The organism is Microbacterium maritypicum MF109 (assembly GCF_000455825.1).
GTDB lineage: Bacteria > Actinomycetota > Actinomycetes > Actinomycetales > Microbacteriaceae > Microbacterium > Microbacterium maritypicum_A.
Genome location: NZ_ATAO01000250.1, coordinates 55,652 through 111,749 on the forward strand (window position 1 = coordinate 55,652; position 56,098 = coordinate 111,749).

At 68.9% G+C, this 56,098-nt stretch carries 54 protein-coding genes and 1 tRNA gene (2 of these 55 cut by a window edge); 31 read left to right on the forward strand and 24 right to left on the reverse strand.

Annotated features, from left to right (window positions below; all coding sequences use genetic code 11):
* Window positions 1–1,332 carry the 5' portion of an APC family permease gene (locus L687_RS40840; protein WP_021201625.1) on the reverse strand. It extends 54 nt beyond the left edge of the window, so only the first 1,332 of its 1,386 coding nucleotides appear in the window; the start codon lies at window positions 1,330–1,332; its stop codon lies beyond the left edge, outside the window.
* 101 nt (window positions 1,333–1,433) lie between these two features.
* Between L687_RS40840 and L687_RS40845 the strand changes: the two genes are divergently transcribed.
* Together L687_RS40845 and L687_RS40850 are read left to right on the forward strand one after the other, a co-directional pair.
* The gene (locus L687_RS40845) at window positions 1,434–3,047 is read left to right on the forward strand and encodes an acyl-CoA dehydrogenase family protein (protein ID WP_021201626.1); all 1,614 of its coding nucleotides are present in this window, start codon (window positions 1,434–1,436) and stop codon (window positions 3,045–3,047) included.
* A gap of 148 nt (window positions 3,048–3,195) precedes the next feature.
* Window positions 3,196–3,846, forward strand: a complete 651-nt coding sequence (locus L687_RS40850) for an MIP/aquaporin family protein (protein WP_021201627.1) — start codon at window positions 3,196–3,198, stop codon at window positions 3,844–3,846.
* Between the two features lie 166 nt (window positions 3,847–4,012).
* Here L687_RS40850 and L687_RS40855 read toward each other — a convergent pair whose 3' ends face one another.
* Window positions 4,013–5,284 carry an MFS transporter gene (locus tag L687_RS40855; RefSeq protein WP_021201628.1) on the reverse strand — a complete coding sequence of 424 codons (1,272 nt, stop codon included), beginning with the start codon at window positions 5,282–5,284 and terminating at the stop codon, window positions 4,013–4,015.
* A 115-nt stretch (window positions 5,285–5,399) separates the two neighbouring features.
* Between L687_RS40855 and L687_RS40860 the strand changes: the two genes are divergently transcribed.
* The 9 genes from L687_RS40860 (at window position 5,400) to L687_RS40900 (ending at window position 9,988) form a co-directional block, all read left to right on the forward strand.
* The gene (locus L687_RS40860) at window positions 5,400–5,861 is read left to right on the forward strand and encodes a MarR family winged helix-turn-helix transcriptional regulator (protein WP_021201629.1); all 462 of its coding nucleotides are present in this window, start codon (window positions 5,400–5,402) and stop codon (window positions 5,859–5,861) included.
* A gap of 9 nt (window positions 5,862–5,870) precedes the next feature.
* Entirely contained in the window at window positions 5,871–6,689 is an 819-nt protein-coding gene (locus L687_RS40865; protein WP_021201630.1) for a sugar nucleotide-binding protein, read from the forward strand.
* 9 nt (window positions 6,690–6,698) lie between these two features.
* Complete coding sequence (locus L687_RS40870; protein WP_021201631.1) at window positions 6,699–7,334, forward strand: DUF1684 domain-containing protein; 636 nt, start codon at window positions 6,699–6,701, stop codon at window positions 7,332–7,334.
* 152 nt (window positions 7,335–7,486) lie between these two features.
* Window positions 7,487–8,002, forward strand: a complete 516-nt coding sequence (locus tag L687_RS40875; protein ID WP_029264815.1) for an Asp23/Gls24 family envelope stress response protein — start codon at window positions 7,487–7,489, stop codon at window positions 8,000–8,002.
* Window positions 7,999–8,187, forward strand: a complete 189-nt coding sequence (locus L687_RS40880) for a DUF2273 domain-containing protein (RefSeq protein ID WP_017829702.1) — start codon at window positions 7,999–8,001, stop codon at window positions 8,185–8,187. Before L687_RS40875 ends, L687_RS40880 begins: the two co-directional genes overlap by 4 nt.
* Entirely contained in the window at window positions 8,187–8,579 is a 393-nt protein-coding gene (locus L687_RS40885) for a hypothetical protein (RefSeq protein WP_021201633.1), read from the forward strand. Before L687_RS40880 ends, L687_RS40885 begins: the two co-directional genes overlap by 1 nt.
* A complete protein-coding gene (locus L687_RS40890) occupies window positions 8,576–9,160 on the forward strand; it encodes a DUF6286 domain-containing protein (RefSeq protein WP_021201634.1) in 585 nt (194 codons plus the stop codon). Before L687_RS40885 ends, L687_RS40890 begins: the two co-directional genes overlap by 4 nt.
* Window positions 9,157–9,771 (forward strand): hypothetical protein, encoded by a 615-nt coding sequence (locus tag L687_RS40895; protein WP_021201635.1) that lies wholly within the window; start codon window positions 9,157–9,159, stop codon window positions 9,769–9,771. The genes L687_RS40890 and L687_RS40895 overlap by 4 nt, the downstream gene beginning before the upstream one ends.
* Window positions 9,772–9,784: 13 nt before the next feature.
* Window positions 9,785–9,988, forward strand: coding sequence for a hypothetical protein (locus tag L687_RS40900; RefSeq protein ID WP_021201636.1), 204 nt, complete (start codon window positions 9,785–9,787; stop codon window positions 9,986–9,988).
* A gap of 21 nt (window positions 9,989–10,009) precedes the next feature.
* On the opposite strand, the gene L687_RS40905 is transcribed toward L687_RS40900, so the two are convergent.
* Window positions 10,010–11,014, reverse strand: a complete 1,005-nt coding sequence (locus L687_RS40905) for a LacI family DNA-binding transcriptional regulator (protein WP_021201637.1) — start codon at window positions 11,012–11,014, stop codon at window positions 10,010–10,012.
* 161 nt (window positions 11,015–11,175) lie between these two features.
* On the opposite strand from L687_RS40905, the gene L687_RS40910 reads away from it, so the two are divergent.
* Genes L687_RS40910 through rhaI form a run of 6 tightly spaced genes read left to right on the forward strand, consistent with a single transcriptional unit; the run spans window position 11,176 to window position 17,428 of the window.
* Complete coding sequence (locus L687_RS40910) at window positions 11,176–12,702, forward strand: sugar ABC transporter ATP-binding protein (RefSeq protein WP_021201638.1); 1,527 nt, start codon at window positions 11,176–11,178, stop codon at window positions 12,700–12,702.
* Window positions 12,703–12,725: 23 nt separating this feature from the next.
* Window positions 12,726–13,718: an ABC transporter permease gene (locus L687_RS40915; protein ID WP_046399060.1), complete on the forward strand. Its 993-nt coding sequence runs from the start codon at window positions 12,726–12,728 to the stop codon at window positions 13,716–13,718.
* Window positions 13,715–14,767 carry an ABC transporter permease gene (locus L687_RS40920; protein WP_021201640.1) on the forward strand — a complete coding sequence of 351 codons (1,053 nt, stop codon included), beginning with the start codon at window positions 13,715–13,717 and terminating at the stop codon, window positions 14,765–14,767. Before L687_RS40915 ends, L687_RS40920 begins: the two co-directional genes overlap by 4 nt.
* Before the next feature lie 45 nt (window positions 14,768–14,812).
* Entirely contained in the window at window positions 14,813–15,844 is a 1,032-nt protein-coding gene (gene rhaS / locus L687_RS40925) for a rhamnose ABC transporter substrate-binding protein (protein ID WP_021201641.1), read from the forward strand.
* A 58-nt stretch (window positions 15,845–15,902) separates the two neighbouring features.
* A complete protein-coding gene (locus L687_RS40930; RefSeq protein ID WP_021201642.1) occupies window positions 15,903–16,265 on the forward strand; it encodes an L-rhamnose mutarotase in 363 nt (120 codons plus the stop codon).
* Window positions 16,262–17,428: an L-rhamnose isomerase gene (rhaI, locus tag L687_RS40935; RefSeq protein ID WP_021201643.1), complete on the forward strand. Its 1,167-nt coding sequence runs from the start codon at window positions 16,262–16,264 to the stop codon at window positions 17,426–17,428. The genes L687_RS40930 and rhaI overlap by 4 nt, the downstream gene beginning before the upstream one ends.
* 35 nt (window positions 17,429–17,463) lie before the next feature.
* Here the strand turns inward: rhaI and xylB are convergent, their stop codons facing one another.
* From xylB to L687_RS40960, 5 genes are all read right to left on the reverse strand, one after another.
* Window positions 17,464–18,864, reverse strand: coding sequence for a xylulokinase (xylB, locus tag L687_RS40940; protein WP_021201644.1), 1,401 nt, complete (start codon window positions 18,862–18,864; stop codon window positions 17,464–17,466).
* A 73-nt stretch (window positions 18,865–18,937) separates the two neighbouring features.
* On the reverse strand, window positions 18,938–19,954 hold the full coding sequence (locus L687_RS40945) for a substrate-binding domain-containing protein (RefSeq protein WP_373695054.1): 1,017 nt from the start codon (window positions 19,952–19,954) through the stop codon (window positions 18,938–18,940).
* Between the two features lie 113 nt (window positions 19,955–20,067).
* Window positions 20,068–21,075, reverse strand: coding sequence for an ABC transporter permease (locus L687_RS40950; RefSeq protein ID WP_021201646.1), 1,008 nt, complete (start codon window positions 21,073–21,075; stop codon window positions 20,068–20,070).
* Entirely contained in the window at window positions 21,072–22,646 is a 1,575-nt protein-coding gene (locus L687_RS40955; RefSeq protein WP_021201647.1) for a sugar ABC transporter ATP-binding protein, read from the reverse strand. Before L687_RS40955 ends, L687_RS40950 begins: the two co-directional genes overlap by 4 nt.
* Complete coding sequence (locus tag L687_RS40960; RefSeq protein WP_021201648.1) at window positions 22,643–23,689, reverse strand: NAD(P)-dependent alcohol dehydrogenase; 1,047 nt, start codon at window positions 23,687–23,689, stop codon at window positions 22,643–22,645. The genes L687_RS40955 and L687_RS40960 overlap by 4 nt, the downstream gene beginning before the upstream one ends.
* A 158-nt stretch (window positions 23,690–23,847) precedes the next feature.
* Here L687_RS40960 and L687_RS40965 point away from each other — a divergent pair, with 158 nt between their 5' ends.
* On the forward strand, window positions 23,848–24,780 hold the full coding sequence (locus L687_RS40965) for a sugar-binding transcriptional regulator (RefSeq protein ID WP_021201649.1): 933 nt from the start codon (window positions 23,848–23,850) through the stop codon (window positions 24,778–24,780).
* Between the two features lie 19 nt (window positions 24,781–24,799).
* Here L687_RS40965 and L687_RS40970 read toward each other — a convergent pair whose 3' ends face one another.
* Together L687_RS40970 and L687_RS40975 are read right to left on the reverse strand one after the other, a co-directional pair.
* On the reverse strand, window positions 24,800–26,248 hold the full coding sequence (locus L687_RS40970) for a rhamnulokinase (RefSeq protein WP_021201650.1): 1,449 nt from the start codon (window positions 26,246–26,248) through the stop codon (window positions 24,800–24,802).
* A 41-nt stretch (window positions 26,249–26,289) separates the two neighbouring features.
* A complete protein-coding gene (locus tag L687_RS40975) occupies window positions 26,290–27,075 on the reverse strand; it encodes an SDR family NAD(P)-dependent oxidoreductase (protein WP_021201651.1) in 786 nt (261 codons plus the stop codon).
* A 117-nt stretch (window positions 27,076–27,192) separates the two neighbouring features.
* Between L687_RS40975 and L687_RS40980 the strand changes: the two genes are divergently transcribed.
* From L687_RS40980 to L687_RS40990, 3 genes are all read left to right on the forward strand, one after another.
* On the forward strand, window positions 27,193–27,954 hold the full coding sequence (locus L687_RS40980; protein ID WP_021201652.1) for a DeoR/GlpR family DNA-binding transcription regulator: 762 nt from the start codon (window positions 27,193–27,195) through the stop codon (window positions 27,952–27,954).
* A gap of 119 nt (window positions 27,955–28,073) precedes the next feature.
* Window positions 28,074–30,110, forward strand: a complete 2,037-nt coding sequence (locus L687_RS40985) for a bifunctional rhamnulose-1-phosphate aldolase/short-chain dehydrogenase (protein WP_021201653.1) — start codon at window positions 28,074–28,076, stop codon at window positions 30,108–30,110.
* On the forward strand, window positions 30,107–31,516 hold the full coding sequence (locus L687_RS40990; RefSeq protein ID WP_021201654.1) for a rhamnulokinase: 1,410 nt from the start codon (window positions 30,107–30,109) through the stop codon (window positions 31,514–31,516). Before L687_RS40985 ends, L687_RS40990 begins: the two co-directional genes overlap by 4 nt.
* A 26-nt stretch (window positions 31,517–31,542) precedes the next feature.
* Here the strand turns inward: L687_RS40990 and L687_RS40995 are convergent, their stop codons facing one another.
* The gene (locus L687_RS40995; protein WP_021201655.1) at window positions 31,543–33,099 is read right to left on the reverse strand and encodes a serine hydrolase domain-containing protein; all 1,557 of its coding nucleotides are present in this window, start codon (window positions 33,097–33,099) and stop codon (window positions 31,543–31,545) included.
* Between the two features lie 159 nt (window positions 33,100–33,258).
* Here L687_RS40995 and L687_RS41000 point away from each other — a divergent pair, with 159 nt between their 5' ends.
* Window positions 33,259–33,738 (forward strand): hypothetical protein, encoded by a 480-nt coding sequence (locus L687_RS41000; protein ID WP_021201656.1) that lies wholly within the window; start codon window positions 33,259–33,261, stop codon window positions 33,736–33,738.
* On the opposite strand, the gene L687_RS41005 is transcribed toward L687_RS41000, so the two are convergent.
* Both L687_RS41005 and L687_RS41010 read right to left on the reverse strand, forming a co-directional pair.
* Window positions 33,704–34,627, reverse strand: coding sequence for a DUF1295 domain-containing protein (locus L687_RS41005; protein WP_021201657.1), 924 nt, complete (start codon window positions 34,625–34,627; stop codon window positions 33,704–33,706). The genes L687_RS41000 and L687_RS41005 overlap by 35 nt on opposite strands.
* Window positions 34,628–34,644: 17 nt before the next feature.
* A complete protein-coding gene (locus L687_RS41010; protein WP_021201658.1) occupies window positions 34,645–36,480 on the reverse strand; it encodes an AMP-dependent synthetase/ligase in 1,836 nt (611 codons plus the stop codon).
* Between the two features lie 432 nt (window positions 36,481–36,912).
* Between L687_RS41010 and L687_RS43335 the strand changes: the two genes are divergently transcribed.
* Entirely contained in the window at window positions 36,913–37,782 is an 870-nt protein-coding gene (locus tag L687_RS43335; protein WP_373695055.1) for a tyrosine-type recombinase/integrase, read from the forward strand.
* Complete coding sequence (locus L687_RS41015) at window positions 37,779–39,056, forward strand: MFS transporter (RefSeq protein WP_021201660.1); 1,278 nt, start codon at window positions 37,779–37,781, stop codon at window positions 39,054–39,056. Before L687_RS43335 ends, L687_RS41015 begins: the two co-directional genes overlap by 4 nt.
* 91 nt (window positions 39,057–39,147) lie before the next feature.
* Here L687_RS41015 and L687_RS41020 read toward each other — a convergent pair.
* The 5 genes from L687_RS41020 to L687_RS41715 all read right to left on the reverse strand — a co-directional run bounded on the left by L687_RS41020 (window position 39,148) and on the right by L687_RS41715 (window position 43,743).
* Window positions 39,148–39,221: transfer RNA gene (locus tag L687_RS41020), tRNA-Gly, on the reverse strand.
* 64 nt (window positions 39,222–39,285) lie between these two features.
* Entirely contained in the window at window positions 39,286–40,140 is an 855-nt protein-coding gene (locus L687_RS41025; protein ID WP_021201661.1) for a fumarylacetoacetate hydrolase family protein, read from the reverse strand.
* A 17-nt stretch (window positions 40,141–40,157) separates the two neighbouring features.
* Window positions 40,158–41,336, reverse strand: coding sequence for an L-rhamnonate dehydratase (gene rhmD, locus L687_RS41030; protein WP_021201662.1), 1,179 nt, complete (start codon window positions 41,334–41,336; stop codon window positions 40,158–40,160).
* The gene (locus L687_RS41035; RefSeq protein ID WP_021201663.1) at window positions 41,333–42,370 is read right to left on the reverse strand and encodes a zinc-dependent alcohol dehydrogenase; all 1,038 of its coding nucleotides are present in this window, start codon (window positions 42,368–42,370) and stop codon (window positions 41,333–41,335) included. The genes rhmD and L687_RS41035 overlap by 4 nt, the downstream gene beginning before the upstream one ends.
* A 29-nt stretch (window positions 42,371–42,399) precedes the next feature.
* A complete protein-coding gene (locus L687_RS41715; RefSeq protein WP_152525991.1) occupies window positions 42,400–43,743 on the reverse strand; it encodes an MFS transporter in 1,344 nt (447 codons plus the stop codon).
* A 124-nt stretch (window positions 43,744–43,867) separates the two neighbouring features.
* On the opposite strand from L687_RS41715, the gene L687_RS41045 reads away from it, so the two are divergent.
* The 3 genes from L687_RS41045 to L687_RS41055 are packed head-to-tail and all read left to right on the forward strand — an operon-like array spanning window position 43,868 to window position 45,782.
* Complete coding sequence (locus tag L687_RS41045) at window positions 43,868–44,662, forward strand: IclR family transcriptional regulator (protein WP_021201665.1); 795 nt, start codon at window positions 43,868–43,870, stop codon at window positions 44,660–44,662.
* Window positions 44,663–44,671: 9 nt separating this feature from the next.
* Window positions 44,672–45,277, forward strand: coding sequence for a dCTP deaminase (dcd, locus tag L687_RS41050; RefSeq protein WP_021201666.1), 606 nt, complete (start codon window positions 44,672–44,674; stop codon window positions 45,275–45,277).
* Between the two features lies 1 nt (window position 45,278).
* Window positions 45,279–45,782 carry a hypothetical protein gene (locus tag L687_RS41055; protein ID WP_040569863.1) on the forward strand — a complete coding sequence of 168 codons (504 nt, stop codon included), beginning with the start codon at window positions 45,279–45,281 and terminating at the stop codon, window positions 45,780–45,782.
* A 14-nt stretch (window positions 45,783–45,796) separates the two neighbouring features.
* Here the strand turns inward: L687_RS41055 and L687_RS41060 are convergent, their stop codons facing one another.
* On the reverse strand, window positions 45,797–46,828 hold the full coding sequence (locus L687_RS41060) for an FUSC family protein (RefSeq protein ID WP_040569864.1): 1,032 nt from the start codon (window positions 46,826–46,828) through the stop codon (window positions 45,797–45,799).
* Window positions 46,767–47,723, reverse strand: a complete 957-nt coding sequence (locus L687_RS41065) for an alpha/beta fold hydrolase (RefSeq protein WP_021201668.1) — start codon at window positions 47,721–47,723, stop codon at window positions 46,767–46,769. Before L687_RS41065 ends, L687_RS41060 begins: the two co-directional genes overlap by 62 nt.
* Window positions 47,724–47,796: 73 nt before the next feature.
* Between L687_RS41065 and L687_RS41070 the strand changes: the two genes are divergently transcribed.
* Window positions 47,797–48,441, forward strand: a complete 645-nt coding sequence (locus L687_RS41070) for a TetR/AcrR family transcriptional regulator (protein WP_021201669.1) — start codon at window positions 47,797–47,799, stop codon at window positions 48,439–48,441.
* Window positions 48,442–48,502: 61 nt separating this feature from the next.
* Here L687_RS41070 and L687_RS41075 read toward each other — a convergent pair whose 3' ends face one another.
* Entirely contained in the window at window positions 48,503–49,246 is a 744-nt protein-coding gene (locus L687_RS41075) for a helix-turn-helix domain-containing protein (RefSeq protein ID WP_021201670.1), read from the reverse strand.
* A 117-nt stretch (window positions 49,247–49,363) separates the two neighbouring features.
* On the opposite strand from L687_RS41075, the gene L687_RS43200 reads away from it, so the two are divergent.
* Window positions 49,364–49,987 carry a MarR family winged helix-turn-helix transcriptional regulator gene (locus L687_RS43200; RefSeq protein ID WP_021201671.1) on the forward strand — a complete coding sequence of 208 codons (624 nt, stop codon included), beginning with the start codon at window positions 49,364–49,366 and terminating at the stop codon, window positions 49,985–49,987.
* 32 nt (window positions 49,988–50,019) lie between these two features.
* Here the strand turns inward: L687_RS43200 and L687_RS41080 are convergent, their stop codons facing one another.
* From L687_RS41080 to L687_RS41090, 3 genes are all read right to left on the reverse strand, one after another.
* Window positions 50,020–50,937, reverse strand: a complete 918-nt coding sequence (locus L687_RS41080) for a cation diffusion facilitator family transporter (RefSeq protein ID WP_021201672.1) — start codon at window positions 50,935–50,937, stop codon at window positions 50,020–50,022.
* Window positions 50,938–50,972: 35 nt separating this feature from the next.
* A complete protein-coding gene (locus L687_RS41085) occupies window positions 50,973–52,379 on the reverse strand; it encodes an MFS transporter (RefSeq protein WP_031208369.1) in 1,407 nt (468 codons plus the stop codon).
* A gap of 155 nt (window positions 52,380–52,534) precedes the next feature.
* Window positions 52,535–53,443: an Lrp/AsnC family transcriptional regulator gene (locus tag L687_RS41090; protein WP_235045260.1), complete on the reverse strand. Its 909-nt coding sequence runs from the start codon at window positions 53,441–53,443 to the stop codon at window positions 52,535–52,537.
* A gap of 211 nt (window positions 53,444–53,654) precedes the next feature.
* Here L687_RS41090 and L687_RS41095 point away from each other — a divergent pair, with 211 nt between their 5' ends.
* Together L687_RS41095 and L687_RS41100 are read left to right on the forward strand one after the other, a co-directional pair.
* A complete protein-coding gene (locus tag L687_RS41095) occupies window positions 53,655–54,992 on the forward strand; it encodes an MFS transporter (RefSeq protein ID WP_021201675.1) in 1,338 nt (445 codons plus the stop codon).
* A gap of 59 nt (window positions 54,993–55,051) precedes the next feature.
* A protein-coding gene (locus L687_RS41100) for an amidohydrolase (protein WP_021201676.1) crosses the window boundary here: on the forward strand, window positions 55,052–56,098 show its 5' portion. The gene runs 621 nt beyond the window's last position; 1,047 of the gene's 1,668 nt are visible here — the first part of the coding sequence; it begins with the start codon at window positions 55,052–55,054; the stop codon falls past the right edge of the window.

Sequence of the window (56,098 nt, forward strand, 5' to 3'; positions counted from 1 at the left end):
GGCGTTCTTCTTCTCCGAATGCTTCCTGCCCCAGCGCGCCAGCACGTACAGCGCGCCTCCGACGGCGAGCAGTATCGCGCCGAACAGCCAGACGGCCGGTCGCTGCTGGGTGAGGAGCAGGATGCAGGAGCCGACGCCGAGCACGGGGACGAAGGTCCACACGCGGAAGTGATCGTTGTCGACGCGGTCGCGACGCAGTACCAGCACGGACACGTTGACGCTGAGGAAGACGACGAGGAGGAGCAGGACCACCGTCTCGGCGAGCGTCGCCAGATCGCCGACGAGCGTCAGCCCCATCGCCACGAGGGTGGTGGTGAGGATCGCGACCCAGGGGGTCTTCCGCTTCGGGAGCACGCGGCCGAGGGCGGCGGGCAGCAGGCCCTGCTCGGCCATGCCGTAGGTGAGACGGCTGACCATGATCATCGTCAGCAGTGCGCCGTTGGCGACCGCGACGAGCGCGATGAGGCTGAACAGCCAGGAGGGGATGCTGACGCCGGTGGCCTCGACCACGGCGAGCAGGGGACCGCTCGACTCCTGCAGTTCTGCGGCTGGGAGGGCGATCGAGCTCGCCAGACCGACGAGCACGTAGACCGCTCCGGCCGTGAACAGGGCGCCGAAGAGGGCACGAGGGTACGTCCGGCGCGGATCCTTCACCTCTTCGATCATGTTCGCAGACGTCTCGAACCCGACGAACGAGTAGTAGGCGATGACGGCACCGGACAGCACTGCGACGGCGACGCTCGTCCCTTCCGGCGCCTCCGCGACACGGGAGACGTCGCCGCCTCCGCCGCCCACGAAGACCGCGACCACGGCGATCACGATGACCAGGCCGCTCAGCTCGATCGCGGTCATCACGAGGTTCGCGCCCATGGATTCGCGGATGCCGCGGGCGTTCAGGAGGCCGACCAGGGCGAGGAAGGCGATCGCGACCGGGATCGTCGGCAGATCCAGGAACGTGCCCAGGTAGTCGCCCGCGAACGCGATGGCGAGGCCGGCCGCACTCGTGACTCCTGCGGCGAGCATGCTGAATCCCACCAGGAACGACACCAGCGGACTGTGGAATGCGCGCTCCGCGAAGACGGCGGCTCCTCCGGCGCGCGGATACTTCGTGACGAGTTCCGCATAGGAACCTGCCGTGAGCATGGCGAGCAGCAGCGCCAGGAGCAGAGGCGCCCACAGCATCCCGCCCACCTTCTCGGAGAGCACCCCCATCAGGGCGTAGATGCCTGCGCCCAGCACGTCCCCGAGGATGAACGCGAACAGGAGGGGACCGGTGATCGCCCTCCGCAGCCGGGTCGAGGTCTCGGCGGCGGGCGCGGTCTCCGTGGTCATCCTCGAACGGTACGGGGAAGGGCGAAGAGCGGCCATGGGGTTGACATCGCTCGCCCCCGCCATTGCCCCGAGATCGGTATCCGTGATTCCATCGGGGCATCGTGAGCACACACAGCGTCTTCAATCAGGCCCCGCCGCGCGTCGATATCGACGAGTACGGGGCGAACATCGCGCTGACCGAGGCGGTGCGGCTGCACGGCGCGGAGTGGGCGGACGAGGCGTTGCGGGGCATCGGTCGTCGCGTCGGGTCGGCGGGCTTCCAAGACGACGCCCGGCGGGCGAACCGGAACGAGCCCGTGCTGCGCACGCACGACCGCTGGGGCGAGCGCATCGACGAGGTCGAGTACGACCCCGCCTATCACCGGGTCATCGGCGCAGCCGTCGCCGACGGGGCGCACACCGCCGCATTCGCGGACCCCCGTCCGGGGGCCGGCGCCGCTCGCGCCGCCACGTTCATGCTCTACGCGCAGGTCGAGCCCGGTCATGCCTGTCCGGTGTCGATGACGCATTCGGCCGTTCCCGTGATCGCCGCGCATCCGCGCCTCGCGGAGGAGTGGATGCCCCGGCTGCTGTCGCGTTCGTACGAGCCCGGCCTGCGCCTCGGAAAGCCCGGCGCCCTGTTCGGCATGGCCATGACCGAGAAGCAGGGCGGGTCCGATGTGCGGGCGAACACCACGTCCGCCGTGCCGCAGGGCGACGGGCGCTATGCGCTGACCGGCCACAAGTGGTTCTGCTCCGCACCGATGTCGGATGCCTTCCTGGTGCTCGCGCAGGCGCCGGGTGGGCTGTCGTGCTTCCTGCTGCCGCGGCTGCTCGACGACGGCACGCGCAATCGGCTCCGTTTCCAGAGGCTCAAGGACAAGCTGGGCAACCGGTCGAACGCCTCGAGCGAGGTGGAGTACGAGCAGGCCGAGGCGACCCTCGTGGGGGAGGAGGGGCGCGGCGTGCGCACCATCATCGACATGGTCACCCGCACGCGGCTCGACTCGATGCTCGGCTCGCTGGCCGGGATGCGTCAGGGGGTCGCCGAGGCCGCCTGGCACGTGCGGCATCGATCGGCGTTCGGGCGCACCCTCATCGATCAGCCCGCGATGACGGCCGTGATCGCCGACCTGCAGCTCGAGGTCGAGGCGGGGACGGCGGTCGCGATGCGGCTCGCCCGTGCGTACGACGATGACGCTTCGGCGCAGGATCGGGCATTCCGCCGGCTGGCGACGGCGGTCATGAAGTACTGGGTGTGCAAGCGCGCGCCCGGCCACGCCGCCGAGGCGCTCGAGTGCCTCGGGGGCAACGGCATCACGACGGACTGGCCCCTCGAGATGCGGTACCGCGAGCAGCCGGTGATGGCGATCTGGGAGGGCTCGGGTAACGTGATCGTGCTCGACGTGCTGCGGGCGCTCGCCCGAGAACCCGAATCGCTCGAGGCCTTCGACGCCGAGGTGTCGGCGGTGCGGGGTGTGGACTCCCGGTTCGACGCCCATCTGGACCGCACGAGGCGTCTGGTGGCAGAGGCGGCGGCGGATCCGATGCCGGACGCCTCGGCGCGCAGGCTCGTCGAGGCCCTCGCGCTGACCCTGTCGGCGGCACAGCTGCTGCGCGCGGCGCCCGCCGTGGTCGCCGACGGGTTCATCGCCGCCCGCATCGACGGCGGTTCCGGCCTGTTCGGTGCGCTGCCCCGAGGCGTGGACAGCGCCGCGATCGCCGCTCGCGCGTAGTTCAGCGAATTCACAGAAAGCCCGCGCGGCTCCCGATATTCCGGTCGGCGCAGCGATAGCGTCGGTGCCGCAAGAGGGGTGCGTCGACCGGAGTGAGCGGCCAAACGAGCCTCCTCTCCCACGAATCCCCAAGACAAAGGGCTCTCTCATGACTGGTACGGCACGCAAGGCGCTCGCAGAAGCGATCGCCACCTTCCTCTTCGTCCTCGCGATCATCGCGGCGGTCAACAGCGGCAGCCCGCTGACCCCGCTCGCGATCGGCTTCACCCTGATGGTGCTCGTGTACTCGACGGGTCACATCTCGGGTGCACACCTGAACCCGGCCGTCTCGGTCGGTGTGTTCCTGCGCGGCGGCCTCAGCGTCGTCGACTTCATCGCCTACCTCATCGCCCAGTTCGTCGGTGGTGCCGTGGCCGCGCTCGTCGCGCTCGCCGTGTGGCCCGCCGGGGACAAGGCCATGGTCATCGAAGTCGGGCCGGCGTTCCTCGTCGAGGCCCTCTTCACGCTGATCCTGGTGTGGGTCGTGCTCAACACCGCCACCTCGAAGGACACCGCGGGCAACTCCTTCTACGGTCTCGCGATCGGTGCGACCGTCTTCGTCGGTGCGGCCACGGTCGGATCGATCTCGGGCGGCGGCTTCAACCCGGCCGTCGCGCTCGGCCTCTCGGTCAGCGGTCACTTCGCGTGGAGCTCGCTGTGGCTGTACATCGTCGCCCCGGTCGTCGGCGCCGTGATCGCCGCGATCCTGTTCCGCGTGCTCAACACGGACGACGCCAAGAAGATCGCCGCCGCGGAGTAACCCGCTGCGGGAACGAAGCGCCGCATCCTCGTCGGAGGGTGCGGCGCTTCTGCGTGCGGCGATCGTCGCCGGGTGCACATGTCGGGAGAACGCACGGAGGTCGACAAGAAGAGTGTCGAATCGTCCTGCATCCGTGAATCCGTCCGACGGATGACCGAGTGTCGGGTCAGCCGGCCGGGACCGAGGCGACGGCGGTCGGACCCGTGCCCGACGACACCGCATCGCGCGACAGTGCATCACGAGACAGTACATCACGCGACACTGCATCGCGAGACAGTGCATCGCGAGACAGAGCGCTGCGGGCACGGGCCGCCGCCACGACCATCACGACGAGCGCGATGCCGGTGAGGATCGCCCCCATCCAGATCGGCGAGGTGTAGCCGAGCCCTGCCGAGATGCCCATTCCGCCCGCCCACGCACCGAGCGCGTTGCCGATGTTGAAGGCGCCGATGTTGGCGCCGGAGGCGAGGGTGGGCGCTCCGCCGGCGTACTGCATGACGCGGCTCTGCAGCCCGGGGACCGTGCCGAACCCGAACCCGCCCATCAGGAACAGGGCGATGATCGTGGCGATGCCCGACGGCGCGGCGACCGAGAACAGGGCGAGCACCATCACGAGGGCGGCGATGAAGATGACCAGGGTGCGGTCGATCGCACGGTCGGCGAGTCGTCCGCCCAGCCAGTTGCCGAGCACGAGGCCGGCGCCGAAGAGCACGAGCAGCCACGGCACGGTCGAGGTCGCGAAGCCGCTCACCTCGGTGAGCGTGTAGGCGATGTAGGTGAAGGCTCCGAACATCCCGCCGAACGCGAGGATCGTGACGATGAGCGAGAACCACACCTGACCGGAGCGGAAGGCGGACAGTTCGCTGCGCAGGCTGACGTGTGCGGTCGGCCGCGGGAGACGGGGGACCAGCAGCGCGATGCCGACGAAGGCCAGCACGCCGATGCCGGAGATCGCCCAGAACGTCGAGCGCCAGCCCAGCTCCTGGCCGAGGAAGGTGCCGAACGGCACGCCGAAGACGTTCGCGGCGGTGAGGCCGGTGAACATGATGGCGATGGCGCCCGCCTTCTTCTCGGGGGCGACGAGGCCGGCCGCGACGACGGAGCCGATGCCGAAGAACGCCCCGTGGCAGAGGGCGGCGATGATGCGGCCGAGCATGGCGATGCCGTAGTCGTCGGCGAGTGCGGTGAGAACGTTCCCGATGATGAACAGCACGATGAGGCCGAGCAGCACGGGCTTCTTGGGCAGACGGGTCGCCGCGGCGGTGAGTACGAGCGCACCGACCACGACGGCCAGCGCGTAGCCGGAGATGAGCCAGCCGGCGGCGGACTCGGTGACGCCGAAGTCCTGGGCGACCTCGGGCAGCAGGCCCATGATGACGAACTCGGTGAGTCCGATGCCGAACGCCCCGATGGCGAGGGCGATCAGTCCTAGAGGCATGACGATTCTCCTGGTACATTGGTGGGGATACTTGCAGACGCGGCATATTGCGCACCGAAGGACAATGATTGCACACGCAAGTATCCAGCGCAAGCAACTATCTCGGAGGGTGGCCATGGGTATCGGTGACGACGCGGTCGAGGTGCGCGCGCAGGGGTGGCGGACGCTCGCCGCCCTGCACGGCCTGATCGAGACGGCCCTCGAGCGCAGCCTGGCCGACGCCGCCTCGCTCTCGGTGGTCGAGTACACGGTGCTGGATGCGCTCGACCGTCAAGACGGATGGCATATGCGCATGCAGCAGCTCGCCCGAGCCGCGGCCCTGAGTCCCAGCGCCACGACACGCCTGGTCAACCGCCTGGAAGACCGCGGACTCCTCACGCGGATCCTCTGCGCCGACGATCGTCGGGGCATCTACACCGAGCTCACCCCCGCAGGGCGTGAGCTCTACGAGCGGGCTCGACCCATCCACGACGCCGCCCTCGAGCAGGTGCTCGAAGACGCCGCGGCGCAGCCGGAACTCGCCCCCGTCGTCGACGCGCTGCACGGCGTCGCGCTGCCGGCGCTCGCCGCGGGCTGATCGAGACGCATGCACGGCTCCGCTGCGCCCTCCTCCCGCACCCTCCTCGTCGGCTCCGGCAAGATCGCCGCGCGCCTGGCGCCACAGTTCCTCGAAAACGGCGAGGTGTACGCGCTGCGTCGAAGCGACAGTCCTCCTCCTGCGGGTGCGATCGGGATCCGCGCCGACCTGGCGGCGCCGCTCGCCGCGCGGCTTCCCGTGGTCGACCGCATGCTCGTCACGCTCCCACCCGGTGACACCCCCGCCGCCTATCGCACCGCGCTGACGCATCTCGCCGCCGCCCTGCCGGCGATCCCCGCGCGCACGGTGTTCGTGTCGTCGACCGGGGTCTTCGACGGTTCGGGGTCGGCGCGGCCGATCACCGAGCGGGATCAGCCCGGGCCTACGAGCATGCGCTCGCGAGGGCTTCTCGACGGGGAGCGGGCAGCGGTCGAGATCTTCGACGCGACGATCGTGCGGCCGGCGGGAATCTACGGACCCGGACGCGAGTACCTTCTGCGCACGGTGCGCGCGGGGGTGGCGGTGGAACATGCGCGACGTACAAACCGCATCCACGAGACCGACCTCGTCCGCACGCTCGAGATGCTGCTGCGGATGCCGGAGCCGCCACGACTCCTGCACGCCGTGGACGAGAGCCCTGCTCCGCTCGGCGACGTCGTCACGTTCATCGCACGCGAGCTGGGGGTCGAGGTGCCGCCGGATATCGCCTCGGCGGAACCGGGCGGGTTCGTCTATGACGGCACCCTCCTGCGGTCCATGCTCGGCCGCCTCGACTACCCCACCTATCGAGAGGGTTACGTCGCGATGATCGCCGGCTCGGCCGCGTAGCCTGGGGCCATGACGATCACAGCCGCACGCACCGCCATCGACGTCGTCGACTGGCGGCGTCGGGTCTTCGCCCTGTACGACGCCGTTCGGATCGCCGACTCCCCGGAAGAAGCGCACGAGCTCTGGCGGATCGAGCGGGACGATCTGATGCTCCGCCATCCCGCCACCCCGCTGCTGTCGGAGGATCGGGCGCTGTTCGAAGGACTCCCGATCGCCTCGTACGATCCGCAGTGGCGATTCGAACTGCCTGTCCTCGCCGCCGATGAGGGAGGCTTCGAGTTCGCGACCGGCACCGACGGCATCGTTCCGTTCGAGCGCGTCGGTCGGGTCGAGATCCCCGACGCCGGGTCGCTCGACGTCTGGCGGCTGAAGTCCTACGGCGGCGGTCTCTTCATCCCGCTGCGCGACGCGCTCGCCGGTCGTCCCGGCGGAACCTACGGCGGCGGGCGCTACCTGATCGACACGATCAAGGGTGCCGACCTGGGGTCGGATGCGGACGGCGGCACGATCGTGCTCGACTTCAACTTCGCCTACAACCCTTCGTGCGCGTACGACCCGGCGTGGGCCTGCCCGCTCGCGCAGCCGGGCAACGTGCTCCCGGTGCCGGTCCCTGTGGGCGAGATGTACGGAACTCCGTCCTCCTGAACGTCCCTTTCCGCAGGCCGCTGCGCGGGATCCGCACTTCTTTGTGACGTTTCGGCCCTTCCGCACGTCCTATCTCCGAGCGAGCGTTTCGCTCCCGGCGGGAGTCTCATACGGGACCCGCGACCGGTCTTCAGATCGAGATGGGACACCTCATGGCAAACCAGGACCAGACCACCCCCGCTCCGGCAGAGAAGGAGCTCGCCCAGGCCGCACCGAAGGCCGCCACCGGCGCATCGCGCGTCGACCGGTCGAGCGGATTCTCCGCATCGCGCGTCCCCACGGACGCCAATGCCGCGGGCAAGACCACCATCGCCGACGGCGTGGTCGCCAAGGTCGCCGGCATCGCCGCACGTGAGGTCGCCGGCGTCTACGCGCTCGGCGGCGGCGGCGCACGTGCCTTCGGTGCGATCCGCGACGTGATCAACGCCACCGACCTCGCCCAGGGCGTCAAGGTCGAGGTGGGCGACACGCAGGCCGCCGCCGACCTGACCATCGTGGTCGAGTACCCGGCGCCGATCCAGGACGTCGCGAACAACGTCCGTGCCGCTGTCGCGGGCGCGATCAGCCGCCTGGTCGGCCTCGAGGTCGTCGAGGTCAACGTCGAGGTCAACGACGTGCACGTGCCCGGCGACGACAGCGACGAGAGCGAAGAGTCGCGAGTCTCATGAGTGCCACAACGGTCGGTGCCCTGATCGGCGCTCTCCTCGCTCTCGCCGCTCTGCTGTTCGGCTTCTGGGGATTCCTCCTCATGGCCGTCTTCGCGGGCATCGGCGCGCTCGTGGGTCGGATCGCGTCCGGCAAGCTCGACGTCCGCGGTCTCGCGGACGTCTTCACCGGGCGGCGCACCTCCTGATGCGCGCCGACCAGCACATCGCCGGCGGCGCTCCCTCGGGAGCCGCCGCCGGCGGGGCCGCCGTCCGCGGACGCGTCGAGGTGAAGGATCGCGTCTACCGCACCGTCACCGAGAAGGCGTCTGCGACGTTGATCGGGGTGCCTCGCAGCGACGTGAAGGTCGATGTCGCCGAGCACCCGCGGGGGATCAGCGTGCGGATCGCCACGCCTCTTCCCGTTCCCCGCCTGGACGACACGGCCGCGATCGCGCAGACCGTGCCCGTCCTCGAACGTGCGCGGGATCTGCAGGAGCAGCTGCAGCAGAGCCTGAGCACGATCCTCGGACGCAACGTCATCCGCATCAATCTCACCGTCACCGGTGCCACCATCCCGGAAAGGAGACGAGTGCAATGAGCACCCCGGTTCTGCGCCGTGTCATTCGACGCGAGACGCACTCGCCGCGCACCGTCGCGATGTTCGTCGCGGTCATCCTGCTCATCCTCGCCCTCGCGTACATCGGGCTCGAGATCGTGCTGAGCCTCGCCGCGCAGCCCGCACTCCTGGTCGGTCCCGCGGCGGCGGGAGGCTGGCTCATCGGGTTGCCCACCGCACAGCCCGCCGGGCTCGTGATCGCCGGCAGTGTGGTGCTCGCCCTCATCGGGCTGACCTTCGTGGTACTGGCCATCACGCCGGGGCGACTGTCCAAGCACGTGCTGGATGCCGGCGGACGCGCGGTGGTCGTCGACAACGGCGTGATCGCCAGCGCGTTGGCTCAGCACCTCGCGGAGGAGACGGGTCTCACGCGCGACAGCATCACCGTCGGTGTCGGACACCGCACCGTCGACGTGACCGTGCGCCCGGGAATCGGCGTGCCACTTGACGCATCCGACGTGCGGGCAGCCGCCGAGGCGGAGCTGCAGTCGTATCGGCTGACCGACAGGGTTCGCACGCGGGTGCGCATCGAGCGCCCCACCGAGAAGGAAGACGAGCTGTGAACAACACCAACCGTGCGTTGAATCGCACCCTGCTCCTGATCATCGGGCTGCTGTTCCTCGCGCTCGGCGCCCTCGGCATCGCCATCATGAGCTGGCCGACGCTGTCCGACATCTGGACAGCAGGCGGCAAGGATGCGCGGTCCTGGCTGGACCAGGCGATCGCCGCGACGGCCATCGCGGGAGGAGCACTGTCGTGGATCGGCATCGGCGCGGTCGTCGCGATCGTGGTCGTGATCGTGCTGCTGATCCTCGCGCTCACGAGCATCGCCGGACGACGTTCGAAGACCGTGCTCCGGTCGACGGGAGCGCAGAACCCGCTGGGGCGTGTGACGGTCAACGAGTCGTTCGTCTCGGACGCGGTGAAGAACTCCCTCACGACGCGCGACGAGGTCCTCTCGGCGCAGGTGACGGCCAACGATGTGCGTCGCAGCCCGGTGCTGCACGTCTCCGTGACGCCGCGTCAGAACACCGACCCGCGGGAGCTCGTCGACTATGTCGACCGTCTGCTCGCCAACCTCGCTGTCCTCACCGGACGCGACACCGCGACGTTCGTCTCGATCCACACGAGCCTCCGGGCCCGGCTCGCGCACGACCAGCGCCGTCTCTCCTGAGAAAGCAGGCATCATGCGCAACAAGATCCTCCTCATCGTCGGCGTCGCCTTCGTCGCCTACATCTTCGGCAGTCGCGCGGCGACGGTGCAGATCAACAAGGGCGAGTCGGTCCGGCACCAGCTGGTGCGGCTGTGGAACGACCCCCGGGCGCGGAAGCGGCGCAAGAAGGCCGCCGAGAAGGCGTCGAAGAAGGCACGCAAGGCCCTCCGTCGCTGACGTGCGGCTGGTCGGCGTCGGTCAGACCGGGCGGGCCGTCGAATCCCGCACGACGAGCTCCGGCTGGAACACCACCCGCTCGCGATCGGACCGCCCGCCGGCCTCTCGCAGCATCAGATCGACGGCCGTGTATCCGATGAGTTCCGCGGGCTGACGGATCGACGAGAGTGGGACGACGGCCGCGGCTGCGAAGTCGATGTCGTCGTAGCCGATGAGCGCGATCTCGTCCGGCACCCGGATGCTGCCCCGCATCATGAGCGCCTGCAGGACCCCCATGGCGAGCAGGTCGTTCGCAGCGAAGATGGCGTCGGGCCGGTCCTCCGGAGCCCGCGCGCTGAGGGTCTCTCCGGCGGCGCGGCCGGCGAGCACGCTCAGCGAGTCGGTCAGGATGACCTCGAGGGAGACCTCCGCCTCGTTCGCCGCCTTGCTGGCACCCTCGAGACGGTCGACCACCTGGCGGATGCCCATCGGCCCGCCGACGAAAGCGATGCGGCGCCGCCCCTGGGCAGCGAGGTGCTGCACGGCGAGGTAGCCGCCGCCCACGTCGTCGACCGAGACCGACGAGAAGCTCTCATCGGCGACCTCACGGTCGACGAGCACCACGGTCGTCCCGCGATCGCGGAGACGGCGGAGACGCGGGAGGTCGTCGGCGAGAGGGGAGATGAGCAGCCCGGCGATGCGCTGCTCCTCGAACAGGTCGATGTAGGCGCGTTCGCGTTCGACCTTCTCGTCGCTGTTGCCGAGGGTCACCGTCATCCGGGCCTCGGCGGCGCGTTCCTCCGCGCCGCGGGCGATATCGGTGAAGAACGGGTTGCGCACATCGAGCACCACGAGGCCGATCGAGCGGCTCTGGCCGGCCCGGAGCTGCCGGGCCGCATCGTTGCGCACGAACCCGAGCTTCTCGATGGCGGCCGTGACACGTTCCACCGTGGCGGGAGAGACCTTGTCCGGATGGTTCAGGACGTTCGAGACGGTCCCGACAGACACGGATGCGGCGAGAGCGACATCTCGAACACTGACGACCACGACGTATTCCTTTCCGCGGGATCCGCGAAACCTCTCCCTGAAACGTACCACTGCTCATTCCGTGACTTGACAGCAGCCCACCCAGGGTCGTAATTTACAGATGCTCCACCTTTTAAAACGATTCAATCCGCAGGGATGATCCTGCAGTTTAGGTCCGATCAATGACGATTCCCTCTGGGGCTCCCGGTGCTCCACCGGCGCTCGAGCTCCGCGACATCCGAAAGTCGTTCGGTGCGGTGGTCGCTCTCCGTTCCGGGACGCTGTCGGTCGACGGCGGTTCCATCCACGCTCTGGTCGGCGAGAACGGGGCGGGCAAGTCGACCCTCGTGAAGATCGTCGCCGGCCTGTACCAGCGCGACGAAGGGATCTTCCGGTTCCACGGCGAAGACGTGGACTTCACCTCGACCGCACAGTCCAAGAGCGCGGGCGTCGCCGTGATCTACCAGGAGCCGACGCTCTTCCCCGACCTCTCGGTCACCGAGAACATCTTCATGGGCCGCCAGCCCACGGGGCGCTTCGGACGGATCGATCGCAAGGCCATGCGGCACGAGGTCGAGCGCCTGTTCACCCGGCTCGGCGTGACCATCGACCCCGACCGTCCGGCGGAGGGCCTCTCGATCGCCGATCAGCAGGTCATCGAGATCGCGAAGGCCGTCTCGCTCGACGCGAGCCTTCTCGTCATGGACGAGCCCACCGCCGCGCTGTCCGGCGTCGAGGTCGAGCGCCTGTTCACGATCGCCCGCAGCCTCCGCGACGAGGGCCGCGCGCTCATCTTCATCTCGCACCGCTTCGACGAGGTCTTCGCCCTCTGCGACACCGTCACCGTCATGCGCGACGGCGCCTACATCGCCACCAGTGCGATCGCCGACACCTCGGTCGAGGAGATCGTGCACCAGATGGTCGGTCGAGAGGTGACCGAACTGTTCCCCAAGCAGGAGACCACGGTCGGCGCTCCGCTGCTCGAGGTGGAGAACCTCACCAGCCCCGGTGTCTTCCACGACATCTCGTTCACCGTGCGCGCGGGCGAGATCGTGGGCCTCGCCGGTCTCGTCGGAGCCGGCCGCAGCGAAGTCGCGCGTGCCGTGTTCGGGGTCGACCCCTATCGCGAGGGCGCCGTCACGATGCAGGGCGCGCGCATCCCGCGCAACCGCCCCACCGATGCCATGCGGGCCGGTCTCGCGCTCGTTCCCGAAGACCGCCGCAAGCAGGGACTCGTGATCGAATCGGGCGTCGGCGGCAACATCACCCTCTCGATCCGCCGCCAGCTCGCGAAGCTGGGCTTCCTCACCACCGGGATCGAGAACCGCGCCGCCCGGGAATGGGCCACCCGGCTCGAGGTCAAGACGCACGCCCTCGACACGGTCGCCGCGACGCTCTCCGGCGGCAACCAGCAGAAGGTCGTCCTCGCCAAGTGGCTCGCCACGCAGCCGAAGGTCCTCATCATCGACGAGCCGACCCGAGGTATCGACGTCGGCACCAAGTCCGAGGTGCACCGCCTGCTCTCCGAGCTCGCCGGGCAGGGCATGGGAATCCTCATGATCTCGTCCGAACTGCCGGAGGTGCTCGGCATGGCCGACCGCGTCCTCGTCATGCGCGAGGGGCGGATCACCGCAGAGATCGCCCGCTCGGAGGCCACTTCCGAGAACGTCATGTACGCCGCGACGCACGCATCGGAGCTCTCCTCGTGACCACCGCCATCCCCGTCTCCTCGATGACGAAGAGGTTCGCAGCCCTCGGCAGGGCGCGAGAGTTCGGCATCCTCCTCGCCCTGGCGCTCGTGATCATCGCCGCCACGACGAACAACTCCAACTTCCTGTTCAGCCCCGACGGCTGGCGCGACCTGCTCCTCACGCCGTCGATCCTCGTGCTCGTCGCCGTCGGACAGGCCATCGTCCTCATCACCCGCAACGTCGACCTCTCGGTCGGCTCGGTCATGGGGCTCACCGCCTACCTCACCGGTCGCCTGTTCATCGACGTCCCCGGCATCCCGATCATGATCGTGGTGGTGGCCGCCGTCGTGTTCGGAGCCCTCCTCGGACTCATCAACGGGGCGCTGGTCGCCTTCGCCAAAGTGCCCGCCATGGTGATCACCCTCGGCACGCTCTACGCCTACCGCGGCATCAACGTGCTGTGGACCGGCAGCGACCGGGTGAACGCCTCCGACATGCCGAAGGACTTCCTCGCCCTCGGCACCGGGCAGCTCATCGGCATCCCGATCCTCACGATCGTCGCACTCATCGTGCTCGCCGCAGCCGCCTGGTACATGAAGAACACCCGTGGCGGCCGCGAGTACTACGCGATCGGATCCGATCCCACGGCCGCGGAGCTCTACGGCCTCCGCGTCACGCGCCGCGTGCTGACCGCCTTCGTCGTCTCCGGTGCGCTCGCCGGTCTCGCCGGGGTGTTCTACGCCGCCCGCTACGGCACCATCAACTCGCAGGCCGGAGCCGGGTGGGAGCTCGACGCGGTGGGCGCGGCCGTGATCGGCGGCGTCGCGATCACCGGCGGCATCGGCTCGGTCTGGGGGGCGGCGATCGGTGCGGTGCTGCTGCTCACGATCAACCGGGCCCTTCCCATCCTCGGCATCCCCGACTTCTGGCAGCGCGCCGTCGTCGGCCTCCTGATCATCGGCGCGATCGTGCTCGACCGTGTCCTCGCCGTCCGCCAGAAACGACGGCTCATCGAAGCGAGGGACAAGTCATGACCGCCGCGACCGCGACCGCGACCACCCGGGTGATCCGCGACTTCGACAAGCCGCTCTGGCGGCGTGTGCTCCTCACGAGGGAGATGGCGATCGTCGCCCTGCTCGTCCTCGTCGTCATCGCCTCCGCGAGCACGGTGCGCGGCTTCGGTCAGCCGATCACGCTCACCTACCTGCTCCTCGACATCGCCCCGATCCTCCTGATCGCCCTGCCGATGACGCTCGTCATGATCACCGGCGAGATCGACCTGTCGGTCGGCAGCATGGTGGGGCTCTCCAGCGTCGTCACCGGAGCGCTCGTGCAGGGCGGGATCCCCTTCGAGGTCGCCGCGCTCGCCGCGCTGCTCGTCGGTCTGGTCGGCGGTGCCTTCAACGGGTTCCTCGTGACCGTCGTCGGCCTGCCCTCGCTCGCGGTGACCATCGGAACCCTCGCGCTGTTCCGCGGCCTCGCGGTCGGCCTGCTCGGCACCGCGGCGGTCACGGAGTTCCCCGAGTTCTGGACCGACCTCGCCAAGGCGAAGCTCGCCGGCACGACGATCCCCGTGGTCATGATCCCCTTCCTGCTCCTGCTGGTGGGCTTCATCCTCCTGCTGCACTACACCCCGTTCGGGCGTGGTGTGTACGCGATCGGACTGTCGAAGGACGCCGCCAGGTTCTCGGGCGTGCACGTGGAGCGGACGAAGTTCATCCTCTTCGTGCTCTCCGGAGTGGTCGCCGCGTTCGCCGGGGTGTTCTACACGCTCCGCTACGGCAGCGCGCGAGGTGACAACGCCACCGGCCTCGAGCTGCAGGTGATCGCCGCTGTCGTCCTCGGCGGGGTCTCGGTGTTCGGCGGGCGGGGAAAGCTCTACGGCGTCGTCGCCGCGGCCCTGCTCATCGGCTCACTCGCCAGCGCGCTGCGACTGATGAACGTGACCTCCGACGTGATCAACATCATCACCGGCGCCCTGCTGATCGTCTCGGTGGTCGCCGCCAGCTTCCTCGCCTGGCTGCAGAAGGCTCGGCGCAGACCAGGACGTTCGACCACCGGCGCCGCACCCACAGCTTCATGACGCCGACGCCGCAATAGCGGCACCCCTCACGAAAGGAACAGAACAATGATGTTTGCACGCAAGCGTGTGACCGCGTTCGCCGCCATCGCGGTGGCCGCAGCGGTCGCCCTGTCCGGATGCGCGAGCACCGGCAGCGGAGACGGCGGCGACGGCGGCGGAGACGGCAACCTCGCCATCACCTTCCTGCCCAAGAACCTCGGAAACCCCTACTTCGACACGTCGAGCAAGGGCGGCAAGGCGGCCGTCGAGGAGTTCGGCGGCACGTTCGCCGAGGTCGGGCCGGCCGAAGCCACCCCCGATGCGCAGGTCAGCTACATCAACACGGCCACGCAGCAGGGCGTCGGAGCACTCGTCGTCTCGGCGAACGATCCGAAGGCGATCTGCGACGCGCTGAACGAAGCGCGCGACGCCGGCGTGAAGGTCGTCACCTTCGACTCCGACACCAACCCGGAATGCCGCGACGTCTTCATCAACCAGGCGGACTCCGAGGGCATCGCGAAGGTGCAGGTCGACCAGATCGCCGAGCAGATCGGCGGCGCCGGAGAGATCGCCATCCTCTCGGCCTCGGCCAACGCGACCAACCAGAACGCCTGGATCGACCTGATGAAGGAATACCTCGCCAGCGATTACCCCGACATCACGCTCGTCGAGACCGTCTACGGCGACGACGACGACCAGACGTCGTTCGACAAGACCGCGGCCCTGCTGCAGACCCACCCTGACCTCAAGGGCATCATCTCGCCCACGACGGTCGGCATCGCGGCAGCCGCCCGCTACCTGTCGACCTCGGACTACAAGGGCAAGGTCGCGCTCACCGGGCTCGGCACCCCGAACCAGATGCGGGAATACGTCGAGGACGGCACCGTCACGTCGTTCGCGCTGTGGAACCCGGAAGACCTCGGCTACCTCGCGGCCTTCGCGGCGCAGGCGCTCATCGAGGGCGACATCACGGGCAAGAAGGGCGACACCTTCACCGCCGGTGACCTCGGCGAGTACACGGTCGGAGACGACGGCGTCGTGCTGCTCGGCGACCCGTTCGTGTTCAACGCCGACAACATCGGCGAGTTCGACTTCTGATGGACACCGGGCGCCCGGCCGGCACAGTGGTCGGCCGGGCGCTCGCAGAAAGGCCCTCATGACCCGCGTATGCGTCAAGCTCCAGGTGCGACCGGAGCTCCTGGACGAGTACCGCGAGCGTCACGCGCCCGTGTGGCCGGAGATGCTCGCCGAGATCGCGGCGGCCGGACGCCGCAACTACTCGCTGTTCCTCGCTCCCGACGGTGAGCTCATCGGCTACTACGAGACCGATGACGACGCCGCGGCCCAGGCGTATCTCGCCGCGTCGCCCGTCGCCGCGCGCTGGGAGGCCGAGATGAGTCGCTTCTTCGTCGGCCTCGACGGCCGACCGGACCAGGCCGCCCCCACACTTCCCGAGGTGTTCCACCTCGAAGACCAGCTCTCCTCCTCCGGTCTCCAGAACGAAAGCAGTGCATCGTGAGCATCCTCACCCCCTCGAACCTCGCCATCCTCGAGAAGCAGGGCATCGAGCTCCCCAGCTGGGCCTTCGGCAACTCCGGCACGCGTTTCAAGGTGTTCGGCACCCCCGGCACCCCGCGGGATCCGTGGGAGAAGATCGCCGACGCCGCCCAGGTCAACCGCTACACGGCACTCGCTCCCGCGGTGGCGCTGCACATCCCGTGGGACGTGGTGGACTCGTACTCCGATCTGCGCACGCACGCCGAGGATCACGGAGTCACCCTCGGCACGGTCAACTCCAACACGTTCCAGGACGACGACTACAAGTTCGGCGCCCTCACGCACGAGGACGCCGCGATCCGGCGGAAGGCGATCGACCACCACCTGGCCTGCATCGACGTGATGGATGCGACCGGCAGCCGCGACCTCAAGATCTGGCTGGCCGAGGGGTCGAACTATCCCGGCCAGGCCGACATGCGCGGGCGCCAGGACCGCCTGCAGGATTCGCTGCAGAAGATCTACGACCGCCTCGGCGACGACCAGCGCCTCGTGCTCGAGTACAAGTTCTTCGAGCCGGCGTTCTATCACACCGACGTCCCGGACTGGGGCACCTCGTACGCGCAGGTCAGCGCGCTCGGCGACAAGGCGATGGTGTGCCTCGACACGGGCCACCACGCCCCGGGCACGAACATCGAGTTCATCGTGATGCAGCTGCTGCGCCTCGGCAAGCTCGGCTCGTTCGACTTCAACTCGCGCTTCTACGCCGACGACGACCTGATCGTGGGCGCGGCCGACCCGTTCCAGCTGTTCCGCATCCTGTTCGAGGTGATCCGCGGTGGCGGCCTGAACAACCCCGACGTGGCGTTCATGCTCGACCAGTGCCACAACGTCGAGGACAAGATCCCCGGCCAGATCCGCTCGGTGCTCAACGTGCAGGAGATGACGGCGCGTGCGCTGCTCGTCGACCGTGACGCGCTCGCCGTTGCCCAGAGGTCGGGCGACGTGCTCGCCGCGAACGCCCTCTTCATGGATGCCTTCTACACCGACGTGCGGCCCGCCCTGGCCGAATGGCGGGAGTCGCGCGGTCTCGCCGCCGATCCGATGGCCGCCTATCTCGCCTCCGGCTACCAGGAGCGGATCGCCGCCGAGCGGGTGGGCGGAGTGCAGGCCGGCTGGGGCGCCTGACCGCAGGTCCTCTGCAGAGCAGTACGCCGCCCGGCTCAGACGTGGGCGGCGTACTGCTCTCGGATGATCGGACGGTGGTCGACCGCGAACGACCGCGCCTCGCCGTCTGCCCAGGACGGGCGCTCGTCCGTGAGGGCCCAGGCCGCCTGCACCGCCGCCCCTCGGGCGACGGCCTCGTCGATGCCCGGCACCACGATCGGCACATCGAACACCTGAGCCGCGATCTGCGAGACGGCGGGATTGCGCGCGGCCCCACCGATGAGCAGGATGCGGGTGGCCGGCACGCCGCACCGACGGATCGCGTCGAGGCCGTCGGCCAGACCGCACAGAAGACCCTCCACCGCAGCGCGCGCCAGCGTCTCGCGTCGGGTCGAGGCGAGCGACATGCCGAACAACGTGGCCGTGGCATCCGGGCGGTTCGGGGTGCGCTCCCCTTCGAAGTAGGGCTGCAGGACCAGGCCGTCCGCTCCGGGTTCGGCGGCCAGCGCCAGGAGGGCGAGTGCGTCGTGATCGACGCCGAGCAGCCCGGCGACCGTATCGAGCACCCGGGCCGCGTTGAGGGTCGCGACGAGCGGGAGATGATTCCCGCTTCCGTCGGCGAAGCCGGCGACGGTTCCGGTGGGGTCGGCGAGGGGCCGATCCGCGACCGCGAAGACCGTGCCGCTCGTGCCGATCGAGATCATCGCGTCGCCCGGTCGGGCACCGAGTCCCAGCGCACCACCGGCGTTGTCGCCCAGACCGGCTCCGACCGCGGTGCCTCCGGGCATGACGCCCATCCGCTCGGCGGGCCCGAGGACGCGGGGGAGGATCGGGACGCGACCGAACGCACGCTCGAGCAGGTCGAGGTCGTAGGCGCCTGTGGAGGCGCTCCAGTACGCAGTGCCGCTCGCGTCGGAGCGGTCGGTGGCGAGGGCGTCGAGGGCGGGACCGAGCGCGGACGCACCGACGGGCCCGTACCCGCGCAGTCGCCAGGAGAGCCAGTCGTGGGGCAGGGCGACCGCAGCGACTCTGGTTGCGTTCGCGGGCTCGTGATCACGCAGCCACCGCAGCTTGGCTCCGGTGAACGACGCCACGGGCACGACTCCGACCCGACGCGCATACTCCTGCGCGCCGACCTCCGCCACGAGCGCCGCCGCGGCGTCCGCACTGCGCACGTCGTTCCAGAGCAGCGCGTCGCGGACGACGTGCCCCTGTGCGTCGAGTGCCACGAGCCCGTGCTGCTGCGCGGCGATCGAGATCGCGGCCACGTCGTCCAGACCGCCGGCGTCGACGATCGCGTGCTGCAGGGCCGACCACCACGCCTCGGGAGCGACCTCCGTGCCGGGCGGATGCGATGCCCGTCCGGTGCGCACCACCTCCCCGGTCGCGAGTTCGTGCACGGTCACCTTGCAACTCTGCGTGGACGAATCCACGCCGGCGACGTACGTCGACGGCATCTGCCTCTCCCTCATCCGTGAACGACCCGAGCCGCGAAGACGCCGAAGCATCCTCGCGGCTCGGGTGCGGCCGTCACTCCGACTGGCCGGTGAGACCCTCGTAAGCGATGTTGCCGCTCTTGAGGTTCTTGTTGGTCATCTCGCTGAGGTTCTTCAGGAACGCGTCGCGCTCGGTGACCACGTGGCCGATCGCCTCGTCGACGTTGTCCTTCGTGATCGCGGGCATCAGGTAGACCGGGTTCTCCTTGACGTCCTCTCCGCGCACGATGGCCGCGGCGTAGGCCACGCCGGCCGACAGCTCGACCGTGCCGTTCTGCAGCGAGGTGCCGATGAAGTCGCCGTTCTTCACGGCTTCGAGCCCGTCGGCGATGCCGTCGATGCCGACGATCGGCACATCCGTCATCCCGGCTTCCTTGAGCGCCTGCAGAGCACCGAGCCCCATGTCGTCGTTCTGGGCGATCACGCCGTCGATGTCGTCGCCGAAGGCCGAGATCCAGTTGCTGACCTTGTTGACGGCCTCGTCGCGCTTCCAGTTCGCGGTGTCCTTGGCGAGCACCTTCACGTCGGGGTTCTCGGCGAGCACGTTGTCGATGCCCTTGCCGCGGTTGATCTCACCCGAGCCTCCGAGCGGACCCTGCAGGATGATGACGTTGCCCTTTCCGCCGAGGGCTTCCATCATCATCTGCGCCTCCTGCTCGCCCGCGGCCACGTCGTCGGGCTGCACCGAACCGGTGAGGTCTTCGCTGTTGAGCGAGGCGTTGACGTCGAAGAAGGGGATGTCGGCGGCCTTCGCGGCGGCGATCTGCGGCTGCAGCGAGTCGGCCTGCACCGGGATGACCACGATCGCGTCGACACCGGCGGTGACGTACTGGTCGACCTGGCTCGCCTGGGTGTTGACGTCGAGCCCTGCGGAGTTCCACAGGATCTCGATGTTGTTCTCCTCGGCGTAGCGCTCGATGCCCTCCTTGCCCTCGGTGACGAACGACGACATGTCGTAGACGCTCACACCGATGGTGATGCGCTCCTGGCCGCTGTCGTCTCCGCTGCCGGTATTCGCGTTCGGGTCGCCCGCGCCGCATCCGGCGAGCATCAGCGCGGCGACGGAGGTGACGGCGAAAGCCGCGGCGATGCGGCTCTTCTTGGTGAACATGGGATTCCTCTCGTTGGATGGTGCGATGAAGCAGGGTTCTTCGTCGTGATCGGTCAGCGGCTTCGTCGTCGGGTCGCCCACACGTCCACGGCGACCGCCGCGACGATGAGCACCCCCTTGATGACCTTCTGCCAGTAGGCGGGCACGGTCAGGATGTCGAGGCCGTTGTTGAGGGTCTGGATGAGGAGCAGTCCGAGGGCGGTCCCCCAGATCGAGCCGCGGCCGCCGAGCAGGCTCGCGCCGCCGATCACGACCGCCGCGATCGCGTCGAGCTCGTAGCCGACGCCGAGGTTCGGAGCGCCGAGCGTGACACGGCTGGCGAGCATGACGCCCGAGATGCCGGCGAGCATGCCGGAGATGGCATACACGCTGAAGATGGTGCGTCCGACGTTGATGCCCGCGATGCCAGCGGCGATCGGGTTGCCGCCGATCGCGTAGACCCGCATACCCCAGGCGGTGCGGCGCATGATGATCGCGAGTCCCAGGATGCCGACGATCATCAGGATGACCGGCAGGGTGAGCCCGCCGAACTGGGCATTGGCGATGCGGGAGAAGTCGGCCGGCAGACCGGTGATGGGGGCGCCGTTGCCCGCGACGTAGGCGACACCGGACGCGAGGGTGAGCATGCCGAGCGTCGCGATGAAGGGTGGCACCTTGATCACCGACACCACGAAGCCGTTGATGGCCCCGGCGATGAACCCCACCACGACTCCGGCGACGATCGCGAGCCAGATCTGATCCGGGAACGCCTTCGCGGTGAGGCTGCCGAACACGGCCGCTGCGGCGATCACGCTGCCGACCGAGAGGTCGATGCCGCCGGTGAGGATCACGAGCGTCTGCCCGAGGGCGATCAGGGCGAACGGTGCCGCCGCGACCAGGATCGTCTGCAGGTTGTCGACCGTGCCGAAGCGCGCGCTGCGGTAGAGGAAGAAGGCGATGATGAGCACCATCACGATCACCATCGCGTAGCGGATCGCGAGGTCGCCGAACCAGGTCGGGCTGAAGCGCTTCACTTCCGACTCGGGCACGAAGGTCGGCGCGGCGGTGCGGGTGTCGGTCATTGGTCGTCCTTTGCGGAAGGTGCGTCGGAGATGTCGAGTCCGCTCGCGAGTCGGAAGATGCGGTCCTGCACGTCGGGTTGCTGGAGGGCGGTGCGGTCGAGCTCCGCCACCACGCCGCCGTCCTTGAGCACGAGAGCGCGGTGCGACAGGGCGAGGATCTCCGGCATGTCGCTCGACGCCATCACCACGGCCATGCCCGAGGCGGCGAGGTCGGTGATGATGCGGTAGATCTCGCTGCGGGCGCCGATGTCGACGCCGCGGGTGGGTTCGTCGAGCAGCAGCACCTTCACCTCGCCGGTGAGCCAGCGCGCGAGCACCACCTTCTGCTGGTTGCCGCCCGAGAGCGTCTCCATCAGCTGCCCGAGACCACGGCTGCGCAGGCGCACGGAGCTCATCACCTCGGAGACGGCGTCCACGCGGCTGCGGCCCTTGAGCCATCCGGCGACCGAGAACTGGTTCATGCGCGGCAGGGTCGCGTTGGCGAGGATGTCCATGCTGAGCACGGCTCCCGCGCCCTTGCGGTCCTCAGGGACCAAGGCCATGCCGGCGGTGATCGCGTCGGCGGGGCGTCCGCGACGCACGCGAGCGCCTCCGACGGCGATCTCACCCGCAGTCGCGGAGCGCACGCCGAACAGCGCCTCGATCAGCTCGGTGCGTCCGGCGCCGACGAGCCCCGCGAGCCCCACGATCTCACCGCGGCGCACCTGCAGGTCAACCGGCTGCGGGGCCGGTGTGTACTCGAGCCCGCGCACCGAGAGGGCGATGTCGTCGGAAGCCGGCGGCAGGTCGGGGAACAGGTCTTCGAGCTCGCGGCCGATCATCGCGGTCACGATGTCGTCGTCGCTGAGTTCTGAGAGCGGTGCATCCGCGACGAGGCCGCCGTCGCGGAGCACCACGACCCGGTCGGCGATCGCGCGGATCTCCTCCATCTTGTGCGTCGTGAAGAGGATCGCGACGCCGCGGTCGCGCAGCATGCGCATGCTCTCGATCAGGCGGGCGACCTCGCGCTCGGCGATCGCGCTGGTCGGTTCGTCCAGCAGCAGCACCCGCGCGCCGGTGCTGGTCGCCTTGACGATCTCGACGATCTGCCGCAGTCCCACCGGCAGCGATCCCATCCGGGCTCCGGGATCGATGTCGACGCCGAACTCGGCGAGCATCTGCCGGGCCTCCCTGGCCATGCGGCGGCGGTCGACCAGCCCGAACCGGTTGCGCAGCTCCCGCCCCACGAAGATGTTCTCGTACACCGTGGTGTCGAGGATCGAGGCCAGTTCCTGCGGCACGATGGCGATGCCGCGCTGGTGGGCGTCGCGCGCGGATCCCGCGGTGAGCTCCTCGCCGCGCACGAGCACACGACCGGCATCGGCCTTCATCTGGCCCGAGGCGATCTTCATGAGCGTCGACTTGCCGGCACCGTTCTCGCCAGCGAGCGCCGTCACGGTGCCCGGCACGAGGTGCAGCCCCACGCCCTTGAGCACGGGCACTCCGCCGAACGCCTTGCGGATGTCGACGCACGCGAGCATGTCGGGCTGCTCGTCGAGGGTGATGTTCCCCGTGCGCTCGAGGTCGGTCATGATTCCCTCGCGTGCTCGCGGTCAGGACGCACGATGCTCTTGAGGGTCGAGGGGTGCGAGGCGGAATCGAGAGCCTCGCGCACCTCGGCGAGGCCGAACGACCCGGTGACCAGCGCATCGAGGTCGACGGCGCCGGACGCGACCAGCTCGATCGCCGTGGGCCAGGTGTTCGCGTAGCGGAAGATGCCGGTGACGATCAGCTCGCGGTTCTGGATCGTGGAGACGGGGAGGGCGATCTCGTCGGCGCCCATGCCGACGAGCACGGCGATGCCGCCGGGCTTCAATGCCGAGATGCCCTGCTTCACGGCGACGGGGGATCCCGAGGCGTCGACGAAGGCGTCGTATCCCGAGCCGAGCGGTCCGGCCGCCGGGTCGACGGCGGCGGTCGCGCCGAACCGGAGGGCGACCTCGCGACGCTCGGCCATCGGGTCGCTGATCACGATCTCGGTGGCACCGAATGCGCGTGCGGTCTGCGCGGTGACGATGCCGATGGGCCCCGCCCCGGTGATGAGCACGCGGCTCCCGGGTCGCACACCGGCCTTCTGCACGGCCGCGATGGCGACGGACAGCGGCTCCATGAGCGCTGCGGCGTCGTCGCTCACGGAATCGGGAACGGTGTAGGCGAAGTCGCCCTGGATCGCGACGTACTCCGCGAAGGCGCCGTCGATCGGCGGGGTGGCGTAGAACTCGATCCGTGGGCAGAGGTTGTAGCGCCCGCTGCGGCAGAACTCGCACACCCGGCAGGGGTGCTGCGGTTCGATCGAGACGCGCTCGCCGACGCGGGCGTCGTCGATGTCGGCCCCGACCGCGACGATCGTGCCGCCGGCTTCGTGGCCGAGGACGAGCGGCTCCTCCACGACGAAGTCGCCGATGCGCCCCTCGTGGAAGTAGTGGACGTCGGAGCCGCAGATGCCGACCGCGTTCACCCGCACGATCACCTGATCGGCGGACGGGATCGGCACGGGGCGGGTCTCCACCGTGAGCTCGCCGGCGCGCACCAGCACGCTCGCACGCATGGTCGTGGGCAGTTCAGTGCGCTTCATCGGGCTCCTCGTGGTGCGGGTGCAATCGTGGGGTCGTGATTGCTCGACCGACATTAGCCATGCGTGACGGATGAGACAACTGGCCGCTCATATGAGCGCAGAAGGAGAAACCGGGATATGCTGAACCGACCTGACACGACGCGAGACGAAGAGGCGACATGGGACCCGATGAACTGGTGCGGATCTCGCACGTCGCGCGCCGGCACTACCTGGACGGGCGGACGAAGATCGAGATCGCCGACGAACTCGGCCTTTCCCGTTTCAAGATCGCGCGGATGCTGGAGGATGCGCTCGAGCAGGGGCTGGTGAAGATCACGATCGAGGCACCGGACTCCCTCGATCTCGACCTGTCCATGCAGCTGCGCGCCCGCTTCGGGCTGACGCGCGCTCTCGCGGTGATCACTCCCGGCACCACGCCCGACCTCATTCAGGATCGGCTCGGGCGCGCAGCTGCCGACCTGCTCAGCGAGATCGTCACCGAGGGCGACGTGCTGGGGCTCACGGCCGGACGCACCCTGACCGCGATGGCCGGACACCTGCGCACCTTGGCGACGTGCGAGGTGGTGCAGCTCGCCGGCGTCGCCGCCCCCACGCCCGAGAACGGCGTCGAGGTGATCCGCCAGGTGAGCCGCATCTCGGGGGGACGCTCCCGCGCGATCTTCGCCCCGTTGCTGGTCGAGACCGCCGCCACCGCCTCGGCCCTGCGTCGCGAGCCCGGCATCATGGAGACCTTCCGCCGCTTCGACTCGGTGACCAAGGCCGTCGTCGCGATCGGTTCCTGGAGCCCGCCCGACTCGCAGCTGTACGACAATGCCGGGCGCGCGGGCGCGCTCGACGAGCTGCTCGCGGCGGGGGTGAAGGCCGAGATCTGCGCGACGCTCATCGACGAGAACGGTGCCGTCGTGGGGTCGGTGGCCGAGCGGTCTCTCGCGGTATCCACCGAGCAGCTGCGCCGCATCCCCGAGGTGATCGCCGTCGCGGGAGGCCCCTCGAAGACGGGTGCCGTCGCCGCCGCCCTGCGGTCAGGGATCGTCGATTCCCTGGTGACCGATGCCGCTCTCGCCCGGCGCCTGCTCGAGACCTCGGCCTGAGCGGGACCGACCAGCCCGCTCAGCGGCGGACGGGCTCGTAGCGCCGCAGCTCGGTGGAGGCGCGCACCACGCGGCGCAGATCGCCGAGACCTCCGTGCACCGCGCCGTGCGCGCGGGCCTGCACCAGGATGTTGCCCATCGACGTGGCCTCCGACGGCCCCGCGACCACGGCGCGCCCCGAGCGGTCGGCGACGGCCTGCGCCAGGATCGACGACTCGGAGCCGCCGCCGACCAGGTGGATCACCCGCACGTCCACACCCGAGAGCGCCGCTGCTTCGTCGACCTGTCGGGCCACGAACGCCCCGAGACTCTCCAGCACCAGCCGCACCACGGAGGCGCGGTCGGTGGGCATGCGTCCGCCGGCCTCCGCGACGAGTTCCGCGATGCGCGCGGTCATCTGCCCGGGGCGCAGCAGGCGAGGGTCTCCGGTGTCGATCGGCACCCGGGTGCCCGGGGCGGTGTCGGCACGGGCCAGCAGCTCGCGACGGGCGGCGGTGCTGCGTGCTCCCCAGCCGTCGAGCCCCCATTCCCGCATGCACTCGTTGATGATCCAGAGCCCGGCGGCGATCCGGAGGAACCGCACGGTGCCGTCGAGGCCGAGCTCGTTCGTGAAACCCGCCTCGCGGGCCCGGTCGCTCGTGATGAGGCGATCGACCTCGACACCCGTGAGGATCCACGTGCCGCACGACACGAAGGCGAAGTCCTCGTCGCGCGCGGGGACGGCGATCACGGCGCTGGCGGTGTCGTGCGAGGCGACGGCGGTGATGTCGGTGGCATCCCCGGGCGCCAGGATGCCGCCAGCCACACGCCCGGTCACGGTGCCGGGCGCGACGATCTCGGGGAAGATCCGCGCCGGCAGGCCCAGCGCGTCGATCCGGCCGGCATCCCAGCCGGCACCGCGGGGGAGGGCGAGGCCGGTGCTGGAGACGTTCGTCGCCTCGGCGACCTCTTCGGCGCCGAGCCAGTGCGCGAGCAGATCGGGCATCAGCAGCATCCGCTGCACGGTGTCGAGACGCCCGGCCTCCCGGTCGGCCATCAGCTGGTAGATCGTCATGATCGGGAGGGCGGTGACCCCGGTGTCTCGAAAGGCATCGGCGGCGGGGAGGATCGCGTCGACGAGGGGGAAGCTGCGGTCGGTGCGGGCATCGCGCTGGTGGAAGGGAGCATCGAGCAGGCCGTCGTAGGCGAGCAGCCCGTAGTCTCCCGACCAGGCGTCCACGCCGACACTGGCGAAGGCGGGTCCCTCGCGGCGAAGCGCCGCGAGACCGGCGACCGCGTCGCGGTACAGCCGCTGGGCATCCCACCGCAGTCCGAGCTCGTCCGTGAACGCGCGGTTGCGGAACCGGTGCACCCCGTCGATCCGCAGCCGATCCCCGTCGACGGTCGCGCTCACGACGCGACCGCTGGACCCTCCGAGGTCGACGGCGGCAGCTCGGAAGCTCGCCGAGCCGAGGGGCAGTTCGGGCATGTCCCTCAGCCTAGGGTCCGGGCTTCCCGTCCGGCGGCCTCTCACACGCTGGTGTAACCACCGTCGATGAGGATGCTCTGCCCGATGACGTAGCTCGACCGCTCGCTCGCGAGGTAGACCAGGAGGTCGCCGAGCTCTTCGGGCTCCCCCATCCGCCCGGCGGGGATGCGCCGCACCCACTCGTCGGCCATCTCGGGGTTCTCCGCCACGAAGTCCCTGGTCATGTCGCTGGCGAAGTATCCCGGGGCGATCGCGTTGACGCGGATGCCGTGCGGCCACCACTCGATCGCCGCGCTCTTGGTGAACATCGACACCGCGGCTTTCGACGTGTTGTAGACCGCTTGGGTCTGCGGGATGTTCACCGCGAACGCCGACATCGACGACACGTTGACCACGCTGGCCGGGTTTCCTCGTGCGGCCTCGACGTGCCGGCGCGCGAACTCACGGCTCGTGACGAAGGTGCCGGTGACGTTGACGTCGAGCACCCGCCGCCAGTCCGCTGGCGTGGTGTCGAGGAGGGGCGTGCCCAGCGTGATGCCCGCGCTGTTGACGAGCACGTCGGCCACGCCCAACTGCGCGGCGACGGCGTCGAAGGCAGCCGCGACGGAGGCGTCGGAGGTGACGTCGACGCTGACGCCGATGCCACGCCGCCCCGTCTCGGACTGCAGGGCGTCGGCGGCATCGGCGACGGTGTCGAGGCGGTCGAGGAGGGCGACATCGGCGCCGGCGGTCGCCAGTGCCTCGGCCATGGCGTAACCGAGGCCCCGCGCCCCGCCCGTGACGACGGCGATGCGGCCGAGAAGAGGTTCCGTGGTGTTTCCGAGCATGAGCAGAGCCTAGCGGCGGCGCTCACCTCACGACACCAGCCGCTCATATGAGCGCACAGAGCGAGGGTCGATGATCGGGGGATCGGCCCCGGCGTGCACACCGGATAGATTCCTCCCATGGCTCTTTCCGGCAATCTCGAGGCGCAACGACGTCGAGACGAACTCGTCGAACTCGCGAACGGCCCGCAGGGCGTGATGATCGAGGCCGCTGCCGAACTGTTCGCGGTGTCGTCGATGACGATCCGACGCGACCTGCTCGAGCTGGAGGCGGAGGGCCGAGTACGTCGGGTGCGAGGTGGGGCGACCGCCGCCCCCAGAGCGCGCCCGTTCGATGCGCGCCGGGCCATCAGGGCGAGCGCGAAGAAGGCGATCGCCGAGAAGGCGCTGCGACTCGTCCCGTCTCATGGCAGCATCGCGCTCGACGCGTCGTCGACCGTCAACATGCTCGCCTCGGCGATCGGTCCGCGCGCCGGGCTCACGGCGTACACGAACTCCTTCGAGTCGTTCCAGGTGCTTCATCCGCTCGACGGCGTGACGGCGGTGATCTCCGGTGGCACCGCGGAGCCCACCACGGGCAGTCTCGTCGGCCCGATCGCCCGCCGGAGCATGCGTTCGGTCTACTTCGACACCTTCTTCTCCTCGGCCGACGCGCTCGACGGCGCCGACGGCACGTCCGAGGTCTCGGTGGACGAAGCCGAGCTGAAGCAGGCGATGGCCTCGAACGCCGGCACCACGGTGGTGTGCATCGACTCCAGCAAGCTCGGGCGCCGGTCGGTGGCCCGCGCGCTCGAGCGCGACGAGATCTCGGTGCTGATCACCGAGCTCGATCCCGGCGACGAGCGGTTGGATGCCTTCCGGGATATCGCCGACATCCTCTGAATCTCCCGGACGCCCTCGCCAGACACCCTTTCTCCAGGACGTCAGTTCGTGTTATCTTTCACAAGAAGTAACAGCACGAGTGCACACGGTCGTGTGCATCGCCCCTGTCTTGGAGAGTCATGACCAACGCCACCGCCGCCGCTCTGATCGCCCGGTCGAACCGCCTCGGCGCCGACCCGAAGAACACCAACTACGCCGGAGGGAACACCTCGGCCAAGGGCACCGAGACCGATCCCGTCACGGGCCAGCCGGTCGAGCTGATGTGGGTCAAGGGCTCTGGCGGCGACCTCGGCACCCTGACCGAGAGCGGTCTCGCCGTGCTGCGCCTCGACCGCATGCGCGCGCTCGTCGACGTGTACCCCGGACTCGACCGCGAAGACGAGATGGTCGCCGCCTTCGACTACTGCCTGCACGGCAAGGGGGGTGCCGCCCCGTCGATCGACACCGCCATGCACGGCCTGGTCGACGCCGCGCACGTCGACCACCTGCATCCCGATTCGGGCATCGCGATCGCCACCGCGGCCGACGGTGAGGCGCTGACGACGAAGATCTTCGGCGACAAGGTGGTCTGGGTGCCGTGGCGTCGTCCCGGCTTCCAGCTCGGACTCGACATCGCCGAGATCAAGAAGCAGAATCCTCAGGCGATCGGCTGCATCCTCGGCGGGCACGGCATCACCGCCTGGGCCGACACGTCGGAGGAGGCCGAGGCGAACTCCCTCTGGATCATCGACACCGCCGCCGCCTACATCGCCGAGCACGGCAAGGCCGACCCGTTCGGCGGCGTCCGCTCGGGCTTCGAGGCCCTCCCCGCGCCCGAGCGCCGTGAGCGCGCTGCGGCCCTCGCCGGCACCATCCGGGGCATCGCCTCGACCGACAAGCCGATGGTCGGACACTTCACCGACGCCGACGTCGTCCTCGACTTCCTGGCGTCGGAACAGGCGCCCGCCCTCGCCGCGCTCGGCACCAGCTGCCCCGACCACTTCCTGCGCACCAAGGTGAAGCCGCTGATCCTCGACCTGCCGGCCACGGCGTCTGCCGAGGAGCAGATCGCGCGCCTGCACGAGCTGCACGAGCAGTACCGCACCGACTACCAGGCGTACTACGACGCGCACGCGACGGCCACGTCTCCTGCCATCCGCGGTGCCGACCCGCTCATCGTGCTGATCCCCGGTGTCGGCATGTTCTCCTACGGTGCGAACAAGCAGACCGCCCGCGTCGCCGGCGAGTTCTACGTCAACGCGATCAACGTGATGCGTGGCGCCGAGGCCCTGTCGACCTATTCGCCGATCTCCGACGCCGAGAAGTTCGACATCGAGTACTGGGTGCTGGAGGAGGCCAAGCTGCAGCGCATGCCGAAGCCGAAGTCGCACCAGGGCCGTATCGCCTTCGTCACCGGCGCCGCATCCGGCATCGGCAAGGCCATCGCGACCCGCCTCGCGGCCGAGGGCGCCTGTGTCGTCGTCGCCGACCTCGACGCCTCGAAGGCGCAGGCCGCTGCCGCCGAGCTCGGCAACACCGATGTCGCGATCGGCATCGCGGCAAACGTCGCCGACGCCGAGGCCGTGCAGGCCGCCCTGAACGAGGCGGTGCTCGCGTTCGGCGGCGTCGACCTCGTGGTCAACAACGCCGGCCTCTCGCTGTCGAAGCCGCTGCTCGAGACCACCGAGAAGGACTGGGATCTGCAGCACGACGTGATGGCCAAGGGGTCGTTCCTCGTGTCGAAGGCCGCCGCCCGCGTGCTCATCGATCAGAAGCTCGGCGGCGACATCATCTACATCTCGTCCAAGAACTCGGTCTTCGCCGGCCCCAACAACATCGCCTACTCCGCCACCAAGGCCGACCAGGCGCACCAGGTGCGGCTGCTCGCGGTCGAGCTCGGCGAGTACGGTATCCGTGTGAACGGCATCAACCCCGACGGCGTGGTCCGCGGCTCCGGCATCTTCGCCTCGGGCTGGGGCGCGAACCGTGCCGCGACCTACGGCGTCGCCGAAGAAGACCTCGGTCAGTACTACGCGAACCGCACGATCCTCAAGCGCGAGGTCGTGCCCGAGAACGTCGCGGACGCGGTCTACGTGCTGACCGGTCCCGAGCTCAGCCGCACCACGGGTCTGCACATCCCCGTCGACTCCGGCGTCGCCGCGGCGTTCCTGCGATGAGCGTGCGCGCGGTCGCGGCCGTCGATCTCGGGGCGACCAGCGGCCGTGTGATGATCGGGCGGATCGGGGAGGGGAGGCTCGAGCTCGAGCTCGTGGCGCGCTTCCCCAATGGCCCTGTCGAGCGCGACGACGGTCTGCACTGGGACTTCTCGGCCCTGTACGAGCACGTCGTGGCGGGTCTGACTGAGGCGGTACGGCGCGAACCGGCGATCGAGAGCATCGGGATCGATTCCTGGGCCGTCGACTACGGGCTGTTCGCGGACGGCGCTCTTCTCGCCGAGCCGTTCCACTACCGCGATTCCCGCACCGCCCGGGGCGTCGCAGAGGTGCACGACATCGTTCCGTTCGCCGATCTCTACGCCCGCGACGGACTGCAGTTCCTGCCTTTCAACACCCTGTACCAGTACCGGGTCGACGAGCGGATCGCTGACGCCGACGTGGCGCTGCTCATCCCCGACCTGATCGCGTTCCTGCTCACGGGCGTCAGCGCGGCGGAGCGGACGAATGCCTCCACGACGGGGTTGCTCGGAGTGGACGACGGGGAGTGGGACAGCGATCTCGCATCGCGCATCGGCATCCCGTCGCGCATCCTCCCTCCGCTCATCGACCCCGGCGCGGTGATCGGGTCGCTGCGTCCGGATCTCGCCGCCCGGATCGGCGCCGACCTCCCAGTGATCGCGGTCGGTTCGCACGACACCGCCTCGGCAGTGGTCGCCGTGCCGATGACGTCGCCTTCCGCCGCGTACATCTCGTGCGGCACGTGGGGTCTCGTCGGACTGGAGCTGACCGAACCCGTGCTGACGGACGCCGCGCGCGAGGCGAACTTCACCCACGAGCTCGGCGTCGATGGTCGATACCGTTTTCTGCACAACGTCACCGGTCTGTGGCTGCTGAGCGAGAGTGTGCGGGCGTGGGAGGGGGAGGACGGCGCGTCGATCGATCTGGCGGAGCTGCTCGCTGCGGCAGCCGCGGTCCCGGATGGGGTGCCGCTGTTCGATGCGAACGATCCTTCGCTCAGCGCGCCCGGCGACATGCCCGCCCGCATCGCCGCGCTGATCCAGGCGGACGGGGCATCTGCGCCGACGAGCCGTGCGGCGTTCGCGCGCAGCATCGTGGAGAGCATCGCGGCGGCCTTCGCCGCGACCGTGCGGACGGCATCCGCCCTCTCGGGCCGCGAGGTCGACGTGATCCACCTCGTCGGGGGCGGCTCGCTCAACGCGCTCCTCTGCCAGGCCACCGCCGATCGCTCCGGGCTCCCGGTGCTGGCCGGTCCCGTCGAGGCGACCGCTCTCGGCAACGTGCTCGTGCAGGCGCGTGCCCTGGGCGCTGCTGCTGCCGACCTGGAGGGGCTGCGCGCGCTCGTCGCGGCGACACACCCGGTGCGCCGATTCGATCCGCGAGGCTGACGCGACGTCGGGAACGCGGCCGCGGCTCAGAGCACGCGCGTGTTCGGCAGCGAGCTCACGGTCGGTCGGGCGTAGGCGCGGCGCCGGGCGGAGATGTCGGTCGGTCGTGCGGCACGCGGAACGCTCCGCTCCACGGCGATCACCTCGAACTCCTGGATCTGTGCGGGGCGCACCGGGGTGAGGTGGATCATGCAGATCAGCTCGCCGCGTTCGGCGGGGATCGACCAGGTGATGTCTGCCGGGGTCGCCGCGGAGACGACCTCGGGCGCGCCGCGGTCGCGGAGCAGCGGGCCCACCTGGGCGATGAGCTCGTCGATCGCAGCTCGGCGCTGGGGGAGCGGGCGGTCGAAGTCGATGTTGTCGGCGAAGATCGCGGCGGCCGTACCGTCGTCCCAGGAGCGGATCAGCTCGTCGGCGGCGGACATCAGCCGATGCGTCTCCGGCCACGGCTGCACGGTGCGGGCGGGGGTGTCGTGGAAGGCGAGGGCGCGGAACAGGGCGTCCTCCGACAGGGCGACCGGGTTGCTCCGGTGGCTGTTGGTGAACACGACGACGCCCTTCCCGGATCCCGCGTGCCACACCATGTTCAGGATGAATCCCGGAAGTCCGCCGCTGTGCGTGACGATGCGTCCGCGGTGCAGGTCTTCGTGCACGAAGAGTCCGAGCGCGTAGCCCCCGGTGACGAACTTCCAGGTGCCTTCGGGGCGTGCCTGGAGCGACGGGATGTCGACCTGATGGATGCGCTGCAGTTCGCGCCGTGACGCCCGGCTGACGACGGCATCGTCACTGCCCGCGGGTGTCGACGCGGGCTGTGTGGCGGCGGCGAGGAAGCGCACCCAGATGCTGAGGTCGTTGATCGTCGACTGCATGCCGCCGGCTGCGGCCATGGCATCGGACACGGCGGGAGGGAACCCCACCCAGTCGCCGTCGGTGTTCAGCGAGTAGCCGACCGCTCGGCGGAATCCCTCTTCCGGTGCGCGGTTGTCGAACCAGGTGCTGTTCATCCCGAGCGGATGCAGGATCTCGTCGGTGACCCAGTCCTCCACGCGTCGGCTCACGGCTTTGCCTACGGCGAGACCGGCCATCGTGAAGCCGATGTTCGAGTACTCGAAGGCGCTTCCCGGATGGGTGCTGTAGTTGAAGCCGGGTCTGATCCGTTCGACCAGCTCCGCCTCGGAGAGGCCCAGGAACGGGTCGACCCACGAGTTGTCCTCGGTGAGTCCGCCGCCCATGCTGAGCAGCTGCCGCAGCGTCGGGGCGGCAGCCGGTTCGTCACCCACCGTGCCGTGCCACTCCGGATAGAAGTCGGTGATGGGGGCTTCCAGGTCGAGGAGCCCGCGGTCTCGGGCGAGCAGGGCGCCGAGTGCGACGAAGCTCTTGGTCATCGAGGCGATCGGGAAGACCGTGTCGGCGTCAGGGGCGGTGCCGTCGTCGTCGGCGGTCCCGAACCCCCGGGTGTGCTCCAGTCCGTCGGTGCCGACGAGTCCGTACACGAGCCCCGGCGACTGACCCGCAGCCGTGTACTGACCGAAGAACGCGTCGAGCTGGTCGACGAGCGGCGCGACCAGGGTTTCGCTGGACATGGAGACTCCTTTGTTCGGGCGTGCTCTCGCGGCGGGTGCTCTCAAGCAGAACGCCGGTTCGTCTCCACACTCTCGTGCCGGGCGGTCGAAGTCATGTCCGCGGGCACCGAGTGTCGGGGCCCGATGTGTGCGGGGAGACGAAGTCGGTAGCCTTCGAGCGTGGGATTCTCACCGCTCGGGCTGATCGTGAGCATCGTCGTGCTCGCTCCCAATCTCCTGCTGATGTGGTTCCCTCCGCGCGGGCGGAACGTGCTCGTGCGCGTGCCGCGGCCCCTCGAAGGCGTCGAACGGGCGGGGCAGGCGCTGTGCCTCGTCGTGCCGGTGATCACGGTCCCCGGCGCGATCATCTGGTGGTGGGTGCTTCCTGCCGCTGTCGCGCTGGCGACCTACGACGTGCTGTGGTGTCGGTACATCGTCGAGGGCCGCGAGCAGACTCTGCTCTACGCCTCGCTCTGGCGCGTTCCGGTGCCGATGGCGGTCATGCCGGTGGTCGTGTTCCTCTGCGCTGCGGGGTGGCTGAGCAATCCATGGATCGCGCTCGCCGCGGTCGTCCTCGCTGCCGGTCACATCCCCGTCGCGCTCCTCACCCGTCGCGCGATCCGGTCTACGCCGCCGTCTCCTGCACCGCGCCCCGCGTGAGCTTCGGGATCAACACCGGCGTGTTCTCGCGGTAGGCGATGTAGTCGGCGCGATCGCCCCACTTCTTCTCGGCGCGCGCTTCCAGCAGCGGGATGCCGCTGACCCGGGTGAGCAGCAGGATCACGAACAGCGGCGAGAGCAGCGCGATCCACTGCCACCCGACGAGCACGGGGGCGGCGGTGAGGAACACGCCCACCCAGATCACGATCTCGCCGAAGTAGTTCGGGTGGCGCGACCGCGACCACAGTCCCGTGCGGATGAACTCGTCCCGGTTGCGCGGGTCTGCACGGAATGCCGACTTCTGCGCGTCGGCGACGATCTCGACCACCATGCCGAGAACCCACACGACGATCCCGACGACGGTCAGCCATCCGATGGGTGCGCGGGTGGCGGAGTCCGCACTGATCGTGATCCATGCCGCGGCCGCGGTCAGCGACACCCACGCGCCCTGGATGATCCACACCTGCAGGAACCGCAATGGGGAGCCCTTGATCTGGTCGAAGCGTCCGTCCGAGCCGGCCTTGTGCACGCGCAGGGCCAGGAAGGATCCGAGGCGCACCGCCCACAGCATCACCATCCCCGCGAGGATCCAGCTGCGCGCGTCGGGCTGTGGCGCCAGCAGGACCAGCGCCGCAGAGATCGCGAAGAAGGTAAGGCTGCCGGTGAGGTCGAAGAATCGCTCGGTCTGCAGGAGCATCGCCGGGATGAACGCGATGACCTGGATCGCGAACGCGGCGGCGACGGCCAAGGCGAACAGTGGGATGCCGCCGATCGTCGCGCCGTTCTGGCTGCCGGCGACCGCGACGAGCGTGCCGATCACGAGGGCCGCGAGGATCGCGATGACCGAGGAGCGGGATGACTTGGCGTCGGAGGGCGTGGGGGAGGACATGGTGTGCTTTCTGTTTCTCAGAGGTACAGGTCTTCGACGGTGACGGCCGCGCGATCCAGCACGACGCTCCGCTTGAGCTTCATGGTGGGTGTGACGAGCCCGCGGTCGTCGAGGTCGGCGAAGACCACGCTGAACCGGCGCACCTGCTCGCTACGCGCCACGAGTGCGTTGGCGGCGTCGACGGCGCGCTGCAGGTGAGCGTGCAGGGCCGCGTCGTCCACCGTGCGGATGTCGGTCGGGCTGGTCGTGCTGGTCGACGGGATGCGGCTGCCCTGCGCTTCGGCCCAGGCGCCGGCCTGTTCCGGGTCGAGCACGAGCAGCGCCGAGAGGTACGGCTTCCCCTCGCCGACCATCACCGCATGCGAGACGAGTGGATGAGCTTCGACCGCGCTCTCCCAGCGGGTCGGCACGATCGTCTTGCCGTTCGAGGTCACGATCACGTCTTTGAGTCGCCCTTCGAGGATCAGCCGGCCCTGCGCATCGAGACGACCGAGGTCGCCGGTGCGGAAGAAGCCGTCGACGAAGGCGCCGTCGTCGTGAGCCGGGTTGCGGTAGCCGTCGAACACGCCGATGCCGCGAGCGAGCACCTCGCCCTCGTCGCTGATGCGCACCGTGAGTCCGGGGAGGGGCGCGCCGACGCTGCCCGAGGCGATACGCCCCGGCAGGTTGCCGGTGAGCGGTGCAGTGGTCTCGGTGAGGCCGTAGCCCTCGATCACGGGGACCCCGATGCCGCGGAAGAAGAGCGAGAGGTCGGTGTCGAGGGCCGCTCCGCCCGAGAGGATGTAGCCGACGCGCCCGCCCATCACGGCACGCAGACGCCGGTAGAAGAGGGCGTCGAAGAGGCGGTGACGCACGTGGAGGCCGCGGTCCCTCGCGACGCGTCTGCCGGCATCGACCCGCTCGGCGCGGCGACCCCAGGCGATCGCCGTCGACTCGGCCTTCGCCCAGACTCCCGCCAGTCCTTTGTCGGCGGCCTTGCCCGCGGCGGCCGCCTGGATCTTCTGCAGCACTCGCGGCACGACGACCAGGAACGTCGGGCGCAGCGCGTCGAGGGTGGCGACGACCGTCGAGGGGTCGGAGAGGTGCGCGATGCGCATGCCGCTGGCCAGGCAGATCAGCTGGAGTCCGCGTGCCAGCACGTGGGCGAGCGGGAGGAAGATGACGGTGTTGCCGTCTTCGTTCACGATCTCGCTGTACGCCGCGGCGATGTTCAGCACCTGACCGAGGAAGTTCCGATGGGTGAGGACCACGCCCTTGGGCTCGCCCGTGGTGCCCGAGGTGTAGACGATCGTCGCGGGGTCGTCCTGAGTGGCGGTCGTCCTGCGGGCCTCGAGCTCCTCATCGGTGACGCCGCTGCCGCTCGCGACCAGCGCGGTGAGGGCGGCGGATGTCCCGGCATCCATCGTCCAGGCCCCGATCGTGTCGGAGTCCGACACCGCCAGTGCGTCCTGCAGGAGTGCCGCGTGCTCGGCGGTGCCGCCGATCGCCAGGCGCACACCGGCATCGGCGACGATGGCATCCACCTGCGATGGCGACGACGTGTCGTAGATCGGCACGACGACGGCGCCGGCGAACCAGGCGGCGAGGTCGGCGACGGCCCATTCGTAGCGCGTCGGCGCCATGATCGCGATCGGGTCGCCCGCCCGGATGCCCTGGGCCATGAAGCCCTTCGCCAGCACGCGCACCTCGGCTTCGAAGGCGCGCGTCGTGATCGGCCGCCACGACCCGGAGCGCGCGTCCTCGACCTCGAAGGCGACGTGATCCGGAGCCGAGGCGGCGCGCGCCACGAGCAGGTCGGTGACGTTGCGGTAGCCGTCGAGCGCGGCGAGTGGCGGTGTCGTCGATTCGATCATCGGGCCTTCTCTCGGTCGTGCATACGGTGCGGAGGGCGCACGAATATCGCCCATCGACCGTTGTTCGGAACCGATGGTGATTCGGATGGGATGATCTGAAGGCTCGCGTCGGAGGACAGCGCGGTGCGGAGGACAGCGTGGTGCGGAAGACAACGTGGTGCGGAAGACAGCATGTCGTCAGAACTGTGCGCAGTGCGTCCGCATCCGTGCCCCCGCGCGGAGAGGGCGAGATCATCCTCGACTTCGACGCGGAGGGTCATCTCCTCGGTAGCGAAGTCCTTCGCGCATCGAGACTCCTTCGAGCCAAGACCTCGATCGTTCCGCCCGTCACCGAGGGCCGGTCGGCCTTGACCATCGAAGGTCGCCTTCCCAAAAAACTGTGTCAATCGATATTGTCGCAGTATGGAGGCGGAAGAAGCGCTTAGTTCGTACATGGAGGAACTGCGCCGTGTGGGGCGCCGGCCGAGCACGATACGTGGCTATGAGACAGACCTAAGGGTCTTGGTCAGAATTGCCGCCGAGCACGGAGGCGGGATCGATGGTGACGTGGTGAGCGAGTATCTGGCCTGGCCGACGGCTCAAGCCATCGCCACACGTGCACGGCGACTGTCCGCTTTGCGAGGGCTTCTCCGCGATTGCGGGCGAGCGGACCTCCTGCCTCCTCATGGAGGCCGCGAACGGGCGCGCGCCGAAGAGCCGCCGCGTCGCTCCTCCCGGAACCTCAGGACGGAGATCGATGCCGTGTTCGCAGCGATGCCTCACTATGCAGACCGAGACCAGTTGGTGTTCGGATTGCTTGCTCACCTCGGACTCCGGCCTGGTGAAGTGTTAGCTCTGCAGGTGCAGGACTTTGAGGAAGCATCCGCATCCCTTTACGTGACAGGGTGGGGCGGCAAACGCAGGCGTGTGCTCGTGGACAATCGAGACGTTCTGCTGAGGCTGACCAATCACTTGCGCTTTCTGGCAGTGTCCTCGGGCCCCCTATTCACCGCGTCGGGCCGTGACACGCCGTTGCGCTACCAATCAGTTCAGCATCGGTGGGCGCAGTACTGCGCCACGGCGGGGGTTGACGTTCACCTCACCGATCTCCGGCGCGCGCACGTTGCCGATCTGGTAGCGGGCGGCGTGCCGGAAGCCGTGATCCGTGACCGAATCGGCCAAAGCACGGGGTCGCTTCACAGCGACTTCGTCTCATTCTCGAGCGAAGACAGTGACGCGCAAATCCGTGAATGGCATAAGCGTCGCAACGGCCAGGTCACCGGTGAACACACACCCCACAGCTCTGAGCGGAACGCCGGATGACCACGGGGTTCCGCACGCTCGGTAAGCCGTTCACCACGTTCCTCGTCGCAGAAACTGTCAGTGCGGCAGGCACGATGGTCGCTGTCGTTGCGCTGCCGCTGATCGCGATCGAGCAGCTGCAGGCGTCCGCATTCGTCGTCGGACTGCTCGAAGCGCTCCAGTGGTTGCCTGCTGCGATCCTCGGCCTCCTTCTGGGCGCCCTGGTCGATCGAAGCCAGCAACGCTGCCGCATGATCCTCGTAACGGCGAACTTTGGTCGGGTGGCGAGCCTCAGCGCCGTCCCTGTGGCAGCGCAGCTCGAGCTGCTGACGCTCCCCGTGCTGTTGGCGCTTGCCTTCACGACGGGAGTGTTCACCGCGATGTCCCAATCAGCCTTCACGCCGTATCTGCGCCAGGTTGTTCCGTCGAACGACTATGCATCGGCGACGGGGTCGATGCAGGCGGGGCGCTCGGCGGCCCGGGTAGTAGGGCCGGCCGTTGGTGGTCTCCTGGTCGCGCTGATCGGCGCCTCCAACACGCTGTTCATCACCGCGGGTTGCTTTCTCATCTGCGCTGTGGCGCTCCTGACGATCGTCGGTCAGGCCGCTCCGCCGCCGCCACCCCGACGGCGACTCACGATTGAGATCGGCGAGGGGTTGGGAGCCCTGCGCTCAAGCCGAATTCTGATGTGGATCACTATGGGCGCCGCGACCGCCAACCTGCTTCTCTCCGCCAGCGGTGCACTAGATATCCTGTACCTCTCGCGAGACCTTGGTGTCGCTTCGGACACCATCGGATTCGTCCTTACCGCGGGCGGTGTCGGCGGGCTGACTGCGGCGCTCGTCAGTGGGAGACTCATCAGCCGCTATGGGCTCGGCAAGGTGGCGACCTTTGCGTTCGTCTTCACCGCTCCCTCGTCGTTGCTGTTGCCTGCGACGCAATCGGGCTCGTCCGTCGCGCTGTTCGCTGTCGGTGTGTTCACGGTGAGCTTCGGAATCGCGCTCGGCGGCGTGGCGCTCATGACGCTCCGGCTACATTTCACGCCGCCGCATCTCCAGGGGAGAGTCAGCTCCGTCTCTCAAGTGTTGAACGCTGCGACGATCCCGGTCGGAGCCGTCTTGGGCGGTGCGATGGCCGAGCTCCTGGGCACACGCAGCGCGTTGGTCGTGCTCGCCGTCGGATACATAGCGTTTGCGATCGTGTTCGTCTGTAGCCCTATACGAACTGTCGTGCCGGTGCCGAATCCTGGTCAGGTCGAGAATCCAGCGTCTTCGGCTACCAAGGGAACGGACTGAGTGCACGTCTCTGGCACGGAACACGCCAAAGGCGCCACGGAGTCGCGAGAATGTGGCGGTCGAAAGCACCGCGAAACGGGGGATAGCTGTGTGGAGGGGCTGACGGGAATCGAACCCGCGCTGTCTGCTTGGGAAGCAGAAGTTCTACCATTGAACTACAGCCCCGTACCCGCCCGAGAGCAGGTGAGGGCAAGCCTACCTGTGTCTCGGGCGTTGGCCAAAGCCCGGCTCAGAGTCGCGTGTCGACCAGGCGCTGCCGCTGTCGCCCGAGCGCTTCGATGCCGATCTCGACGACGTCCCCGGAGCGGAGGTATGGGTAGCGGCCCGACAGCGCGACGCCCTGTGGCGTGCCCGTATTGATCAAGTCGCCCGGTTCGAGCACGAGGTACTGCGACAAGTGGTGCACGATCTGCGCCACGGTGAAGATCATGTCTGCGGTGTTCGAGTCCTGACGGGGTTCGCCGTTCACGGTCGACCAGAGTCGCAGTGCCTGCGGGTCGACCTCGTCTGCGGGCACGAGAGCCGGGCCGAGCGGATTGAAGGTCTCCGCGTTCTTTCCCTTCGACCACTGCCCGCCGGACTGCTCGACCTGGAACGCGCGTTCGGAGACATCGTGCGAGACGACGTATCCGGCCACGTGTGCGAGTGCCTGTTCCGGGCTCTCGAGGTATCGCGCCCGGGTGCCGATCACCACACCGAGTTCCACCTCCCAGTCCACCTTCTCCGCGCCGGGCGGAATCATCACGTCGTCGAATGCTCCGATGATCGTGTTGGGGTGCTTGTGGAAGAGGATCGGCACGACAGGCGGAGCATCGCCCGACTCGGCCGCATGAGCGGCATAGTTCTGCCCGATGCACAGCACCGCCATCGGACGGGCGATCGGTGGGCCGACCCGCAGCGCCGCAGCACCGTCGAGTTCGGGGAGAGCGCCGGCAGCGAGGGCTTCACGGGTACGGGCTATCCCGTCGCGAGCGAGGAAGGCGCCATCGATGTCTACAGTAAGGACGGTGAGATCGTGGACGCGGCCGTCCTGGCGCACGGCGGGTCGTTCGGCGCCGGCCGCCCCGAGTCGGAGGAATTCCATGTGTCGTGTCTCCAGGTTCAGTGTGTGTAGGGGCGGTGCTTGTCGATCGTGTCGGAGAGCTCGACACCGAAGCCGGGAGTCTCCGGAACCTTGAGCCGGCCCTTCACCGGAACGGGCTCGCCGACGAGCATCGGAGAGAACATCGGGACGATCTCCTCGGCGGTCGGATGCATCATGAGGAACTCGGCGAATGGGCTGTTCGTCCGCGTCACGACGAAGTGGTACGAGTACACGGATGAGCCGTGTGGAACGACCATGGTGCCGTGGGCGTCGGCGAGGGCGGAGATCTTCAGTAGCTCGGTGATGCCGCCGCACCATCCCACGTCGGGCTGGATCAGATCGACGCCGGTCTCGAGCAGCTGTCGGAACCCCCAGCGAGTGGCCTCGTGTTCGCCGGTCGTGATCAACATCGACGCCGGTGCCCGCTTGCGCAGTTCTGCGTATCCCCAATAGTCGTCGGGGATGAGCGCCTCCTCGATCCATTTGAGGCCGTAGTCGGCAGCGGCATGGGCGAGGCGCGTCGCGTAGTCGACGTCGAGCGACATCCAGCAGTCGTACATCAGCCAGAAGTCATCGCCGACCCTCTCCCGCATCTCGGCCAGCAGAGCGATGTTCTTCCGCATCCCTTCCTCGCCCTCGGCAGGGCCGTGGTGGAGCGGCATCTTCCCACCGATGAACCCGAGCTCCTTCGCACGATCGGGGCGCGCGCCCGTGGCGTAGAACTGGAGCTCGTCGCGCACCGAGCCACCCAGCAACTCGAACACCGGAACCTGCCGTACCCGGCCCAGCAGGTCGTAGAGGGCGAGATCGACGCCGCTGATCGCGTTCAGGACCACGCCTCGACGCCCGTAATACAAGGTCGACTTGTACATCTGATCCCAGATGCGTTCGATGTCGGTGATCTTCCGACCCTCGAGGAATCGAGCGAGGTGTTTCTCCACGATGAATGCGCCGATCTCGCCCGCGGTCGTCACAGAGAACCCGACCGTGCCGTCGCTGGCCTCGATCTCTACCACCAGGGTGCCCAGCACGTTGAGCCCGAAACTCTGGCGCGACTGCCGATACTCCGGGTAGACGCTCATGGGAGTCGCGATGTGATCGTCGATCCAGTGGTCGGCTTCTTGGTCGTGGTAGTCCGCCCCACCGCCGCGGACGGTGTAGGCGCGGACCTCGCGGATGGTGGGAGTGCCGGTCATCGTGTCGTTTCCTCTCGGTCGAACCGGACAAGGACCTTGCCCGGGGTGCCGTCGCCCGCTGCGAGGGCGGTGAAGGCGTCGTCGGCGGCGGAGACGTCGATCTCGCGGCTGATCAGCGCTCGATAGACCTCCGGTTCGGCGCCGATGATCTCGGTGGCGTCGGTGAAGTCATCTGATCCATACGTGAAGCTGCCGATGAGCGATCTCTCCTCGGTGCTGACGAGAAAAGCGTCGATGCTCACCTGCGGGGCGCCCATCCCGACCAGGCAGATCGGCGCTCCGAGGGTCGTGCTGGTCAACGCGTCACGCAGCGTAGGAGTGATTCCCACCGCGTCCAGAGCAGCATCGACGAGGCCTCCACGCGCCCGGAGCTGGTCGGCGATCGGACCATCAGCGGGATCTATGGTCTCGGCCCCGAGGTGCTGGACGAGCTCGCGGCGAGCGGCGTCCATCTCGCTCACGAACACCGTCCCCGCGCCCGCATCACGCAGCGCGATCACGATCGATTGCCCGATCGGGCCGCCGCCGATAACGAGCACCCGGCCGAGGCGTCCGGCAGGGAGGCGGCGCACGGCATGCACGGCCACGGCGAGCGGCTCGATCAGTGCGCCCAGTTCGATCGGCAGACCATCGGGCAGTGCGACCACGTTGCGTCCGGGCACGACGACGTAGTCCGCGAACGCAGCGGGGACGTCCCGCGCCACCCCGATGACGTGCTTGCCGGGATGGTGCTGCTCGCGCCCGGCGAAGGCAGCCGCATCCGCGGCCGGAACGACGACCGGATTGAAGGTCACCGGGGTGCCCTCGGCGAGACCGTCCACCTCCGCCCCGGTGGCGGCGATCGTCCCGCTGGACTCGTGCCCCATCACCTGGCCGGGAAAGCGTCGGCCATTCTCTCCGGTGTACCCGTGGACGTCGGATCCGCAGATCCCGGTCGCCACCACGCGGATGAGCACTTCGTCGGGGCCCGGGGTCGGGATCGGGGCTTCGTGGACCTCGAGGCGTCCGATCTCGGTGAGGATGAGCTCGCGCATGAGGGTGTCTCCTTTTCTGCCGGACGCGGTCAGCGTGGGCGGGCTGTGGTGGTTGTGGTGAGTCCGATGCCGTCCGTCTCGCGAACGGCGGGGCTCACGACCCGGCTCAGGGCGATGAGGGCGGCGCCGGACAACGCGATGATGGCCAAGATGATGAGTCCTGCGTTGTCGCCGAAAGTGGCGTCGGCCCAGTTCTTGAGAATCGGCGCGAGGAAGCCGCCGAGACTGCCGAGCGAGTTGATGAGCGCGATGCCGCTCGCCGCGGCAGCTCCGAGGAGGAACGAGGTCGGCAGCGTCCAGAACACCGGCTGCACCGAGATGAATCCCGCGGCGCCGACGCTCAGAGCCGCCAGCGCGATGAGCGGATCCTGGATCACGGCGGACAGGACGATCCCGACCCCCGCGGCGGCGAGTGCGCACGTCGCGATGAGGCGACGCTGGCCGGTGCTGTCCGCGAGCCGGGAGAGCATGAAGGTGACGATGAGCGCGAACGTCCATGGCACGGCTGTCAGCAGGCCCACCTCGAGGCCGACGGGTTTGCCGACGATCGTGGCGATCTGAGTGGGCAGGTAGAAGGTCACGCCGTAGACGCTCATCTGGATCGTCAGGTAGATCGCGGCGAAGTAGAGCACGATCGGGTTCCCGAGCGCGCGCAGAGCGCCCCGTGGCGAGTGGTTCTCCTTGGCGGAATCCTCTGCCTCGAGGGCGGCCAGCAGGCTCGAGCGCTCGCTTTCACGCAGCCACTTCGCGTCCTTCGGGCCGTTATCGAGGTAGAAGAAGGCGACGACGCCGACGAGCACGGTGAGGATGCCGGTCACCAGGAACATCAGCTGCCAGCCGTGGATGCCGACCTTGTCGTCCAGGTCGAGCAGCATGCCGGACAGCGGTCCACCGAAGATGAACGCGAGAGGTGCGCCGAAGTAGAAGAGTCCATTGACGCGCGCGCGGAACTGCAGCGGTACCCAATACGTGAGGAACAGGATGACACCGGGGAAGAACCCGGCCTCGGTGATGCCGAGGAGAACCCGCAGCCCGTAGAAGATCCACTCGTTCGTGGCGAACACCATCAATGAGGACACGATGCCCCAGGAGATCATGATGCGAGCGAGCCAGATCTTGGCTCCGACCTTGCGCATGATGAGGTTCGACGGCACCTCGAAGAGGGCATAGCCGAGGAAGAAGATGCCGGCGCCGAGGGCGTAGGCGGCATCCGAGATCCCGGTATCGGCTTGCCAGGCCGCCTTGGCGAATCCGAGGTTGGCTCGGTCGAGGAAGGCGAGGATGTACATCAGGAGCAGGATCGGGATCAGCCGGAGCGTGACCTTGCGGACGATGGCGGCCAGTTCGGGCCGCACGGAGGACGGGGTGGACATCAGGGCATCTCCATTGACGAGGGAATCCATCTCGTTCACGTATATGAACGAGATGTCTCAGACCTGAACGCGCGATAGTGTGGCACACGTTCGCGTCGGACACAACGCAGCCATCGAGGGAGATATGACGGACACCGCGCAGGCCCCCCTTGCCGTGAAATCCGCCGGTCGGGCTCTGGAGATCATCGAGCACCTTGCGACGACCGAGGGTCAGACCTTCCCTGCGCTCCTCGCTGAACTGGGATTGCCGCGGTCGAGCGCGCATGGGCTGCTCCGCACGCTGGTCGCCGCGGGGTGGGTCGAATACGACGTGTCGAGCAAGCGGTACTCGCTGGGGCTCAAGGCCTGGCAGATCGGGCAGCGATACGACGGGCACAGTCTGCTTCTCGAATCGGGGCCAGCGCTCATGCGTGCGCTCACCGACGAGACGGGAGAAACCGTGCAGATGGCGCGGCTGGACGGCGTGGAGAACGTCTATATCGCGATCAGTCCTTCGCCGAACCCCATGCGCCTGGCGTCGAGTGTGGGCATGCGCCTCCATGCGCACGCAACCGGCATCGGGAAGGCTCTGCTGAGCACGCTCGGCGACGACGACGTGATCCACCGCCTGCATCAGGTCGCGATCCCGCGGCTCACGGCCCGGACGATCACCGACCCCGACGACATCCTCGCCGTCATCGAGAAAGGGCGTGATGTGGGCTACTTCGTGGATGATGAGGAGTTCATCGAGGGCTGCAGATGCGTGGCGATGCCGCTGACGTGGCCCGAGGAGACGGGCGTCGCCGCTGCGGTGAGCATCACGATGCCGACCAGTCGCACTGACGAACGATGGCCGCACTCGATGGTGGAACCTCTTCGACGTACCGTGCTGCGCATTCGAACCGGGATGCGCCTCCACGGTCTCGCTCCCGGCAACTAGGCTGAACCCGTGCTTCTCAGCGACCGCGACATCAAGGCAGAACTCGCATCCGGCCGCATCGGCCTCGAACCGCGCGAAGACGGGATGATCCAGCCGTCGAGCATCGACGTGCGCTTGGACCGGTACTTCCGGCTGTTCGACAACCACAAGTATCCGTTCATCGATCCTTCGGTCGACCAGCCGGAGCTCACGCGCCTGATCGAGGTCGACCCCGACGAGCCGTTCATCCTGCACCCCGGCGAGTTCGCGCTCGGGGCGACGTTCGAGCAGGTCACGCTGCCCGACGACATCGCGGCACGTCTCGAGGGCAAGTCGTCCCTCGGGCGCCTCGGGCTCATCACCCACTCGACCGCGGGGTTCATCGACCCGGGGTTCACCGGGCACGTCACGCTCGAACTCGCGAACGTCGCGACCCTTCCCATCAAGCTGTGGCCGGGGATGAAGATCGGCCAGCTCTGCTTCTTCCGCCTCACCTCGCCCGCTGAGAACCCGTACGGCTCCGGCCCCTACGGAAACCGGTACCAGGGTCAGCGCGGACCGACCGCCTCCCGGTCGTTCCAGAACTTCCATCGGACGGATGTCGGCACGACCGACATCGGAGCAGTCGGAGGCTGAGATGAGCGATGTCAGCGGCACACCCCCGGAAGAGCCGGTCGTCCCGGACGAGCCGGGCGCCCTCCCGGACGAGCCGCTGATCCCGCCCGCCGACGTCGTCATCCCGCCGCCCCCACCCGAGATCCCGATCCCGGAGGGTCTGCTGACCCCGCCACCCGCGGACATCCCCTCCGACGTATCCGCGTCCGACGCGGTGATCCCGCCGCCTCCGCCCGCGACGCGTCGTGGTTCCGACCGTCCGCGTCCGACTCCGGCCATCCTCGAGGGGGAGCCGCCCGCCGCGGTCGCCGACGACTGGGCGCTGCCCTCCGTCGCCCCGGAGGTTCCGACATCGGGCGGCTACCGCGTGCTCACTGTCGTGATCTTCGCCTTCCTGTTCTTGCTCTTCGTCGCCGCGATCATCGTGGGCGTATACCTGCTGAACACCACGACCTTCCCATTCGCGGGCGCAGACGTCGCCGGTGTCGATCTCGCGGCATCGATCTCGTTCGCGTCGATCGCGTAGGCGTCGCCTGAGGTTCAGGCCCGCTTCGGCAGCTGCCGGCGCCGGAGGGCCGCCGACGCCACGGCGACCAGAGTGCCCACAGCCACGCCGATCACGGTCTCGATCGCGCGGTCCTGCAGCAGCATGTCGACCGGTGTCGGCGCGGCGAGGTGCACCATGAGCAGTGCGAGCGGGGTGATGAACACCATCGCGATGCCGTAGTTGCGGCCGACGAACAGTTCGGCGGCGGCCTGCAGCACGACCACGAGGGCGATGACGGCGAGCGGCGGCAGGTCGATGGCGAGGATGCCTGCTGCGACCAGGACGCCGAGCAGGGTGCCGACGAGGCGCTGGATGCCGCGGATCACCCGGGCATTCAGCTGCGGCCCGCTGACCGCGGCGACCGCGCCGACGGCCGCCCAGTACCAGTGCGAATCCATGATCAGCAGACCGGCGAAGCCCGCACCCACGATCGCGATGCCGACCGACACCGCCATCTCCCCGGCGATGGGACCGACAGGCTGCCGGGCTTTCAGCGCCACATCCGCGGTGCTGCGCGTGAAGATGCCGACCAGCGCGGTGATGGCCAGCCCGAACAGCACGCTCGGCCCGCCGACCACGAGCACGTCGCCGAACGAGGCGGCGGTGGCCGGGATCGTGGCGCACGCCCCGACCGCGAACACCGGGAACAGCGGCCCCGGCGGATGCCACCGCATCGTGTAGGCGAGCAGGGTGACGGCGGAGGCGATGACCGCGACGACGAGGATGCTGACCGCGGCGGGAGCGGTGAGCACCGACAGCGCGGTACCGATGAGCATCGAGGCGAGGATCACACCACCCGCGCTGGCCTGCATCCGAATGCGATCACGGAACACGTCGTGGCGCCCGTAGAGCGCGGCGAAGGCCCCGAAGCTCGCGTAGATGCTCAGGTCGAGGCGTCCCAGCATCCACAGCACGAGCAGCGGCACCGCCACACTGACCGCGGCGCGCAGCGCCACCCGGTGGTCACCGCGGTGCGGTTCGACGCGCAGAACGCCGGTCCACACTCTTCCCCGGGAATCCGCCACCGATCCAGCCTACGTCGCCCTCGGAATCCTTCGACGCGGTCAGGGGGTATGCGCCCGTGACAAGGGCGACGACCGCATCGAGCGTGGCATCCGCCGACAGCACCCGCGTGTGGCCGAGACCCTCGGTGCGGACGAGGCGCGAGCGGTCGCCGTGGACATCGTGCAACCGGAGGGAATCGTGGTCGGGCATGCGCCGGTCGTCACGGTCGTGCACGACGAGGAGTGCGGTGCCGGCAGGGAGCGGATGACGGGCGGCGTCATAGCGCGCTGACACCTCGGACCGATCCATGCCGAGCCTCCGACGGAACCGCTCGGAGAGGCGCGCCGTCGTGGCGTCGTCGAGGCGGAGGTCGTCGGCGAACCGGGCGACGAAGGCGTCGGGACTCGCGGCTCCGGCGATCGCGACGACCGCCGGAGTGGGAACGGTCGACCGCGCGATGGTCAGTGCGGCCAAGGCGCCGAGCGAGTGTCCGATGATCGCGTCGAACGGTCCGTGGTCGGTCTGCAGCTGCTCGGCGGCATCGATCCAGTCCCGGATGTCGGTGCCCCGCCCGGGCGAGGCGCCGTGGGCCGGGGCGTCGAACGCGATGACACGGAACCCTTCGGCGACGAGCTCTCGCACGAGCGGTGCGAACTGCGAGGCCCGCCCGCGCCATCCGTGCAGGAGCAGGAGGGTTCGTGGCCCGGCGCCCCATTCGTACGTGGCGACGTCGACGCCGCGCACGGTGATTCCTCCGCGGCGCGCGTCGGCGTGGGTGGGGGCATCCGCCTCGCGCACCGCCATCCGCGGAGTCGTCGTGAAGAACAGGCGGTAGGCGATGTCGCCCGCGATCCGGGGCGAGACCGCGGCGGCGGTATGGATGCTGCGGGCGAGCAGCGCGGGAACGGACGGCATGAGAGCTCCTTCGCCAGAACAATACGAACGATCATACGTATATTAGGCGAACGATCGTTCGTATACTAGGCGGATGGTGGAGAGTGCGGTCGTGGACGGGCGGAGAGCCCGCGGTGATGCGTCGCGACGTATCGTGCTGCAGAGCGCGACCGACCTCGCGTCGGTCGAGGGCCTCGACGGGCTGACGATCGGCCGCCTCGCCGAAGCCTCGGGGTCGAGCAAGAGCAGCATCGCCACACTCTTTCAGAGCAAAGAGGGACTGCAGCTGGCGACGGTCGCCGCTGCCCGCGAGATCTTCACGGCCCGGATCGTCGAGCCGGCGCGCGCATACCCCCGCGGGGTGCACCGACTCGCCGCGCTGCTGCGCAACTCGCTGACGTACTCGAAGGACCGTGTCTTCACCGGCGGGTGCTTCTTCGCCGCGACCGCCGCCGACGTCGACTCGAAATCCGGACCGGTGAGCGATGCCGTACGCGCGGCGCTGGTCGACTGGTACGGCTATGTCGAGGCGCAGCTGCGTCACGCGGCGGACGCGGGCGAGGTCGACTCCGACCCCGAGGTGCTCGCGTTCGAGCTGGTCGCCCTGAACGAAGAGGCCAACTCGCGCTCACTGCTGTTGGACGACGCGCGACCGTATGCGCTCGCCGCCGCGGCGATGCGTGCCCGGCTGCGCGCGGCGGGTGCCGACGAGTCGGCCATCGCTCTGCTCGAGCTCTGAGGACGCGAAACGCCCCACCCGATGGGTCGGGTGAGGCGCTTCGCGGACGTTCTTCTCGCGGTCAGGCGTCGCGACCGCGGGTGAAGCCCGCGTCGAATCCGCGCTCGAACGCGTGCTGAGCGATGCGCTCCGCACGGTGCGGACCGTGTCCGCGGTGTCCGCGGTGTCCGTGGTCGCCGTGGTCGCCGTGACCCGGGTGTCCGTGTCCGCGACCGCGGTGACCGGCGCCGGGCTCGCCGTGGCGGCATCCGTGCTCGGCATCCGCATCCGCGCCGAAGCCGTGTCCGGGGCCGAATCCGCGCCCGAACGGGCGTCCGAATCCGCGCGGGAAACCGCGTCCGTGGCGCGGGCCGCCGAAGCCGTGTCGGCGTTCGCGGGGGAGAGGGGTCTCCTCGTCCCATCCGAATGCGCGGGCGATCTTCTCGAGCGACGCCAGCGTGGTGGCCATCTCCTCGGGGGAGACGGCATCGCTGACCTTCGCGCGGATCTCGTCGACGATGGCGCCGAGGCGTTCCTTCGCTGCGCGGCCGTCGTCGGTGAGCGTCCAGCCGTCTCCCTCGGGGGAGACCCAGCCGCGCTCGACGAGTCGGTGCATCTTGTGGCCGCTCAGCGGACGGTCGGATGCGACCGTGCCGTCGACGATGTTGAGGAGGCGCCAGTCGCGACGACTCGCATGCTCGCTGTCGAAGGCGGTGGCGAACTCGGCCGCCATGAGGCGGTCGGCGGCCTTCAGCCAGTAGCCGAAGGGGCGGTCGGTGTTCTCGGGGCCCTGTGCGGGCCCGTTCTGTGATTCAGAGGTGTTCATGGGAAGTCCTTTTTGTCGGTGAGTTCGATGTCAGTGTGCATGTGTATGTCACAGTGCATGTACATGTAGTGTGACATGAACTCTCAATGCATGTCAAGTCGCATGTAAAATCGAACGGTGACCACCGAATCGAACGACGCCGAATCGAACGACGCCGCACCGGATCCCGCCGAAGCCATCGCGCAGGCGTTGTCCCGCCTGCGTGGTCGGCGACCCGGCGAGCGGGGCCCCGGGGGAAGAGGAGTGGACCGCGGTCGCGGTCACGGCGGCCCCCACGGCTGGCACGGCGGCCCGCACGGTGACCGTGACGGTGGGCACGACGGCGACGATCCCCACGACCACTTCGCGCATCACCGCGGCCACCCGGGGATGCCTCCGTGGATGGCCGACCCCTCCGGCCGGCTCGGCGGCCCGGCCCGCATGCGCATGCTGGAGGCGCTGGCCGCGGCATCCGCCCCGCTGAGCGTGAGCGACCTCGGCGCCGCGATCGGGGTTGACCAGCCGCGAGCCTCACGGCTGGTGCAACAGGGTGTGGAGCGAGGGTTCGTGCGCCGCGAGGCCGACCCCGACGACGCACGTCGCACGCGCATCGCCCTGACCGACGAGGGCCGACGTCTCGCCCGCGGCATGCGGGGGGAGCGTCGCGAGATGCTGACGACCGCGCTCACCTCGTTCACCGACGACGAGCGCATCGAGCTCGCCCGACTGCTGAACAAGCTCGCCGACAACTGGCAGCGCTGAGCGCAGGGCTCGGCCTGCGCTGCGGGGTCTGCCTAAGCCGAAGCGAACTCCGCCGACGGCTCGTCGTCGACCGACAGCGACAGCACAGCGGTCTCGACGGCTTCGTGCTCCTCGATCCGCTGTTCCAGATCACGCAGTCGCCGCGCCACATCGTGCTCACGCGCATCGCCGGCCAGGTCGACCTCGGCGACGATGAAGAGGCGGTTCGGCCCCACGTATTCGATGTGCAGGTAGGTCACCCGCTCGATCTGCGGCAGGCCGAGCAGCGCCTTCCCCACACGCGCCCTCAGCTCGGGTGCGGCCGTCGCGCCCACGAGGAACGCGATGTTCCGGCGGATGAGGATGATCGCCACCACGCCGAGGAGCACACCGACCAGGATCGAGCCGATGGCATCCCAGGCGGCGACGCCGGTGATCTGGTGCAGGAGGATGGCGCCTCCTGCCAGGACCAGGCCGATGAGCGCCGCCGAATCCTCGAAGAACACGGCTCGCAGCGTGGTGTCGCTCGTCTCCAACACGAAGTCCCAGGTCGACGAACCGCGCTCCTTCGCGAGTCGGCGGGACTTCACCATCGCCTGGGTGAACGACGCACCCTCGAGCATGAACGAGATCCCCAGCACGATGTAGGCCACCATCGGGCTCTCCACCGGACCGGTGTCGGAGAGCTCCTGGATGCCGTGCATGATCGACACGATCGATCCGGCCGTGAAGATCCCGAACGCGGCGATCAACGACCATACGAACGCGTTGCGCCCGTAGCCGAGCGGATGCCGCGCATCCTTCGCCTTCGCCCCACGGCGGTCGGCGATGAGGAGGAACACCTCGTTCCCCGCGTCCGCCCATGAGTGCGCCGCCTCGGCGACCATCGATGCCGACGAGGTGATGATCGCGGCGACGGTCTTCGCCACCGCGACGAGGATGTTGGCGAGGAAGGCGAGGAACACGGTCACGCGGTCAGGCTACTCCCGCCGCGCGACACGGGTCGTCAGCGCGGCGCTTTCACCGGCAGCAGGAGCAGGAAGCCCGCGATCAGGACGATCACGATGCCGAGGATGCCGAACGCCGTCTGGGCGGTGAGCACGATCAGGAGCGTCCACGCGCCGGAGGCCATCCAGCTCGCGGCCCGACCGGTCGTGGCGTACAGCCCGAAGATCTCACCCTCGCGTCCGGCCGGGGTGACCCTCGCGAGGAAGGAGCGGGCGGAGGCCTGTGCGGGACCGACGAAGGCGCAGAGGATGAGTCCGCCGATCCAGAAGACGATGGTCCCGCCGTCGCGCAGGAAGAACACGCCGAGACCGGCGACCACCATCGAGCCGAGCGACAGCAGGATGATCCGCTTGGGGCCGAACCGGTCGTCGAAGCGTCCGGCGATGATCGTGGAGATGCCCGCGATGAGGTTGGCGGCGATGCCGAAGATCACGATGTCGAGGAAGGCGAAGTGGAAGACCGTCGACCCGATCACGGCGCCGAACGCGAAGACGCCGCCCAACCCATCGCGGAACACGGCGCTCGCGAGCAGGAACCAGAACGTCGGCCGCGTCTCGGGGGAGCGGTAGAGGCCGATGACGTCCTTGACCAGCAGGCCGTAGGAGGCGAAGAAGCCGACCTTGCGCTCGGGGCGGCCGAGGGAGGGCTCCGGCACGTTCAAGAAGATCGGGATGCTGAACACGATCGCCCAGACCGCGCAGCCGACCGCGATGATGCGGAACGGCAGTCCGCCGTCGGAGGGGAGGCCGAACCAGTCCATCATGTAGAAGACGATCACGATGACCAGGGCGATGATGCCGCCGAGGTAGCCGAACCCCCAGCCGAGTCCCGAGATGCGCCCCACGGTCTTGGGGTTCGCGATGCCGATCAGCATGGCATTCGAGTTGACCGCCGCGATCTCGCCGAACACCGAGCCGGCCGAGATCAGTGCCACGCCGAGCCAGAAGAGCGTGGGGGTGGGCTCGACGAACCAGAGCCCGAACATGCACAGGATGAGCGCGCCCGTGCCTATGCCGAGCCAGAGCTTCTGCCGTCCCGCCGCGTCGGCGCGCTGACCGAGCACCGGTGCGAGGAGCAGGATCGCGAAGGCCGCGATGGTGGAGCCGAGTCCCAGGCCTGAGGTGAGATCGGCGATGGCCGCCTCGTGCGCCCGGCTGTTCGGGTCGAGGGCGGCGACGTCGGCGGGGAGGAATGCGTCGGTCGTCAGGTACAGCGCCGTGAAGATGAACGTCAGGATGACGGTGTTGAAGGGCTGCGTCGCCCAATCCCACAGCGCCCAGGAGTAGACCTGCTTCTTCGGTGCCGGCGTCTCGCCGCGCAAGTCGAGGCCGACGACGGCCACGGCGCCGCTGTTCGCGGTCGCCACGGGCTCGGGCAAGGCGCCGTGCCCCTCGGTTTCGCTCATTCTCGAAGTCTGGCGGTCCCCGGTGAACGCCCGGTGACGGCGCGCCGTACTGATATTCCGGGGTCACGCTCGTTCCGGTCGCAGCTCCTGCCGCGCGAACGCGCCGGAGGCGGCAGCAACTGCGACCGGAACGGAGGGACGGTGGGGGATGCGACTCAGTCCGTGCGGAGAGGGCGCAACGTGCGGGCGTAGTCCTCCTTGAGCACGGCGAGGTGCAGCCAGGCCTCGATGCGTGTGACTCCCGGCAGCGCGCGCAGACGCTCCAGACTGGCGTACAGGGCTCCGGCCGATGGCTCGACGAGCGTGGCCACGGCGTCGAAACGGCCGAGGGTGCGCGCGGCGAAATCCACACCGCGCCCGCGTCGCAGCTCGTCGATCACGGCTTCGTCGTCGTCGCCGAGCGTCATGCCGACGCCCATCGACAGCTGCCGGTGCGCGAGCCCGCGAGCCTCCACCGCGCTGATCTTGATCACCCCGGCGTCGATCATCCGCTGCACCCTTGTCGCGACGGCCGAGGGGGAGAGGCGCACCTCGTCGCCCAGCGCGCGGAAGCTCTTGCGCCCATCGGCCTGCAGCTGTTCGATCAGCGCCTCGTCGATCGTGTCGAGCGTGACCCCGCCGTGGTACTCCGAGACGAAGAAGCCCTTGATCACGGTCGAGTAGATGATCGTGCTGATATCGAGGACGCCGTCGATCGCGCGGATCAGGGCCAACAGGTCGTGCAGCTCCGACATCGAGCCGACGCGCACCTCGGTGACCACGTCGTGCGCCCCGCCCACCGCCGACACCAGCACGGTCTCGCTCATGTCGCGCAGGTGCTCGGCCACGAGTTCGACCGACCCGTCGGTGCGGATCGACACGTGGGCGAGCACGTGCTGGCCGAGGAAGACCGGGTCGACGGCGGCCACGACCCGCACGGTGCGGTCGGCGAGCATCGTGCGCAGCCGGGCGGCGACCGCGGCCCGGGACTGCCCGAGCCGTTGCGCGAGCGAGAGGATGCTGGCGCGGCCGTCTTCCTGCAGTGCGCGGATGAGTTCGGCGTCGAAATCCATGGTTCCGCTCATTTCGTCAGTTTCCCGCGATCGCACGCTTCGTCGTGCGCAAGTTCAGTGTAGGAGGCAGGCTTGCCATCGGGAAGGCGTGCATTGTGCGGATGCGCGATCATATATCCAGTGAATCCCCGTTATCGCTGGAGTTCTGCCCTTGCTGGCAGCGCTGCACGTCCGTAGCATCCTTCGCTATCCGACATCTTCCGCAAAGGAGCGGGCACCCCCCATGACCACTACCCCCACCAGCGGCACCCACAGCCGGGCGCGCCGCGCCGGCATCGCCGCCTTCGTCGGTACCACCATCGAGTGGTACGACTTCTACGTCTACGCGACCGCCGCGGCGCTCGTCTTCGGTCCGCTGTTCTTCCCGAGCGGCGACCGACTGGCCGAGACCGCAGCAGCCTTCGCGACCTTCGCTGTCGCCTTCCTCGTCCGCCCGCTCGGTGGCATCATCTTCGGGCACATCGGCGACAAGCTCGGCCGGCGCACGTCGCTCGTGATCACGCTGCTGATGATGGGCGCGGCCACGGTGCTCGTGGGCTGCCTGCCCACGTACGAGAACATCGGCATCCTCGCCCCGATCCTCCTCATCCTGCTCCGTGCGGTGCAGGGCCTCGCCGTCGGCGGCGAGTGGGGCGGGGCGGTGCTCATGAGCGTCGAGCACGCCCCCGAGAAGTCCAAGACCTTCTACGGCGGCTTCACGCAGCTCGGCAACCCGGCCGGTGCCCTTCTCGCCTCGGGCATCTTCGCGATCATGACCCGCATGGGCGACGACTTCATCATCAACGGAGGCTGGCGCATCCCGTTCCTGCTGTCGATCGTGCTGGTCGGCGTCGGCTTCTGGGTGCGCTACCGCGTCGAGGAGACGCCGGTCTTCGAGGCGAAGGTCGAGGGACGCAAGCAGTCGATGCCGCTGGCCTTCGCCCTGCGCACCAACTGGCGTCCGATCCTGCTCGGCATCGGCATCCTGCCGACCTCGACCGGCGGCTACTACCTGGCCACCACCTTCGCCACGGCCTACGCCACCGGCGACACGGTCGCGATCAGTGAACAGGTCATCCTCGACGCCATGACGATCGCCTCCTTCGTGGAGTTCGTCGTGACCCTCCCCGTCGCCTGGCTGGGCGACAAGTGGGGCCGCAAGAACGTCATGTACATCGGCCTGATCACCTCGGTGCTCACGTTCGTGCCGTTCCTGCTGATCCTGCCCGGACGCATCGAGCCGCTCATCTTCCTGTTCGCCTCGTTGGTGCGCATCGCGATGAGCGCGACCTATGCGCCGATCGCCGCACTGCTCTCGCAGATGTTCCGTCCGCAGGCCCGCTACACCTCGATCGCGCTGTCGTACGGCGTGGGCGCGGCTGTCTGGGCCGGCTTCTCGCCCTGGTTCGCGACGCAGCTCATCGCCTGGACCGGCAGCATCTGGTCGGTGATCGCGATGTTCATCGGCATGGCGCTCATCGCCGGGATCTGCACGCGGCTCGCGCCGCAGCACTCCGACGAGGCACCCGTGACGGCGTCCTTCACCGCACGCACGGACACGACGGCGAACCGCCTGCCCTGACGGCGCACCGACCCCGACGACGTCCCCTCCCGCACGCCACGACCGCGAACAGGTTCCCCATGAGAAAGCTCACCCCCTTCGACCGCTCGGCCCAGACGGCACCCGTCCTGCTGACCGCGCACGCGATCCACACGGCGGATGTCGCGGCCTCCACCGCCACGGCGATGCTGACCGATCGCGGGCGGATCCTCGCGATCGGCACCCTCGCCGACTGCGAGGCCGCGGCCGAGCGGGGTGGGCTCTCTCCGGAGCGCATCGACCTCGGCGACGGGGTCGTGGTCCCCGGCTTCGTCGACGCCCACGCGCATCCGCTCATGTTCGGGCAGATGATGAGCTGGGTCGACTGCGGGCCCGAGAAGGCAGGCAGCATCCCCGAGATCGTGGCCCTGCTGAAGGCCGCGGCTGCCGACCTGCCCGCGGGGCGCCCGGTGCGCGGCTACGGCTACGAGCAGCGCAACCTCGCCGAGAAGCGGCATCCCACCCGCTTCGAGCTCGACGAGGTCGCCGCCGACCGCGAGGTGTACCTCATGAACGCCTCCGGCCACGGTGGGGTCGTGAACTCGCACACCCTCACGATCAACGGCGTCGACCGCGACACCCCGAACCCCGACGGCGGTGAGTTCTTCCGCGATGCCGAGGGCGAGCTGACCGGCGAGCTGTCGGATGCCGCGTGCAACATCCTCACCGGAGTGCACGGCGTGAAGATCGGCCACCACGGTCCGAACTTCCACCTCGCCGACGAGCCCGAGGAGCACCTGCGCCAGCTGGATGCCGCGACCCAGCGGTTCCTCGCCGGCGGGGTCACCTCGATCGGCGACGCCCAGGTCACGCGCCGCGAGTTCGACATGTACCTGCGACTCGCCGAGGCCGGGCGCCTGGAGCTGCGGGTGTCGATGTACCTGCTCTCGCACCTGCTCGACGAGGCGCTCGAGATGGGGCTCGTCGGGCAGTTCGGCAACGCGCACCTGAGCTTCGCCGGCATCAAGTTCTATGCCGACGGCACGCTCGGTGGCTGGACCGCGTACTTCCCCGACGGCTACGTCGGCGACCCGTGCCGTACCGGGCAGCTCTACCACGAGCCCGCCGAGTACGCGGGGCTCATCAGC

What these genes read in the sequence shown, in the direction of transcription:
- L687_RS40855 (WP_021201628.1), bottom strand. Translation starts at nt 5,284, where the DNA reads ATGCCTCTAGGACTGATCGCCCTCGCCATCGGGGCGTTCGGCATCGGA.
- L687_RS41070 (WP_021201669.1), top strand. Translation starts at nt 47,797, where the DNA reads ATGGTGGAGAGTGCGGTCGTGGACGGGCGGAGAGCCCGCGGTGATGCG.
- L687_RS40885 (WP_021201633.1), top strand. Translation starts at nt 8,187, where the DNA reads ATGCGCGCCGACCAGCACATCGCCGGCGGCGCTCCCTCGGGAGCCGCC.
- L687_RS40955 (WP_021201647.1), bottom strand. Translation starts at nt 22,646, where the DNA reads ATGACCGACCTCGAGCGCACGGGGAACATCACCCTCGACGAGCAGCCC.
- L687_RS41095 (WP_021201675.1), top strand. Translation starts at nt 53,655, where the DNA reads ATGACCACTACCCCCACCAGCGGCACCCACAGCCGGGCGCGCCGCGCC.
- L687_RS41075 (WP_021201670.1), bottom strand. Translation starts at nt 49,246, where the DNA reads ATGAACACCTCTGAATCACAGAACGGGCCCGCACAGGGCCCCGAGAAC.
- L687_RS40930 (WP_021201642.1), top strand. Translation starts at nt 15,903, where the DNA reads ATGACCCGCGTATGCGTCAAGCTCCAGGTGCGACCGGAGCTCCTGGAC.
- L687_RS41005 (WP_021201657.1), bottom strand. Translation starts at nt 34,627, where the DNA reads ATGTCCTCCCCCACGCCCTCCGACGCCAAGTCATCCCGCTCCTCGGTC.
- L687_RS40910 (WP_021201638.1), top strand. Translation starts at nt 11,176, where the DNA reads ATGACGATTCCCTCTGGGGCTCCCGGTGCTCCACCGGCGCTCGAGCTC.
- L687_RS40945 (WP_373695054.1), bottom strand. Translation starts at nt 19,954, where the DNA reads ATGCTCGCCGGATGCGGCGCGGGCGACCCGAACGCGAATACCGGCAGC.
- L687_RS40915 (WP_046399060.1), top strand. Translation starts at nt 12,726, where the DNA reads ATGACGAAGAGGTTCGCAGCCCTCGGCAGGGCGCGAGAGTTCGGCATC.
- rhaS (WP_021201641.1), top strand. Translation starts at nt 14,813, where the DNA reads ATGATGTTTGCACGCAAGCGTGTGACCGCGTTCGCCGCCATCGCGGTG.
- L687_RS41065 (WP_021201668.1), bottom strand. Translation starts at nt 47,723, where the DNA reads ATGCCGTCCGTTCCCGCGCTGCTCGCCCGCAGCATCCATACCGCCGCC.
- L687_RS43335 (WP_373695055.1), top strand. Translation starts at nt 36,913, where the DNA reads ATGGAGGAACTGCGCCGTGTGGGGCGCCGGCCGAGCACGATACGTGGC.
- L687_RS40860 (WP_021201629.1), top strand. Translation starts at nt 5,400, where the DNA reads ATGGGTATCGGTGACGACGCGGTCGAGGTGCGCGCGCAGGGGTGGCGG.
- L687_RS40975 (WP_021201651.1), bottom strand. Translation starts at nt 27,075, where the DNA reads ATGCTCGGAAACACCACGGAACCTCTTCTCGGCCGCATCGCCGTCGTC.
- L687_RS41010 (WP_021201658.1), bottom strand. Translation starts at nt 36,480, where the DNA reads ATGATCGAATCGACGACACCGCCACTCGCCGCGCTCGACGGCTACCGC.
- L687_RS40890 (WP_021201634.1), top strand. Translation starts at nt 8,576, where the DNA reads ATGAGCACCCCGGTTCTGCGCCGTGTCATTCGACGCGAGACGCACTCG.
- L687_RS41055 (WP_040569863.1), top strand. Translation starts at nt 45,279, where the DNA reads ATGAGCGATGTCAGCGGCACACCCCCGGAAGAGCCGGTCGTCCCGGAC.
- L687_RS41715 (WP_152525991.1), bottom strand. Translation starts at nt 43,743, where the DNA reads ATGTCCACCCCGTCCTCCGTGCGGCCCGAACTGGCCGCCATCGTCCGC.
- L687_RS40985 (WP_021201653.1), top strand. Translation starts at nt 28,074, where the DNA reads ATGACCAACGCCACCGCCGCCGCTCTGATCGCCCGGTCGAACCGCCTC.
- L687_RS41035 (WP_021201663.1), bottom strand. Translation starts at nt 42,370, where the DNA reads ATGCGCGAGCTCATCCTCACCGAGATCGGACGCCTCGAGGTCCACGAA.
- L687_RS40995 (WP_021201655.1), bottom strand. Translation starts at nt 33,099, where the DNA reads ATGTCCAGCGAAACCCTGGTCGCGCCGCTCGTCGACCAGCTCGACGCG.
- L687_RS40950 (WP_021201646.1), bottom strand. Translation starts at nt 21,075, where the DNA reads ATGACCGACACCCGCACCGCCGCGCCGACCTTCGTGCCCGAGTCGGAA.
- L687_RS41090 (WP_235045260.1), bottom strand. Translation starts at nt 53,443, where the DNA reads ATGAGCGGAACCATGGATTTCGACGCCGAACTCATCCGCGCACTGCAG.
- L687_RS40875 (WP_029264815.1), top strand. Translation starts at nt 7,487, where the DNA reads ATGGCAAACCAGGACCAGACCACCCCCGCTCCGGCAGAGAAGGAGCTC.
- L687_RS41025 (WP_021201661.1), bottom strand. Translation starts at nt 40,140, where the DNA reads ATGGAATTCCTCCGACTCGGGGCGGCCGGCGCCGAACGACCCGCCGTG.
- L687_RS40990 (WP_021201654.1), top strand. Translation starts at nt 30,107, where the DNA reads ATGAGCGTGCGCGCGGTCGCGGCCGTCGATCTCGGGGCGACCAGCGGC.
- L687_RS41085 (WP_031208369.1), bottom strand. Translation starts at nt 52,379, where the DNA reads ATGAGCGAAACCGAGGGGCACGGCGCCTTGCCCGAGCCCGTGGCGACC.
- rhmD (WP_021201662.1), bottom strand. Translation starts at nt 41,336, where the DNA reads ATGACCGGCACTCCCACCATCCGCGAGGTCCGCGCCTACACCGTCCGC.
- L687_RS40900 (WP_021201636.1), top strand. Translation starts at nt 9,785, where the DNA reads ATGCGCAACAAGATCCTCCTCATCGTCGGCGTCGCCTTCGTCGCCTAC.
- L687_RS40865 (WP_021201630.1), top strand. Translation starts at nt 5,871, where the DNA reads ATGCACGGCTCCGCTGCGCCCTCCTCCCGCACCCTCCTCGTCGGCTCC.
- L687_RS40850 (WP_021201627.1), top strand. Translation starts at nt 3,196, where the DNA reads ATGACTGGTACGGCACGCAAGGCGCTCGCAGAAGCGATCGCCACCTTC.
- L687_RS40965 (WP_021201649.1), top strand. Translation starts at nt 23,848, where the DNA reads ATGGGACCCGATGAACTGGTGCGGATCTCGCACGTCGCGCGCCGGCAC.
- L687_RS40970 (WP_021201650.1), bottom strand. Translation starts at nt 26,248, where the DNA reads ATGCCCGAACTGCCCCTCGGCTCGGCGAGCTTCCGAGCTGCCGCCGTC.
- L687_RS40960 (WP_021201648.1), bottom strand. Translation starts at nt 23,689, where the DNA reads ATGAAGCGCACTGAACTGCCCACGACCATGCGTGCGAGCGTGCTGGTG.
- L687_RS40870 (WP_021201631.1), top strand. Translation starts at nt 6,699, where the DNA reads ATGACGATCACAGCCGCACGCACCGCCATCGACGTCGTCGACTGGCGG.
- L687_RS41045 (WP_021201665.1), top strand. Translation starts at nt 43,868, where the DNA reads ATGACGGACACCGCGCAGGCCCCCCTTGCCGTGAAATCCGCCGGTCGG.
- xylB (WP_021201644.1), bottom strand. Translation starts at nt 18,864, where the DNA reads ATGCCGTCGACGTACGTCGCCGGCGTGGATTCGTCCACGCAGAGTTGC.
- L687_RS41015 (WP_021201660.1), top strand. Translation starts at nt 37,779, where the DNA reads ATGACCACGGGGTTCCGCACGCTCGGTAAGCCGTTCACCACGTTCCTC.
- L687_RS40980 (WP_021201652.1), top strand. Translation starts at nt 27,193, where the DNA reads ATGGCTCTTTCCGGCAATCTCGAGGCGCAACGACGTCGAGACGAACTC.
- L687_RS40920 (WP_021201640.1), top strand. Translation starts at nt 13,715, where the DNA reads ATGACCGCCGCGACCGCGACCGCGACCACCCGGGTGATCCGCGACTTC.
- L687_RS40880 (WP_017829702.1), top strand. Translation starts at nt 7,999, where the DNA reads ATGAGTGCCACAACGGTCGGTGCCCTGATCGGCGCTCTCCTCGCTCTC.